General features: G+C 47.1%; 58 protein-coding genes (1 of these 58 cut by a window edge). 43 read left to right on the forward strand and 15 right to left on the reverse strand.

Annotation, left to right across the window (positions count from 1 at the left end):
- From AC58VC_RS13500 to AC58VC_RS13540, 9 genes are all read left to right on the forward strand, one after another.
- A protein-coding gene (locus tag AC58VC_RS13500; protein ID WP_497369279.1) for a response regulator crosses the window boundary here: on the forward strand, positions 1 to 1,243 show its 3' portion. The gene continues 311 nt to the left of window position 1, outside the view; 1,243 of the gene's 1,554 nt are visible here — the last part of the coding sequence; its start codon lies beyond the left edge, outside the window; the stop codon is at positions 1,241 to 1,243.
- Positions 1,244 to 1,340: 97 nt separating this feature from the next.
- Positions 1,341 to 2,036 carry an ABC transporter ATP-binding protein gene (locus AC58VC_RS13505; protein ID WP_497369280.1) on the forward strand — a complete coding sequence of 232 codons (696 nt, stop codon included), beginning with the start codon at positions 1,341 to 1,343 and terminating at the stop codon, positions 2,034 to 2,036.
- Positions 2,026 to 3,060, forward strand: coding sequence for an efflux RND transporter periplasmic adaptor subunit (locus AC58VC_RS13510; RefSeq protein ID WP_497369802.1), 1,035 nt, complete (start codon positions 2,026 to 2,028; stop codon positions 3,058 to 3,060). Before AC58VC_RS13505 ends, AC58VC_RS13510 begins: the two co-directional genes overlap by 11 nt.
- Positions 3,061 to 3,081: 21 nt before the next feature.
- Positions 3,082 to 5,988: an ABC transporter permease gene (locus AC58VC_RS13515; protein ID WP_497369281.1), complete on the forward strand. Its 2,907-nt coding sequence runs from the start codon at positions 3,082 to 3,084 to the stop codon at positions 5,986 to 5,988.
- 2 nt (positions 5,989 to 5,990) lie between these two features.
- Positions 5,991 to 6,875, forward strand: a complete 885-nt coding sequence (locus AC58VC_RS13520) for an ABC transporter ATP-binding protein (protein ID WP_497369282.1) — start codon at positions 5,991 to 5,993, stop codon at positions 6,873 to 6,875.
- 169 nt (positions 6,876 to 7,044) lie between these two features.
- Positions 7,045 to 8,340, forward strand: coding sequence for a homocysteine synthase (locus AC58VC_RS13525; RefSeq protein ID WP_497369283.1), 1,296 nt, complete (start codon positions 7,045 to 7,047; stop codon positions 8,338 to 8,340).
- A gap of 193 nt (positions 8,341 to 8,533) precedes the next feature.
- Positions 8,534 to 9,379 (forward strand): M15 family metallopeptidase, encoded by an 846-nt coding sequence (locus tag AC58VC_RS13530; protein WP_497369284.1) that lies wholly within the window; start codon positions 8,534 to 8,536, stop codon positions 9,377 to 9,379.
- 102 nt (positions 9,380 to 9,481) lie between these two features.
- Positions 9,482 to 10,495: a Gfo/Idh/MocA family protein gene (locus AC58VC_RS13535; protein ID WP_497369285.1), complete on the forward strand. Its 1,014-nt coding sequence runs from the start codon at positions 9,482 to 9,484 to the stop codon at positions 10,493 to 10,495.
- Between the two features lie 34 nt (positions 10,496 to 10,529).
- On the forward strand, positions 10,530 to 11,474 hold the full coding sequence (locus tag AC58VC_RS13540; protein ID WP_497369286.1) for an AraC family transcriptional regulator: 945 nt from the start codon (positions 10,530 to 10,532) through the stop codon (positions 11,472 to 11,474).
- A 181-nt stretch (positions 11,475 to 11,655) separates the two neighbouring features.
- Here the strand turns inward: AC58VC_RS13540 and mtnA are convergent, their stop codons facing one another.
- Positions 11,656 to 12,732: an S-methyl-5-thioribose-1-phosphate isomerase gene (mtnA, locus tag AC58VC_RS13545; protein WP_497369287.1), complete on the reverse strand. Its 1,077-nt coding sequence runs from the start codon at positions 12,730 to 12,732 to the stop codon at positions 11,656 to 11,658.
- The gene (gene mtnK, locus AC58VC_RS13550) at positions 12,729 to 13,955 is read right to left on the reverse strand and encodes an S-methyl-5-thioribose kinase (RefSeq protein WP_497369288.1); all 1,227 of its coding nucleotides are present in this window, start codon (positions 13,953 to 13,955) and stop codon (positions 12,729 to 12,731) included. The genes mtnA and mtnK overlap by 4 nt, the downstream gene beginning before the upstream one ends.
- Positions 13,956 to 14,156: 201 nt before the next feature.
- On the opposite strand from mtnK, the gene AC58VC_RS13555 reads away from it, so the two are divergent.
- The 14 genes from AC58VC_RS13555 to AC58VC_RS13620 all read left to right on the forward strand — a co-directional run bounded on the left by AC58VC_RS13555 (position 14,157) and on the right by AC58VC_RS13620 (position 25,612).
- A complete protein-coding gene (locus tag AC58VC_RS13555) occupies positions 14,157 to 14,615 on the forward strand; it encodes a Dps family protein (RefSeq protein WP_497369289.1) in 459 nt (152 codons plus the stop codon).
- Positions 14,616 to 14,718: 103 nt separating this feature from the next.
- Positions 14,719 to 14,892: a hypothetical protein gene (locus AC58VC_RS13560; RefSeq protein WP_497369290.1), complete on the forward strand. Its 174-nt coding sequence runs from the start codon at positions 14,719 to 14,721 to the stop codon at positions 14,890 to 14,892.
- Between the two features lie 116 nt (positions 14,893 to 15,008).
- Positions 15,009 to 15,578, forward strand: coding sequence for a DUF1802 family protein (locus AC58VC_RS13565; protein ID WP_497369291.1), 570 nt, complete (start codon positions 15,009 to 15,011; stop codon positions 15,576 to 15,578).
- A 165-nt stretch (positions 15,579 to 15,743) separates the two neighbouring features.
- Positions 15,744 to 16,574, forward strand: coding sequence for a Fe-S cluster assembly ATPase SufC (gene sufC / locus AC58VC_RS13570; RefSeq protein WP_477498471.1), 831 nt, complete (start codon positions 15,744 to 15,746; stop codon positions 16,572 to 16,574).
- A gap of 57 nt (positions 16,575 to 16,631) precedes the next feature.
- The gene (gene sufD, locus AC58VC_RS13575) at positions 16,632 to 17,927 is read left to right on the forward strand and encodes a Fe-S cluster assembly protein SufD (RefSeq protein ID WP_497369292.1); all 1,296 of its coding nucleotides are present in this window, start codon (positions 16,632 to 16,634) and stop codon (positions 17,925 to 17,927) included.
- Positions 17,924 to 19,150 (forward strand): cysteine desulfurase, encoded by a 1,227-nt coding sequence (locus AC58VC_RS13580; protein WP_497369293.1) that lies wholly within the window; start codon positions 17,924 to 17,926, stop codon positions 19,148 to 19,150. Before sufD ends, AC58VC_RS13580 begins: the two co-directional genes overlap by 4 nt.
- Positions 19,137 to 19,571, forward strand: coding sequence for a Fe-S cluster assembly sulfur transfer protein SufU (sufU, locus tag AC58VC_RS13585; RefSeq protein WP_161408979.1), 435 nt, complete (start codon positions 19,137 to 19,139; stop codon positions 19,569 to 19,571). Before AC58VC_RS13580 ends, sufU begins: the two co-directional genes overlap by 14 nt.
- A gap of 67 nt (positions 19,572 to 19,638) precedes the next feature.
- Positions 19,639 to 21,036 (forward strand): Fe-S cluster assembly protein SufB, encoded by a 1,398-nt coding sequence (gene sufB / locus AC58VC_RS13590; RefSeq protein ID WP_497369294.1) that lies wholly within the window; start codon positions 19,639 to 19,641, stop codon positions 21,034 to 21,036.
- A gap of 174 nt (positions 21,037 to 21,210) precedes the next feature.
- On the forward strand, positions 21,211 to 22,320 hold the full coding sequence (locus AC58VC_RS13595; protein WP_497369295.1) for a C40 family peptidase: 1,110 nt from the start codon (positions 21,211 to 21,213) through the stop codon (positions 22,318 to 22,320).
- 117 nt (positions 22,321 to 22,437) lie between these two features.
- The gene (locus AC58VC_RS13600; protein ID WP_161408984.1) at positions 22,438 to 22,659 is read left to right on the forward strand and encodes a hypothetical protein; all 222 of its coding nucleotides are present in this window, start codon (positions 22,438 to 22,440) and stop codon (positions 22,657 to 22,659) included.
- Positions 22,656 to 23,375, forward strand: coding sequence for a hypothetical protein (locus AC58VC_RS13605; protein WP_497369296.1), 720 nt, complete (start codon positions 22,656 to 22,658; stop codon positions 23,373 to 23,375). Before AC58VC_RS13600 ends, AC58VC_RS13605 begins: the two co-directional genes overlap by 4 nt.
- A gap of 4 nt (positions 23,376 to 23,379) precedes the next feature.
- Positions 23,380 to 24,576 (forward strand): glutathionylspermidine synthase family protein, encoded by a 1,197-nt coding sequence (locus AC58VC_RS13610; protein ID WP_497369297.1) that lies wholly within the window; start codon positions 23,380 to 23,382, stop codon positions 24,574 to 24,576.
- The gene (locus tag AC58VC_RS13615; RefSeq protein ID WP_497369298.1) at positions 24,573 to 25,226 is read left to right on the forward strand and encodes a signal peptide protein; all 654 of its coding nucleotides are present in this window, start codon (positions 24,573 to 24,575) and stop codon (positions 25,224 to 25,226) included. The genes AC58VC_RS13610 and AC58VC_RS13615 overlap by 4 nt, the downstream gene beginning before the upstream one ends.
- Entirely contained in the window at positions 25,223 to 25,612 is a 390-nt protein-coding gene (locus AC58VC_RS13620) for a DUF350 domain-containing protein (RefSeq protein ID WP_497369299.1), read from the forward strand. Before AC58VC_RS13615 ends, AC58VC_RS13620 begins: the two co-directional genes overlap by 4 nt.
- 7 nt (positions 25,613 to 25,619) lie before the next feature.
- Here AC58VC_RS13620 and AC58VC_RS13625 read toward each other — a convergent pair whose 3' ends face one another.
- The 3 genes from AC58VC_RS13625 to AC58VC_RS13635 are packed head-to-tail and all read right to left on the reverse strand — an operon-like array spanning position 25,620 to position 28,497.
- Positions 25,620 to 26,663 carry an HD-GYP domain-containing protein gene (locus AC58VC_RS13625; RefSeq protein ID WP_497369300.1) on the reverse strand — a complete coding sequence of 348 codons (1,044 nt, stop codon included), beginning with the start codon at positions 26,661 to 26,663 and terminating at the stop codon, positions 25,620 to 25,622.
- A 46-nt stretch (positions 26,664 to 26,709) separates the two neighbouring features.
- Positions 26,710 to 27,774, reverse strand: coding sequence for a ThiF family adenylyltransferase (locus AC58VC_RS13630; protein ID WP_497369301.1), 1,065 nt, complete (start codon positions 27,772 to 27,774; stop codon positions 26,710 to 26,712).
- A gap of 21 nt (positions 27,775 to 27,795) precedes the next feature.
- A complete protein-coding gene (locus tag AC58VC_RS13635; protein ID WP_497369302.1) occupies positions 27,796 to 28,497 on the reverse strand; it encodes a molybdenum cofactor biosynthesis protein in 702 nt (233 codons plus the stop codon).
- Positions 28,498 to 28,625: 128 nt separating this feature from the next.
- Between AC58VC_RS13635 and AC58VC_RS13640 the strand changes: the two genes are divergently transcribed.
- From AC58VC_RS13640 to ytvI, 8 genes are all read left to right on the forward strand, one after another.
- Positions 28,626 to 29,096, forward strand: a complete 471-nt coding sequence (locus AC58VC_RS13640) for a molybdopterin-binding protein (RefSeq protein ID WP_497369303.1) — start codon at positions 28,626 to 28,628, stop codon at positions 29,094 to 29,096.
- Positions 29,093 to 30,541, forward strand: coding sequence for a bifunctional metallophosphatase/5'-nucleotidase (locus AC58VC_RS13645; protein ID WP_497369304.1), 1,449 nt, complete (start codon positions 29,093 to 29,095; stop codon positions 30,539 to 30,541). The genes AC58VC_RS13640 and AC58VC_RS13645 overlap by 4 nt, the downstream gene beginning before the upstream one ends.
- A gap of 103 nt (positions 30,542 to 30,644) precedes the next feature.
- The gene (locus AC58VC_RS13650) at positions 30,645 to 31,457 is read left to right on the forward strand and encodes an undecaprenyl-diphosphate phosphatase (protein ID WP_497369305.1); all 813 of its coding nucleotides are present in this window, start codon (positions 30,645 to 30,647) and stop codon (positions 31,455 to 31,457) included.
- Positions 31,458 to 31,577: 120 nt separating this feature from the next.
- On the forward strand, positions 31,578 to 32,711 hold the full coding sequence (locus tag AC58VC_RS13655) for an HD-GYP domain-containing protein (RefSeq protein ID WP_497369306.1): 1,134 nt from the start codon (positions 31,578 to 31,580) through the stop codon (positions 32,709 to 32,711).
- Positions 32,712 to 32,775: 64 nt separating this feature from the next.
- On the forward strand, positions 32,776 to 35,004 hold the full coding sequence (locus tag AC58VC_RS13660) for an MMPL family transporter (protein WP_497369307.1): 2,229 nt from the start codon (positions 32,776 to 32,778) through the stop codon (positions 35,002 to 35,004).
- 118 nt (positions 35,005 to 35,122) lie between these two features.
- A complete protein-coding gene (yfkAB, locus tag AC58VC_RS13665) occupies positions 35,123 to 36,250 on the forward strand; it encodes a radical SAM/CxCxxxxC motif protein YfkAB (protein ID WP_497369308.1) in 1,128 nt (375 codons plus the stop codon).
- A 29-nt stretch (positions 36,251 to 36,279) separates the two neighbouring features.
- Positions 36,280 to 37,617 (forward strand): hemolysin family protein, encoded by a 1,338-nt coding sequence (locus AC58VC_RS13670; protein WP_497369309.1) that lies wholly within the window; start codon positions 36,280 to 36,282, stop codon positions 37,615 to 37,617.
- Between the two features lie 14 nt (positions 37,618 to 37,631).
- Positions 37,632 to 38,678, forward strand: coding sequence for a sporulation integral membrane protein YtvI (ytvI, locus tag AC58VC_RS13675; RefSeq protein WP_497369310.1), 1,047 nt, complete (start codon positions 37,632 to 37,634; stop codon positions 38,676 to 38,678).
- 79 nt (positions 38,679 to 38,757) lie between these two features.
- Here the strand turns inward: ytvI and AC58VC_RS13680 are convergent, their stop codons facing one another.
- The gene (locus AC58VC_RS13680; protein WP_497369311.1) at positions 38,758 to 39,444 is read right to left on the reverse strand and encodes a C40 family peptidase; all 687 of its coding nucleotides are present in this window, start codon (positions 39,442 to 39,444) and stop codon (positions 38,758 to 38,760) included.
- A gap of 206 nt (positions 39,445 to 39,650) precedes the next feature.
- On the opposite strand from AC58VC_RS13680, the gene AC58VC_RS13685 reads away from it, so the two are divergent.
- Genes AC58VC_RS13685 through AC58VC_RS13695 form a run of 3 tightly spaced genes read left to right on the forward strand, consistent with a single transcriptional unit; the run spans position 39,651 to position 40,724 of the window.
- Entirely contained in the window at positions 39,651 to 39,875 is a 225-nt protein-coding gene (locus AC58VC_RS13685) for a spore coat associated protein CotJA (protein WP_161409000.1), read from the forward strand.
- Positions 39,872 to 40,138, forward strand: coding sequence for a spore coat protein CotJB (locus tag AC58VC_RS13690; protein WP_161409001.1), 267 nt, complete (start codon positions 39,872 to 39,874; stop codon positions 40,136 to 40,138). Before AC58VC_RS13685 ends, AC58VC_RS13690 begins: the two co-directional genes overlap by 4 nt.
- 16 nt (positions 40,139 to 40,154) lie before the next feature.
- Positions 40,155 to 40,724 (forward strand): manganese catalase family protein, encoded by a 570-nt coding sequence (locus AC58VC_RS13695; RefSeq protein ID WP_497369312.1) that lies wholly within the window; start codon positions 40,155 to 40,157, stop codon positions 40,722 to 40,724.
- Positions 40,725 to 40,806: 82 nt separating this feature from the next.
- Here the strand turns inward: AC58VC_RS13695 and AC58VC_RS13700 are convergent, their stop codons facing one another.
- From AC58VC_RS13700 to nagB, 3 genes are all read right to left on the reverse strand, one after another.
- Positions 40,807 to 41,610, reverse strand: a complete 804-nt coding sequence (locus tag AC58VC_RS13700) for a YdcF family protein (RefSeq protein ID WP_497369313.1) — start codon at positions 41,608 to 41,610, stop codon at positions 40,807 to 40,809.
- Positions 41,611 to 41,841: 231 nt separating this feature from the next.
- Positions 41,842 to 43,014: an N-acetylglucosamine-6-phosphate deacetylase gene (nagA, locus tag AC58VC_RS13705; RefSeq protein ID WP_497369314.1), complete on the reverse strand. Its 1,173-nt coding sequence runs from the start codon at positions 43,012 to 43,014 to the stop codon at positions 41,842 to 41,844.
- Positions 43,011 to 43,739, reverse strand: coding sequence for a glucosamine-6-phosphate deaminase (gene nagB, locus AC58VC_RS13710; protein WP_497369315.1), 729 nt, complete (start codon positions 43,737 to 43,739; stop codon positions 43,011 to 43,013). Before nagB ends, nagA begins: the two co-directional genes overlap by 4 nt.
- Positions 43,740 to 43,982: 243 nt before the next feature.
- Here nagB and AC58VC_RS13715 point away from each other — a divergent pair, with 243 nt between their 5' ends.
- The 5 genes from AC58VC_RS13715 (at position 43,983) to AC58VC_RS13735 (ending at position 46,997) form a co-directional block, all read left to right on the forward strand.
- Positions 43,983 to 44,651 (forward strand): HAD family hydrolase, encoded by a 669-nt coding sequence (locus AC58VC_RS13715; protein ID WP_497369316.1) that lies wholly within the window; start codon positions 43,983 to 43,985, stop codon positions 44,649 to 44,651.
- A 72-nt stretch (positions 44,652 to 44,723) separates the two neighbouring features.
- Positions 44,724 to 44,948 carry a spore germination protein gene (locus tag AC58VC_RS13720; protein ID WP_127458104.1) on the forward strand — a complete coding sequence of 75 codons (225 nt, stop codon included), beginning with the start codon at positions 44,724 to 44,726 and terminating at the stop codon, positions 44,946 to 44,948.
- Positions 44,949 to 45,095: 147 nt separating this feature from the next.
- Positions 45,096 to 45,341, forward strand: coding sequence for a hypothetical protein (locus tag AC58VC_RS13725; RefSeq protein WP_497369317.1), 246 nt, complete (start codon positions 45,096 to 45,098; stop codon positions 45,339 to 45,341).
- Positions 45,342 to 45,530: 189 nt separating this feature from the next.
- On the forward strand, positions 45,531 to 46,583 hold the full coding sequence (locus tag AC58VC_RS13730; RefSeq protein ID WP_497369318.1) for a cation diffusion facilitator family transporter: 1,053 nt from the start codon (positions 45,531 to 45,533) through the stop codon (positions 46,581 to 46,583).
- 51 nt (positions 46,584 to 46,634) lie between these two features.
- On the forward strand, positions 46,635 to 46,997 hold the full coding sequence (locus AC58VC_RS13735; protein WP_497369319.1) for an ArsR/SmtB family transcription factor: 363 nt from the start codon (positions 46,635 to 46,637) through the stop codon (positions 46,995 to 46,997).
- A gap of 45 nt (positions 46,998 to 47,042) precedes the next feature.
- On the opposite strand, the gene AC58VC_RS13740 is transcribed toward AC58VC_RS13735, so the two are convergent.
- From AC58VC_RS13740 to AC58VC_RS13760, 5 genes are all read right to left on the reverse strand, one after another.
- Positions 47,043 to 48,176, reverse strand: coding sequence for a YheC/YheD family endospore coat-associated protein (locus AC58VC_RS13740; protein WP_497369320.1), 1,134 nt, complete (start codon positions 48,174 to 48,176; stop codon positions 47,043 to 47,045).
- 6 nt (positions 48,177 to 48,182) lie between these two features.
- The gene (locus AC58VC_RS13745) at positions 48,183 to 49,310 is read right to left on the reverse strand and encodes a YheC/YheD family endospore coat-associated protein (RefSeq protein WP_497369321.1); all 1,128 of its coding nucleotides are present in this window, start codon (positions 49,308 to 49,310) and stop codon (positions 48,183 to 48,185) included.
- A complete protein-coding gene (locus AC58VC_RS13750) occupies positions 49,310 to 50,674 on the reverse strand; it encodes a YheC/YheD family endospore coat-associated protein (protein ID WP_497369322.1) in 1,365 nt (454 codons plus the stop codon). The genes AC58VC_RS13745 and AC58VC_RS13750 overlap by 1 nt, the downstream gene beginning before the upstream one ends.
- Positions 50,675 to 50,771: 97 nt before the next feature.
- Positions 50,772 to 51,899, reverse strand: coding sequence for a YheC/YheD family endospore coat-associated protein (locus AC58VC_RS13755; RefSeq protein ID WP_497369323.1), 1,128 nt, complete (start codon positions 51,897 to 51,899; stop codon positions 50,772 to 50,774).
- Between the two features lie 9 nt (positions 51,900 to 51,908).
- Positions 51,909 to 53,285, reverse strand: a complete 1,377-nt coding sequence (locus AC58VC_RS13760; RefSeq protein ID WP_497369324.1) for a YheC/YheD family endospore coat-associated protein — start codon at positions 53,283 to 53,285, stop codon at positions 51,909 to 51,911.
- Between the two features lie 160 nt (positions 53,286 to 53,445).
- Here AC58VC_RS13760 and AC58VC_RS13765 point away from each other — a divergent pair, with 160 nt between their 5' ends.
- Both AC58VC_RS13765 and AC58VC_RS13770 read left to right on the forward strand, forming a co-directional pair.
- The gene (locus AC58VC_RS13765; RefSeq protein ID WP_497369325.1) at positions 53,446 to 53,781 is read left to right on the forward strand and encodes a YlbF family regulator; all 336 of its coding nucleotides are present in this window, start codon (positions 53,446 to 53,448) and stop codon (positions 53,779 to 53,781) included.
- A gap of 73 nt (positions 53,782 to 53,854) precedes the next feature.
- Positions 53,855 to 55,006: an acyltransferase gene (locus tag AC58VC_RS13770; protein WP_497369326.1), complete on the forward strand. Its 1,152-nt coding sequence runs from the start codon at positions 53,855 to 53,857 to the stop codon at positions 55,004 to 55,006.
- A gap of 321 nt (positions 55,007 to 55,327) precedes the next feature.
- Here AC58VC_RS13770 and AC58VC_RS13775 read toward each other — a convergent pair whose 3' ends face one another.
- Positions 55,328 to 56,356: an NADH:flavin oxidoreductase/NADH oxidase gene (locus tag AC58VC_RS13775; RefSeq protein WP_497369327.1), complete on the reverse strand. Its 1,029-nt coding sequence runs from the start codon at positions 56,354 to 56,356 to the stop codon at positions 55,328 to 55,330.
- Between the two features lie 191 nt (positions 56,357 to 56,547).
- On the opposite strand from AC58VC_RS13775, the gene nfsA reads away from it, so the two are divergent.
- On the forward strand, positions 56,548 to 57,276 hold the full coding sequence (nfsA, locus tag AC58VC_RS13780; protein ID WP_497369328.1) for an oxygen-insensitive NADPH nitroreductase: 729 nt from the start codon (positions 56,548 to 56,550) through the stop codon (positions 57,274 to 57,276).
- 105 nt (positions 57,277 to 57,381) lie between these two features.
- On the forward strand, positions 57,382 to 57,669 hold the full coding sequence (locus AC58VC_RS13785) for a hypothetical protein (RefSeq protein WP_497369329.1): 288 nt from the start codon (positions 57,382 to 57,384) through the stop codon (positions 57,667 to 57,669).
- The last annotated feature ends 2 nt before the right edge of the window (positions 57,670 to 57,671 follow it).

A 57,671-nucleotide genomic window follows, 5' to 3' on the forward strand; every position in this document is an offset into this window, starting at 1 on the left:
GCCAACGATGGAGCCAGAATCGCTAATTGACATCTTACTGGGTGTCAAGCGAGAGCTCGAAGCTCAGCGGAATGACCAGAGAGAGCAGCAGATTCGGGAGCTTGAGCTGGCTTCCACGAAGCAAATGCAGCTATCGAACAGGCTGCAGGCTTATTTACAGACCAAGCTTGGCGAAGCTGAGCTGCAGGCAGAGCTTTTCGGTGCAAGTGCCCCCAGCAGCAGCCTAGTTAGCCTGCTGCTGCACGCCAGCGCCGCCATAGACTGGCGCTGGACCGGCTGCCTGGCGGCGCTGCCGCTGGCCGCCGACAGCACGCTGCTGCTCCTTCCAGCAGCAGCCGAAGAGCAAGACGCCGCCCAAGATGGCGGCGTCTATGCCACTGCCGCGGCGCTTGAGCGCGCCGCGGAGGTCCGGCTCGCGCACGCGCCGGACTGGTTCATCGGAGCCGGCGTCGTTATCCGCCGGCTCGCGGACGTGCAGTCTGCCGCGGCGCTGCATGCGCGGCAGGTGCAGGAGCGATTCTACAGCTCCAGCTGGAATCGCTTGGTTGTGCCTGCGCCGGAGGCAGCATGCGGGCAAGTGCCTGCGCTGCCGTTTGAGATTCGCAGCGACCTGCTGCGCTGTGTCTTGCACAATAACAGCGAGGGGTATCGGCACCATGCGGAGGCGCTTTGCCGCAAGCTCGGGGAGCAGCGCCACGACAAGGAGAAGGTGTTGATCTTCATCCAGGAACTGCTTGCGCTGGCTGCAGGTTATGCGCGCGAACGCGGCTGCGCAGCGCTTGAGCGATATGAGGAGCTATATGTGAATAGCAAAGCTCTGAGCGCCTGCAGCAGGTTTGAGCAGGTTAGTGAAATGGTTTTTCAAGCAATGAGCATGCTGATGGAGAATCGAATGGTGGTTGGGAAAGAGCCGATTCATCGCTCAAACAATCCCTTTATTCGTAAGGTTTTGGCCTATATGATGGACAATTATGCATCACCCATAAGCACATCGGACATGGCTGATTATGTCAGACTGAGCCGCAGCTATTTGAGTGATTTATACAGCAAGGAAATGGGAGAATCGCTGAGTGAAACGTTGACGCGAATCCGTATGGAAGAAGCGAAACGCAGACTGCGAACGGGTAACATGAAGGTATATGAAGTGGCCGATGCCGTAGGATTTCCAGATGCGAAAACATTTGCCAAAACGTTCAAACGCGTAGTCGGCTGTTCGCCCAAAGAATTCGAGAAGAACAAATAGACACCTTTTCCAACAAAGGATGTCTATTTTTTTGTTATGTAAAGGTTTACATTTAGAGAGAGTTCCATGATTTAGGAATAAAGATGAGGTGCTAACTATGACTATGCAGGTAGATCAGGTGCCTATGGTGCAAGCAATTGGTGTTACGCGCGTATTTGGAAAAGGATCGGGAGCGGTTCACGCATTGCGGGGAGCTCATCTCAGCATTCCCAGAGGCAGGCTTGTGGCACTGCGCGGAAGATCGGGGTCCGGCAAGACAACGCTGCTCAATATCCTCGGGGCCCTCGACCATCCTTCGGAAGGTGCCGTTTATTTAGAGGGCATGGAGATCAGCAGTCTATCTGAGGCGAAGCGTAATGAAGTTAGACGGAAGCAGATCGGTCTTATTTTTCAATCCTTTGCTTTAGTTCCATATATGTCTGCCTACGAGAATGTTGAGTTTGGTTTGCGCATATCGGGCATTCATCCCAAACATTATAAACAATTAGCTGAAGAGGCGCTGGATTTCGTTGGCTTGAAAATGAGAATGAAGCATCGTCCTTATGAGCTATCTGGCGGCGAGCAGCAGCGGGTTGCCATTGCCCGAGCTATCGCTCACAAACCCAAGCTGATTTTGGCAGACGAGCCTACAGCCGAGCTAGATAGCAGAATGGGGCTCCAAGTGCTTAAACTATTCAAAGATTTGGTGCAAGAAGGAATGACCATTATTTTGACCACACATGATCTCGCTATTATGGAAATTGTAGATGAAGTGTATGCATTGGAGGATGGTACCATTGTCGATGAAGGTTAATACATTTGCGTCTAAGCTCGTTCTTATAACGGGTGTTGTGTTCATGCTGGCAGGATGCTCCCTGCTGCCCAAGGAAGAGGAGGCGCTAAAGCCACCTTTAGTGAAACCCGTGAAAGAAAACTTTGAACTTTATGAAGTGAAGAAAGGCAACATAACGAAAAAAGCTACTTTTATGGGGACCTTCAAGTCGAGCCAAACGAGTAATTATTATTTTAAAGAGTCTGATCATCGCTTGGCAGCTTTACGCGTTAAATTAGGCGATGTAGTTAAGCCGGGCGATGTGCTTGCTGAACTGGAGAAGGGAGATTTGGAAACTCGGATTGCCCTTCAAAAGCTGAATTTGGAGAAGGCTCAAATTGCTAGCGTGCAATCCAGGCAGGCTGATCCTGATCAAGCACTGGCGCTTCGTTTGAAGGATATTGATATTGAAGCTGCGAAGCTGCAATTGACATCCTTGCAAGCGCAATTGGATAAGACCATGTTAGTGGCAGAGTCCAGTGGAATTGTCACTTTCGTAACGGATGCTCAGCAAGGAAGTGTAGTGGACGCCTTCAATACGCTTGTGGTTCTGTCCGATCCTGACCACCTGGAACTCTCTTATGAAGCTACAGATGTCGGAACACTAACTGGTATAGAAGTTGGTATGAATGTAGAAGTCAAGCTGGCGAAATCCGGGAGTACGGTGCAGGGCAAAGTGCTGCGAACACCATCGAGCTCTCCCCCAACGGATAACAAGGCACAAGCCGAAAGAAATGCCAAAACGATTATTATTGGGGTTCCTTTAGGAACAGAGGGTGCAGAGATCGGTGCATCTGGAGACATGACAATTGTTGTTGAGCAGCGAGAGAATGTCATCGTAATCCCGCGAAAAGGACTGCGGACTTATCTGGGCAGAGATTATGTGCAAGTGCTGAATGGGGAAAGCCGCAAAGAAGTCGATGTTGAAAAAGGTCTTGTTACCCCAACGGAAGTGGAAATTCGGACGGGCCTCAAGGAAGGCCAAAATGTCATTTTAGAGAACTAGTACTTTCTTAGGAGGATTGCAATGGCTTTATTTCTGATGATTCTCCGTAAAATGGTTAAAAATCGCTGGCTCGAGCTTAGTTTATTGGTAGGGCTCATTATTTCTGTAGCTCTTGCAAGCTCGATGCCTATTTATACACACGCCATTTTACAGCGCATGCTGATCAAGGACTTGGAAGTTCTGCAAACAGACACCACGCAATATCCGGGGCAAGTGTATAATTACGCGTACTTTGTGAGAGCCGAGAAGGAGCAAGACACAGATCGTCTTCTTGCGGAAACAGATGCTTATTTGAAAGAAGAAAGTAAAGCATTTGGCGTACCTATTCTCCTTTCGACCACTATGCGCAGCACGATGAATTTCAATTTCAAACCGAGTGATCCAAGTAAAGTAGATCCTAGTGTGAAGCGTCTAGGCGAGCTGACAACGATGTCGGAGTTAGATAAGCATATTCGCCTTGTTGACGGTGTCATGCCTTCCGCAGAGCCTGTGAATGGCGTGTATGAAGCATGGGTATTCCCTGAGCTGCTGACGGAGATGAAGATTGTTCTTGGCAATGAATTAACCATTCAAGACGAGGATTTGAAACAAAACATTCGCATTAAACCCGTAGGGGTCATTGATCGCAGCGATTATGCCGATCCGTATTGGACGAATAATATGTATGACTTGCGTTCAAGATTTTTCATTCCCTTTGGACTATTTGAGAAAGAAATCACCAATAACAAAGAGTTTACTAGCCTGTATTGCTTTTGGAATTACATACTCGATTATCACCAATTAAAGCTGGAAGGATTAGGAGCCTATACCGCTGCACATGCACAAATGGAAGGCTACTTAAGCAATCGCTTCAATTCTTATAAATCCGAGAATCCCTCGCTTCCTACCTTGAAAGTGTATGGTGATAAAGAGAAGAAATTAAGAATGATGTTATGGTCGCTGAATGTGCCCGTTAGTATTTTGTTAGCTTTCTATTTATTCATGGTTGCCAATTTGATTACGGAGAGGCAAAAAACAGAAATTGCCGTTCTGCGCAGCAGAGGAGCTAGCCGTACTCAGATTCTATTAGGCTATGTGCTGGAGGGAGCTCTATTAGGGGGCGTTGCTCTTCTAGTTGGACCTGCTATCGGCATGCAATTGACCAAAATCTTGGGCGCTTCCAATGGGTTTCTGGAATTTGTACAACGCGCTGCAATGGAAGTTAAGCTGAATCAAGAAGCCTATCAATATGCTTTGATTGCCGTAGTGGCTTCGGTTTGTATGACGCTCATCCCTGCCGTTATGGCAACACGCACGACCATTGTTGGTCATAAGCAAGCGTTAGCGAGGAAAAATAAGCTTTCTTTTGTCCATAAAATCTTCCTCGATGTTATCTTATTAGCCGTATCCATTTATTTATTGCAAAGCTTTAACAGGCGGATGACTGATCTGGTTGCACTTGGGCTAGATTCGATGGACATGAAGGTTGATCCTCTCCTTTTTGTAGTGCCGGCACTATTCATATTTGCAATGGGCTTGTTCCTCTTGCGCATCTATCCGTGGATTATTCAACTGATCTATACGGTGGGGCGCAAATGGTGGCCGCCTTATCTGTATTCGACGCTCCTTCAGGTAGGCAGATCCACTACACAGTACCAATTCATTATGCTGTTTATCGTGATGACGCTGGCAACCGGTTTGTTTAGTGCGAGTGCAGCCCGGACGATGAATAAAAACATTGAAGAGAAGATCCGCTATACGAATGGCACTGATATTGTTTTGCAAACACCATGGGATAATGATGCGCCGCCTCCACAATCAGGCTCTTCTGGACCTTCGGGTGAGGCTAGTTCTCCTGCTGGTGAAGTTGTTGTGAAGAAACGAGTGCAATATACGGAGCCGCCGTTTCTCCCATTTACCCAGCTGCCAGGTGTGGAGTCCGCTGCTCGTGTTTTTCAAAAGAAAGATGCTTACATCTCAATAGGCAAAGAAACGAAGCGGACAACATTGATGGGAATCGACACCGATGAATTCGGTCAAACAGCCTGGCTTCGCGATCAATTGCTGGATCATCACTTCTATGATTATTTGAACTTGCTCGCTGGGGATTCCAAGGCTGTGCTTATTTCCAGGTCCATTGCTGAAGAAACTGGAGCCAAAGTTGGCGATACAGTGAATATTGGATGGGGGGATGTAAGAGGGACAGCATCCATCGTCTATGGAATCATTGATTACTGGCCTAGCTGGAATCCTAATCCGGTATTGACAGCCTCATCGAGTAGCAGTAGTACGTCAAGCTCATCTAAGCAGACTAAAGTAGATGCACCTAAGCTCGTCGTTGGGCATCTCTCCTATTTTCAAAATAATTTGGCCGTGGAGCCGTATGATGTATGGCTTAAGCTGAAACCTGACATGACTAGTCAAGCTTTGTATGAAGCGCTAGAGCTTAAACATATCCAGATTGAAAGTCTGGTTGATACGAAGCAAATGTTGGTCCGTTCCAAAAATGATCCATTCCAACTGGCTGTGAACGGCGTAATGACACTTGGTTTCTTGATTGCGATTGGCATCAGTTTTATGGGATTTCTTTTATATTGGGTGCTTTCACTTTCCGGTCGGATTTTACAATTCGGCGTACTTCGTGCGATGGGAATTTCTTATGCTCAGTTGATTGGGATGCTAGTTGCCGAGCAAATGTTAACTTCAGGCGCTGCTGTCCTGATTGGTATGATCACTGGGAATACGGCTAGCCGTTTGTTCGTTCCCTTGTTCCAATTAACGTTTGACTCATCGAGTCAAGTGCCGCCTTTTCAAGTGAGTTTTGATCCTAACGATCAGCTACATTTATACGTCATTGTCTTGGTTATGATAGGAATTGGTTTACTGCTGCTTGGCGGGATGCTCTCCAGAATTAAGATTCATCAAGCCATTAAGCTTGGGGAGGATTAAGGATGATTCACTGTGAAAATTTGGTTAAAATCTATAAGGTCGCTGATCTTGAAGTCGTTGCTTTGCAAGGTCTTGATCTCCACGTGGAGGAAGGGGAACTGATGGCGATTATTGGGAACAGCGGCAGCGGGAAATCGACGTTGTTGAATATGCTGGGAGGGCTGGATCGGCCCTCAGCAGGTAATCTCCGTGTGGATGGAAAGGATTTGCTGAAATTTAAGGAATCGGATCTGGTCAAGTATAAAAGGGAAACCGTCGGCTTCGTCTGGCAAAATAACGCGAGAAACCTGATTCCTTATTTGACAGCTTTGGAAAATGTGGAGCTGCCCATCCTTCTCCAGGGGCGACGCAAGCGTCACCGCGCTTTGGATTTGCTGGAAGCAGTAGGTTTAAGCCACCGGAGAAACAATAAGCTCAATGAGCTTTCCGGCGGGGAGCAGCAGCGTGTCGCTATTGCCATTGCGCTTGCGAATCAGCCCCGGCTCTTACTGGCAGATGAACCCACAGGGTCCGTCGACACGAAGATGGCGAATCAAATACTCGATCTATTTCGGGAGCTGAACCGCAGCTTTGGCTTAACGGTTGTTATTGTTACGCATGATCCGCTTTTGGCCAAGAAGGTAGATCGGGTCGTTGCGATCCGGGACGGCAAAACCTCCTCGGAGATTATACGGCGCAAGTCCTATCAAGAGGAATTGCTTGAGCTTGAGCAGGGTATCTTGGCTGCTGAAGAGGATTCCCATGTTGAGTATGCCGTCGTTGACAAAGCGGGCAGACTGCAAATTCCGGCCAATTTCCTCGAATCGATTGGAGCTTCCGGGACGAATAAAGTACGGGTTGCTATAGAGGACGGACGGATCGTATTGTTGCCGCCTGACAAGGCATAGAGCGGAAATAATTGCAGCACGCTCCCTTTGAAACAAGTATAGAAAATAATGCCAATATGGTATATTGACTTTAGCTAGATATTTCCATTAGAATAAATACATACTATTCCAGTAGGAATTATCGAGTTTAAATCAACGAATCCATTCACCATCCAAGGAGGCATGTGCAATGTCAGATTCCAAACGCCAGTACTTACCGGAAACACTAGCTATTCATGCAGGTCAAGAGGTCGATCCGACAACGAAATCAAGAGCTGTTCCGATTTATCAAACAACGTCCTATGTTTTCAACGATACGGATCATGCAGCCAATTTATTTGCGCTCAAAGAGTTTGGTAATATTTATACGCGAATTATGAATCCAACGACGGATGTTTTTGAAAAGCGGATCGCTGCATTGGAAGGTGCGCCAGCAGCTCTTGCCGTAGCATCCGGCCAGGCTGCTATTACGTTTGCGATTTTGAACATTGCTGAAGCTGGTGATGAAATTGTATCGGCTGCTTCCTTATATGGCGGAACTTATAATTTATTTTCTAACACATTGCCTAAGCTTGGAATTAACGTTAAATTCGTTGACCCAAGCAATCCCGAAAATTTCCGCAGCGCCATTACCGATAAAACGAAAGCGGTTTACGCGGAGTCGATCGGCAATCCCAAAGGGGACATCCTCGATATCGAAGCTGTGGCGGCTATTGCACATGAGAACGGTATCCCATTGATTGTTGATAATACATTCCCAAGTCCTTACCTCCTCAGACCTATCGAGCACGGCGCTGACATTGTTGTACATTCGGCAACGAAATTTATTGGCGGTCACGGAACTACGATTGGTGGCGTCATTGTTGATAGCGGCAAATTCGACTGGGTGGCAAGCGGCAAATTCCCAGGCCTGACGAAGCCTGATCCGAGCTATAACGGCGTTGTTTACACCGATGCGGTAGGACCGATCGCGTACATTATCAAAGCAAGGGTTCAACTGCTTCGCGATTTAGGCGCTTCAATTTCACCGAACAGCGCGTTTTTGCTCTTGCAAGGTCTGGAGACCCTGCATTTGCGTCTGGAACGCCATAGTACGAATGCTCTGAAGGTGGCTCAATATTTGGAGTCTCATGAGGCTGTGGAGTGGGTTAGCTATTCTGGACTAGAAAGCCATCCTTCCTATAAGCTTGCTCAGAAGTACCTGCCTAAGGGTCAAGGAGCTATCTTGAGCTTCGGGATCAAAGGCGGCGTTGAAGCAGGTAAGAAGCTGATTCATTCCGTCGAGCTCTTTTCACATTTAGCTAATGTTGGAGATTCCAAATCACTTATTATTCATCCTGCAAGCACCACACACTCTCAATTGAGTGAACAGGAACAAATTTCTGCAGGCGTGACTGCTGGACTTATTCGTTTATCCGTTGGAACCGAAGCCATTGAAGATATTATCTATGATTTAGAGCAGGCGATTGCTGCAAGTCAGGCTTAAGAAATTTCCGGAAACAGATTAAACTTGTAACAACGATACGTTACGCATAAAATATGAGAAGGCTGCGATTTAGGCGCAAAACCTAGATGGCAGTCTTTTTTACGTTGAAATTTGACTTCATGCAACTTTTACTTGGGATGAGAAGTCTATTTCATATGTAAGTTTTCAACTTCAAGGAGGCATTCATCTGAGCATGAACAAAAAGACAAAATACTCGCTCGCCCTACTCATGGCGTTATCCATACTGGCGGGCTGCAGCAGCAAAGAGGAAGTAGTACCAAGCACGAGCCCATCTGCCAGCGCGGCGGCAACGGCTACGCCTAATACGACGACTTCCACACCAACGACAACAGCGACAGCTTCGCCGCAAGCAAGCTCTAAGCCGGTCCAAAGTCCTTCAGCTTCTCCGAAGGCATCCAGTACTCCTTCCAAAAGTGATGGACTTCAAGTCATCGCCAAGCCGGAAAGTGTAACGGTCCTGGTGAATAAACAGTTTGCACTTCCTTCAAGCTACGAGCCGACGGATTTGGTCTATCCAGATATTCCTTTTACATTCGCGGAGAAGATTGAAAAACGCAAAATGCGCACCGTCGCGGCGGAAGCAATTGAAAAGCTGGTTGCCGGCGCGAAAAAGGATGGTATCAACCTTGCGGGCGTATCGGCTTATCGGTCATATGCAACGCAGAAGTCGCTATTCCAGCGTTACGTTCTGAAGGATGGCGAGGAAAAAGCGAAAACGTACAGTGCTGTGCCAGGGACAAGCGAACATGAAACAGGACTTGCAATCGATGTATCGGGCAGTGACGGGAAATGTGCCGCCGAGGATTGCTTTGGAGGGACCAAAGAAGCGAACTGGCTGGAGAAGCATGCCCAGGAGTACGGATTTATCATCCGCTACCCCAAAGGAAAAGAGAAAATTACGGGGTACCAATACGAGCCATGGCACATTCGTTATGTAGGTGCGGATACAGCTAAGGATATGGCAGCCAAAAAGATGACCATGGAAGAGTACTACAATGCTGTGCCTGTCAGTAAATAAAGTGATGTCGTTATTTTGCACCCTCATCTGTCGCTAATTCGAAATTTATCAAGCTGCCAAGGCATGTTAAAATGAAGCCAAGTCACTTATTTGGAGGTTAACATGATTAAAGTAGCAATGTTAAGTTTTTGGCACGTGCATGCAAGAGACTATGCAAAACAGGTAACCGAGCACAAAGATACCGAGATTGTAGCGGTGTGGGATGAAATTCCTGAGCGCGGACAAGCAGAAGCGTCACAGCGTGGTGTTGCCTTTTATACGGATCTTGCTGAGTTACTGGCAAATAAGGATATTGACGGCGTCGTTGTAGACACACCTACAAACATGCACCGTGATGTTATGATTGCTGCTGCCAAGGCAGGTAAACATATTTTTACGGAGAAAGTTATTGCTCCAACGTTACATGAAGTGAATGAGATTCTAGATGCGGTTAATGAAGCTGGTGTAACTTTGACTGTTTCATTGCCGCGTTTGAATCCAACGTATACATTAGCTGTACAAGAAATTATCGCGAAGGAACTGCTAGGATCGATCACACTCGTGCGCACTCGTTTATCCCACAATGGCGGAATTTCTACAGAGGCGAATCCGAAAGGCTGGCTGCCTGAGCATTTCTACAATGCTGAACAATGTGGCGGCGGCGCGTTAATCGACCTTGGTTGTCATCCGATGTATTTGACTCGTCTATTCCTGGGTCTGCCTGAGTCTGTAAGCGCTTCTTATGGGCATGTAACGGGCAGAGAAGTTGAAGATAATGCTGTAGCTACACTCCAGTATGCTAATGGCGCTCTAGGCATCGTCGAGGCTGGTTTCGTGAACGCTCATTCGCCATTCGTGATTGAGGTTCATGGTACTGAAGGCAGCGTGTTGTACTCCGATCATGACGGAAGAATTCTGCTGCGTACGAGAAAACTTGCTGATGCTGGCTGGACACCTTACGAGAACGGTCCGAAAGAGAAGGTATCTGCCTTTGATCAATGGGTAGACCACATTCAAAACGGAACAAAAGCTACTGAAAATATTCAGTTGGCTGTAGATTTAACGAAGCTGATGGAGGCTTCTAACCGCTCCGCTAAATCTAAACAACAAGTACGTATTGATGCCCTAACTCAGTAATAACTGAGCTGTACAGGATGGAAGGAGGTTCAGCATGAGTCAGCCCTTTTACTTCGAACCGATGCTTGAAAATCCAATGGCACTAGATCGGCTGGACCTGCGTTTTCGGTGGGGTTCTTACGGAATCCGTGTGCTTCGCTGCCATCTAACCTCCTTTCCGCCTGGCACGGTGATCGATTTCCATCATCATTCCGAATTCGAGTTTCATTACATTCCTAACGGAAAAGGCCGAGTCATTTTGGATGGGATTACCCACCCTTTGCAAGAAGGGATGCTGTATGTGACAGCCCCAGGTGTCTCGCACCGCCAGGAGGCGGATGAACACGATAAGATGGATGAGTTGTGTTTGCATGTTGACTTTGTGAGGCTGGATGAGCCTCCGCTGGGTGGAGACCCTGAGTCGCAGGCTTGGGGAGAAGCTTGGGAGATAGCAGAGGCTGATGCTTGCATCAAGCAGCTAAGCGAGCTTCCTCACATCCCTGCCTTTGACCGGCAGGAAGCAATGAAGTGCTTCCTGGTCGCCTTTGAAGCTTGGCGGGACAACCAGCTTGGACAATATACGATCATCAAACAATCGATTATCCAGATGTTGCTGAGAACGATAGGCGCTTACAAAGCGGATCATCAAGGGCTCGATTTGCCAGCACGCGATATGAAAAGCTACCGTTACCAGCTTGCCGTCCAGTTCATCGAGGACAACTTCCGGCGTCCTCTGACGCTTGAAGGCGTTGCTGAGCGGCTGCAGATCTCCTCCCGACAACTTCAGCGCATTTTTAAGGAGCAAGCGAACATATCCTTCAGTGAGTATTTGGAGCAAGTCCGCTTGAATCATGTGTGCACAGAGCTGCTGCAAACGACTATGACCTTGGAGAAAATCGCCGAGAAAAGCGGCTTTGCTTCCAGCAATTATTTGCATTATGTGTTTAAAAAAGCCCATGGTGTCACACCGAACCGGTATCGTGAACGCCTGCATGGATAAGAAAAAGGCTGTTCTCGCCGTTATCGTAGTCAATCAACTACGAAACGGCAGGAACAGCCTTTATTTATTGGTGACGACGGACGATGCCGCCTCTTTACTGCTGGGATAGATGGAAAATAGTGGAACACATGCAGCAAAATAGCAGGAGTAATCGGCGCTACTGACAAGCAATCATGCTAAATTATTCGAAAAGCTTACGTAAGTTCTCCGCATACGGAGCACGAACGATGCCTTTTTCCGTAATAATCGCCGTTACATACTCGCTCGGTGTGACATCGAAGGCAGGATTATACACTTTTACGCCTTGCGGTGCCGTACGCTTGCCGAAGCCTTGCGTGATTTCATCCTCATGGCGCTCTTCAATCGGAATGTCCCCGCCTGTAGGTGTGTTCAAATCGATCGTGGAGATCGGGCTCGCCACGTAGAACGGAATCCCGTGCGCTTTCGCCAAAACAGCCACGCTGTACGTGCCGATCTTGTTGGCAACGTCACCGTTAGCAGCAACGCGGTCGGTTCCGACGATGACCGCCTGGATCCAGCCCTTGGACATGACCGCACCGGCCATGTTATCACAGATCAGCGTCACATCGACGCCGGCCTGCTGCAGTTCAAAGGCTGTAAGCCGCGCGCCTTGCAGCACGGGCCGAGTCTCATCCGCGAACACCTTCAGGTTCACGCCTTTTTCCTTAGCCAAGTAGAACGGCGCTAGCGCCGTGCCGTACTTGGCTGTCGCAAGACCGCCGGCGTTGCAGTGCGTCAGCACGCCGAAGCCATCCTCGAACAGCGTCAACGCGTGTTCGCCGATCTGGCGGTTCGTCTCCTCGTCCTCGGCTTGAATCTTCTGCGCTTCGTCCAGAAGCGCTGCTTTGAAGGCATCTTGGCTAACGCCTGCCGCTGCCAAACTGCCTGCTTGCGCTCTCATCCGGTCGAGCGCCCAGAACAAGTTCACCGCTGTCGGACGGGACGTCGCCAGATAGTCGGCTTGCTTCTGGACTTCCGCCAGAAGCCCATCCACTGCGGCATCTACGTTGCGGATGCCTAAATATACACCATACGCGGCGGCGATTCCGATAGCCGGTGCGCCGCGAACTTTCAAGTGACGAATCGCTTCCCACACCTCAATTGGCGTTTCCAGCGGCAAATAAACGATCTCTTCTGGCAGCAAACGTTGATCTAACAGATCAAGCTGCTGACCATTCCAACGCAAGGATTGCAATGCACCTTGCTCCTCTAAACTTTCTAGGTTCTTGTTAGTCATAGAACAAATCCTCTTTCTACTGCTGATTCTTTGGTGACGATGGCAATTAGCTCATCGATAGAAGTTATTTGACGATTAGCGCGAATAAAGCTTGTGCCGATCGCTAACGCCAAACGTTGAGCGCGTTCTCTAGCGGCGCTATCTTCAATTTTATCAATATCTGTGACATGAGCAAGTCCTACGATGCGGCGCACCATTTTGGCACCTGTGAAGCCCGCCGTATCCTGAAGCAGGTTTTTAATGAAATAGTCTTGGTAGCCAGGTGCTTGGAAAACACGATCTACACCATGCTCATTCCACAACGCGCGGAAATTGGCTTCAAAATGTGTCCATACTTCTTTCACCGTTTGTAATAGATAAGCGCGGTATGCTTTGCGGCTTTCATCATCCTTGCTCCAACCTTCTTGTCCTGCAAAGTTTAGAATTAAATTTGCGAGTACAGCTCCGATATCGAAGCCCATTGGACCGTAATAAGCGAATTCTGGATCGATGACTTTCGTGGAATCAGGTTTGATGAAAATACTTCCCGTGTGCAAATCACCATGAAGCAGTGCCTGCGCGCTCGTCAAGAATTTTTGGCGAAGAATCGCGACTTCAAAGTGAAGCTCGTTGTCTGCCCAAAGCTGCTCTGCTGCATCGCGGATATGATCTTCAAAGCTATTCGTTTCCGCATCGCGGTACGGATCATCGAAAATCAAATCCTCCGTAATTTTGCAAAGCTCAGGATTAATGAAGCGGCCTTGTTGAATTTTTTTTTCCTGTTGGTTCTTGCCTAAATCCGAAGTGAAAAACAACGTATTTGCCATAAAGCGGCCGATATGCTCAGCAAACAGCGGATATTCGTTCCGTTCAATTAACCCTCTGCGCATAATAATGTGATCGCTTAGATCCTCCATGACCGTCAGCGCGAGATCTGCGTCATAAGCATATACATGCGGTACGAGATCCGGTACTAAACCTTCTTCAATAATGAGCGCTTCGCTCTCAATACGTGCCCGGTCAAGCGTCAGAGGCCAGGATTCCCCGACAACTTTTGCATAAGGAAGAGCTTGTTTCAAAATAATACTTTTTCCTGAAGCCTTTTCTGATATGCGAAAAACGAGATTTAAGTTGCCGTCGCCGATTTCATGGCTGGTCAATTCGGATCCAGGTTGGAACAAATCCGGGATTTGACGAGCGTATTCGATCGCTTGAGCTTCACTTAAAGGATGATATGTAGACATGGTTTGCCTCCTAAATGAGTCATTGAAATTAATTCCAACTAATTTACTGTGTATTAATCGTCTTTCCCTAGTATAAGACAAAAAGGGGCCGCTTGAAATACTCTCTTCGGAATTGTTGCACAAATTACATAAAATCAGCACAAAGAACGCAAAGTAACGTGTACATGCTGTACCGACAACAACAACTAGGAGGCACTTCTCATGGTAACAACGACATTAACATCAGCTCAATCCATCCAAACCGTTCTAAATAAGCAAATTGCGAACTGGGGCTTGCTTTTTGTTAAGCTTCATAACTTCCATTGGTATGTAAAAGGAAGTCAATTTTTCACGCTGCATGTCAAATTCGAAGAACTGTACAATGAAGCCGCTCTGCATATAGATAATCTTGCTGAACGTCTACTTTCGATTGGCGGTCAACCTGCGGCAACAATGAAAGCCTATATTGAGCTGTCTTCCCTCAAAGAAGCGCAAGGAACCGAGACGGCAACCAAAATGGTTGAAGCCGTCATCGAAGATTTCACAATCCTCACCCAAGAGTTAAAGGCAGGTATGCAAGCCTGCGAAGAGGTGCAAGACGAGACGACTTCGGACATGCTGCTGGCTATACAGACTTCACTGGAAAAACACCGCTGGATGCTGCAATCTTTCCTAGGATAGATTCAAGCAGCCAACTTCTTTACAAAATCTTCAAGTTGGAAAAACATAAGCCTAACGATCCTTCGTTATACTAGGAGCAAATTCGCTTTCGGAGGATCCTATGATGATGAAAATCCTGAATGTGCTGCTGGTAATGGCCGCGTGCTTTTTCTTATTATTCATGGCTTTCGAGGCGGAGTCTCCCGGGAAGAAGGCAGATCCTAATCCGATGAAACAGAATCAGGAACAGTTTGCCCGTATACAACAATCGTATTACGCCGAAGATGTAAATAAGTAGACTTAGGGATGGCCTGAGAGCCATCCCTTTCTTTTCGCCTTTTCATGCCGTGTTGTTTTGCTTCTCCAAATTCCTTATAATAAATGGATTATTGGGAGAACAAGGAGTTGGCGTCGGTGGAAAAACCAAAGGCCTTGAAAGAATGGGCTTCGGCTATCAAAGCACTGGAAGACGGCACACAAATTTTTATTATGCGCAAAGGGGGTATTGTTGAAGAAACGAGAGATTTTCAAGTCGAATCCAATGATTTTTTTCTTTATCCAACCTTCGAGCACCAGAGAAAAGAATTGCTCAAGGAAAGTTATCAACGTGTAATTGATGAAACTTTGGTCGGCTGGAGTGCGCAGGATGAACAAGTTACAATCCGTTCGTATGCCCGGATGATCGAGGATATTGAGATTAGCGATGGAGAGCAGCTACATAAGCTGTATCCATATCACATTTGGACGGAAAATTTCACGGACGAAAGATTGAAGTGGAAACGTAAAAATCCGCTGCATCTTATGCTGTTACGCGTGTATAAACTGGCAGAACCTTTACATATTCCAATAGAGCAAAGTTATATTGGCTGTAAGTCATGGATTGAGCTTGGGGCTGAAACACCGCCCGACTCCTCGATAGTTCCGGTTTTGAGCGATGAGGAATTTGCAGAGCAGGTTGCTGAAATTAAGCGAACTTTGTCGTAAGAAAATGGTTGCATTTTCACAAAATGCCCACCTTTTTCAAGCAATTGCCCTTTCTTGATTTGACATAGTAAGTTATAATAGAATTATTCTAATGAGAATCAATGATAATCATTTTATGATTGTCGTTTATCTAGTACATTTAAACATTATGGAGGCTTAAAGAAAATGGCAAATTCACCAACATTTACAATAGACGGTCTTAGAGCGAACGTCGAAGGAAAGGAAATTTTGAAAGGGTTAAGTCTTGAAATCAAAGGCGGAGAAATCCATGCGATCATGGGACCGAACGGTACAGGTAAAAGTACGCTTGCTGCCGCTTTGATGGGGCACCCGAAATATGAAGTGACGGAGGGTTCTGTTACTTTAGAGGGTGAAGATGTTTTGGAAATGGCTGTTGACGAGAGAGCACGCGCTGGCTTGTTCCTAGCTATGCAATATCCGAGCGAAATCACGGGCGTAACGAACGCTGACTTCTTGCGCAGCGCAATTAACGTACGTCGCGGCGAAGGCAACGAAATCTCGTTGATCAAGTTTATCCGCCAAATGGAAGCTAAAATGAAACAACTTGAAATGAACCCTGAGTTCATGCACCGTTACTTGAACGAAGGTTTCTCCGGCGGTGAGAAAAAGCGTAACGAAATTCTGCAAATGCTTTTGCTTGAGCCTAAATTCGTTATTCTTGACGAAATTGACTCCGGTTTAGATATCGATGCTTTGCGTATCGTTGCTGAAGGCGTTAATGCTATGCGTAGTGAAGAGCGCGGCTTCTTGATCATTACGCATTACCAACGTTTGCTCAACTATGTTAAACCTGATTTTGTACATGTTATGATGCAAGGTCGCATCGTGAAATCCGGTGGTCCAGAGCTGGCTGAGCGTCTGGAATCGGAAGGTTACGATTGGATCAAAGAAGAACTCGGCATCGTGGATGAAACGGTTGGTCAAGACGAGGAAGAATTCAAAATCCCAATGAACACGCCGGGGCCGAAGTACTAAAGAGAGGAGAGACTTTGATCTTAGGGTCAAAGGTCCTTATATATTAGGAGGAATACCATGAGTACTCAAACACAACTTTCCATAGATTCTAATGCTGTCATCGAGCTCTCCCGCAGCAAGCAGGAGCCGGAATGGATGACTGCCCTTCGTACAGAAGGGTTAGCATTAGCGAATTCTTTGGAATTACCTACGCTTGAAAAGACAAGAATTGATCGTTGGAGCATTTCCTCCTACGGTTCCTATAAAACGCAAACACCTTTGACTTCCCTTGAGTCTTTACCAGAAGTAGCCCAAGGTCTAACGAACTCAGATAACCTGATTGTTCAACGCAACTCCGGAGTTGTGTACAACCAAGTATCCGAAGAACTTAAGAAGCAAGGCGTTATTTTCACTGATTTGGAAACAGCGATTCGCGATCATGCTGATCTGGTTAAACCGTACTTCATGAAAGCCATCGAAGCGAACGAAAATCAACTGACAGCTCTGCACGCTGCGCTATGGAACGGCGGTATTTTCATCTATGTACCAAAAGACGTTCGTGTGGAAGTTCCACTTCAAGCGCTGTTTGTTACCGATGATGCAGAAGCTACATTTGCTCCGCACGTTCTTATCGTAGCAGAACAATTCAGCTCTGTTTCCTACGTAGATAACTTCGTATCTTCCCTGTCGGGAGCTGAACTCGTACAGAACGGGATCGTTGAAGTATTCGCGAAACCGGGATCACGCGTGAGTTACGCATCCGTTCATAACTTTGAAGAGTCTGTTACGGACTTAACTTATCGCCGCGCTATTCTTGAGAATGATGCAAGCATTGCGTGGGTAGTTGGGGAAATGAACTACGGGAATACACTGTCGGATACGACGTCTATCCTGAGAGGCAAAGGATCTGATTCCGATGCGAAAATCATTTGTGTTGGTACGCATGAGCAGAAGCTTAACTTAACGACACGCGCTGTTCACTGGGGCAAAGCTTCCACAAGCGACATGATTACGCGTGCTGTTATGCGTGATGGTGCGACGGCAATCATCAACGGGATCACGAAGATTGAAAAAGGAGCACAAGGCTGTAACGGTCAACAAACCGAGAAAGTGTTGATGCTTAGCCCGAAAGCTCGTGGAGACGCGAATCCAATTCTTCTTATTGATGAGGATGATGTTAAAGCAGGTCATGCTGCGAGTGTTGGTCAAGTGAATGCCGAGCAAGTGCATTACTTGATGTCCCGCGGTATTACAAAAGAAGAAGCTCAGCGCTTGATCATTTACGGATTCTTGGCGCCAGTCGTTTCCGAAATTCCGATTAAGAGCGTTGAAGAACAGCTGCAAAGCTTAGTGGAGAGGAAGCTGGGACAATGAAAACAGCCGAGATACGTGAACTTTTTCCCATTCTAAAACAAGAAGTGAACGGTCATCCACTGGTGTATTTGGACAGCGCTGCTACATCCCAGAAGCCCATTCAGGTGATTGAGGCACTCAAGCATTACTATGAATGGGACAATGCGAACGTACATCGCGGTGTTCATACCCTAGGTTCCCGTGCAACAGATGCGTACGAAGGAGCAAGAGCGAAAGTTGCTAAGTTCATCGGCGCATCCAGCGAGCAAGAAATTATTTTCACCAGAGGCACGACAACAGCCATCAATATTGTGGCAAGCAGCTATGCCAAAGCGGTATTGCGAGAAGGCGACGAAATCGTCCTTACGCCAATGGAACATCACAGTAATTTGATTCCATGGCAGCAAGCCGCTAAGGCAACAGGCGCCACTTTAAAATATATCCCATTACAGCCCGACGGATCGATTTCTCTGGCAGATGTTGAAAATACGATTACTGATCGTACCAAGATCGTTTCAGTTGTTTATGTTTCTAACGTTCTGGGGGTTATCAACCCTGTCAAAGAAATCGCCCAAATTGCCCACAAACATGGTGCAAAAATGATGGTTGACGGCGCACAAAGCTCACCTCATATGAAAGTTGATGTGCAGGAATTGGATTGCGACTTTTACGCGCTTTCCGGACATAAAATGTGTGGACCAACCGGAATTGGGGCATTGTATGGCAAGAAGGCCTTGCTCGAAAACATGGAGCCAGTTGAGTTTGGCGGCGAGATGATTGACCACGTAGATCTGTATGAATCGACATGGAAGGAACTGCCTTGGAAGTTCGAAGGTGGAACTCCAATCATCGGAGGGGCTGTTGCACTTGGCGCGGCGATTGATTTTCTGCAAGAAGTAGGAATGGACAATATTTTCAAACATGATATTCAGCTCACGAATTATGCGTTGGAACGTATGACACAGATCGAGGATCTCACTGTTTATGGACCAACTAGCAATCGTGCCGGACTTGTTACTTTCAATTTGGGTGATGTACATCCACATGACGTAGCAACTGTTCTGGATGCAGAGGGAGTAGCTATTCGTGCAGGCCATCACTGCGCACAACCTCTGATGAGATGGCTTGAAGTAAGCAGTACGGCTCGTGCAAGCTTTTATCTATACAATACAGAAGAAGATATTGACCGTCTTGTGATGGCCTTACAAAAAACAAAGGAGTACTTCGGCCATGCAATTGGATGATTTATACCGTAGAGTTATTATGGATCACTATAAAACACCTCGTAACCGGGGGAAATTTGAGTCTGGTGAAGCGGTAACCATCGATCTGAACAATCCAACTTGCGGCGACAAAATTTCGCTGCAAATGTTGGTAGAAGACGGTATTGTGAAACAGGCGAAATTCACAGGCGAAGGCTGTTCGATCTCTCTATCTTCCGCATCCATGATGACGGATGCTGTCAAAGGCAAGACGCTTGAAGAGGCGCTGAAGATGGCTGAGGATTTTTCTGGCCTAATGAAAGGCGAATCTGTTGAATTTGAATATGAAGATATAGAGGCTTTATCTGGGGTGAACAAGTTCCCTGCGCGGATCAAATGCGCAACCCTGGCATGGAACGCTCTTCGCAAAGGTATTGAACATACCCAAAAGACCGATAACTAACGCTTTTAGCGATCGCATAGAACATTGTTATTGATCTATAACCCATTACGCTAAGGAGGAAATAACCATGGCAAAACAAATGCCAGATCTTGAAGATTATAAGTATGGTTTCCGAGATGAGCATAAATCGATTTTCCAGTCCGGAAAAGGTTTGACTCGTGAAATCGTTGAAGAAATCTCCAGAATGAAGGGCGAGCCGGATTGGATGCTTGAGTTTCGTCTGAAATCCTTGGAGCAGTTCTTCAAAATGCCGATGCCTCGTTGGGGCGGTAATATGGATGATCTTGATTTTAATGATATCCAGTACTACGTGAAACCGTCAGAGAAACAAGGTAAAACATGGGAAGAAGTTCCTACAGAAATTAAAGAAACATTCGATAAGCTGGGTATTCCGGAAGCAGAGCAAAAGTTCCTTGCTGGTGTTTCCGCGCAATACGAATCCGAAGTTGTTTACCACAGCATGCAAAAAGAGCTTGAAGATCAAGGCGTTATCTTTACAGATACGGATTCAGCTCTTCGCGAACACCCTGAACTGTTCAGAAAATACTTCGGTACTATCATTCCGCCAAGCGACAATAAATTCGCTGCTCTCAACAGTGCGGTATGGTCCGGTGGATCCTTTATCTACGTACCAAAAGGCGTTAAATGTGAAGTGCCATTGCAAGCTTACTTCCGTATTAACTCCGAGAACATGGGTCAATTCGAACGTACATTGATCATTACAGATGAGGAAAGCTTTGTGCACTATGTAGAAGGCTGTACAGCTCCTATCTATAGCACAAACTCACTTCACAGTGCGGTTGTTGAGATTGTATGTCTCAAAAACTCCCGTGCTCGTTATACAACGATCCAAAACTGGGCACCAAACATCTACAACCTCGTTACTAAACGTGCAGTTGCAGAAGAAGGCGCTACAATGGAGTGGGTCGATGGCAACATCGGTTCCAAATTGACAATGAAGTACCCGGCAGTTGTATTGAAAGGCCGCGGCGCGAAAGGTATGGTTCTTTCCATCGCAGTAGCTGGTAAAGGACAACACCAAGATGCTGGTGCGAAAATGACGCATCTGGCTCCGGATACAACATCAACAATCGTGTCCAAATCGATCTCCAAGCATGGCGGTAAAGTAACATACCGTGGTCTGGCTTCCTTCGGACGCAACTCCCAAGGTTCCAAAGCGAATATCAAATGTGATACGTTGATTCTGGATAACGAGTCGACATCCGATACAATTCCTTACAATGAAATCATGAACGATAATATTACGCTTGAGCATGAAGCTACGGTATCCAAGGTTTCTGAGGATCAATTGTTCTACCTCATGAGCCGTGGTTTGACGGAAGCGGAAGCTACGCAAATGATCGTTATGGGCTTCATTGAGCCATTCACCAAAGAACTTCCAATGGAATATGCCGTGGAAATGAACCGTCTCATCAAGTTCGAGATGGAAGGTTCCATCGGTTAAGATTTCACAAGGCGAACCCCAGTATTCGGGTTCGCTTTTTTTGTACCCTTAAAAGATCCATAATAACTTCCAACATGCTCCATGCATTCTAGACTTAGCTAACGTATATTTATTTCCCACAATTCTCAACCTATAGAGGATCATAATGTGTCCCTAAAGGAGAGAAGTGAAGGTATGTGGAAAAGGCTGAAACTTGCAGCAATCGGGAGTATGGCTATCGTTCTAGCGACAACAACGGCTTGTGGGAAAGATCAGGCACCCCCTAATAACTCAGCACCGACGCCGAACGGAGTGACACAATCAGGCACAGGTACTGCGGTGCCGCACAGCCTGTCGCAAGCAGGGAACGGAATAACGAAATTAGGTAACGACGATGCAGTTTTACCCATTAAAGTGATCAACAATGTAAAATATGTTGCAGCCAGTGAGCTTATTCAAACATTGAAGTTCCAATCCGAATGGGATGCAGGAGCTCAGAAGCTGCTAGTTGGTGATAATGATGCGAATTTCGAACTGTCAGCAAATTCCAATAAAGCGATGAAGGATGGGGAAGAAATCCATGTAGGTGAGCCATTCGTCAAAGAAGGTGATGCCTTGTATTTGCCAGTTTCGGCCATAGCGGATTTATTTCAAGATGAAATGTCGTATGACACCAGTGACATTCAATTGAACATACATCCTTCGCCCGTTGCTCCGCTTGAGAATGAAGATTCTCCTGACCCTAGCGCGGATACGCTGGAGCTGGCATTTGCAGACGATCCGAATGATCCTTTCAAAGGAGAAACAACGGATGGAGCGAACCCTGCCTCATTGGGGCTACCTGTCGACGACGATTCACAGGTATGGGCATCTGCTGGGGAGAAAGCAATTCCAGTTCTGAAAAACATCAATATTAATGCTTTGATTAACAAAGGTGAGCAATATAAAGGGGTTAAATATAAATTCGGCACAGGCCCATACCCTCAAACCGGCAAATTTGATTGCTCAACTTTCACCCAATATGTGTATGGGAAATACAGTGTTAAGCTGCCGAGATTGGCTCGCCAACAAGCATCGCTCGGGAAGTTGATTAGCCGCAAATCTCTGCGGAAAGGCGATTTGATGTTTTTCTATGTCCCAGGACGCTTCAAATCAAATAAGAAAGTCGGACATGTGGGCATCTATATTGGTAATATGAAAATGCTGCATGCCTCCCCAGAGCCAAAGAATGGGGTACAGATCAGTAATATCAATAAAGCGTACTGGAAAAAAACGTTTCTTCGTGCGAAACGTGTTGTAACTTAAAGCGTTCAAGTCTATCCTTAGGGGTAGGCTTTTATTATTTTCTGTCAAGATGAAACAAAAGGTCGGCTCGTGCGTTTTATCTAGTATGAAGTCATCGATGAAGGAGGATGAAACCGAATGACAATTACACTTTTGGAAAAATTGGCGGATGGACAGCTTTTGAAAATTAGTGAACGTCCGTGGGATGAAAAGCTGATGCAAGCTCTAGATGCAGCGAACTATGTGCTCATTGGCGGTAAGGAATATGAAATGATTGAAGGAAGATTGAATTTAGATTTGAATGTGTTTGAGCTTTTATTAGTTGCAATTGGTTCTGAAGGGGGAGGGAACAAGCAGTGAAAAGACCGCTCAAGGTATTTTCAGCTTCCATAAGTCTGGTACTGGTCGGGCAGCTTCTGCTGTTACCAGCCTATGCCGCGGAGACGCCGGCACCGAACACAGCTTCCTCCAAGCTGGTCGAATGGTCCAATGATGAAGTGAAAGCCTATTTCGACCCAGCCGTAGACTGGAATTTACCTATTCCTCCAGCAGCAGGCGCAGTTTCGCCATCGCCTTCTCCTACACCGACAGCAGGCAGTGGCGGTTCGGGAGGCAGCACAGCGCCCATCATTGTTAATAACTATGGTGGAGGCAGCGGGTTTGGATGGGATGATTTGCTCTTATACCATCTTATTTTCAATAGCCCAAGTCCTTATTCCTCAAGCAACTGGGGGAACAGTCATCGTTCTTATTACTATCGTTCCAATACACCTTATGTTACAAAATCATACCAACCCAGCACGTTCTCCAATCGATCAACGACCAAAGCGCCAACGACGTCAAGTGGGTCTGGAACTTTTACAACGAATAAGTCATCCTCATCTACCACGAAATCGGGAACTACAGGAAATACGGGAACTACAGGAACTACAGGAGCCACAGGGAATACAGGTTCCGTTAGCAGTTCAGGTACGAGCAGCGGCACAACGTCAAGCTCGAAATCAACATCGACATCAACTGGCAGCATAGGCGGCAAATCGAGCGGTTTCAGCTCCTCATCCAGCTCAGGAGGTTAATGCGGTGGTATTCGAAGTCATAGGTACGCCAGCTCCGAATAGAGAGCACAAAGTCCAACAGCTTGCTGAGCTTGGATTCACATGGGCCAATCTGGAAGACGAAGCGTACTGGATCGATCAAATTGTCCTTATGGAACAATCAACTTATAACGAGCTAATTGTCGCGGCAAATGCATTGTGGCGCGTATTTGATAAAGCTGTTCGCTACGTGAAAGGGAACAGGGCGTTATACCAACAGCTGTCGATTCCCGAAGTTCTCTGGGATGGACTTGACCGGCTGGAACTGGGTGACATAGGGGTCATAAGCCGCTATGCAAGATTTGATTTCACTGTGGATCAACAGGGGAGTATCAAGCTGTTAGAGCTCAATGCTGACACTCCAACAGGTTATGTGGAAGCCGCGATTGCGACACCATGGTTATGTGAGCAAAAAGGTTATACCTCCCCGAATACGGATATGAAAAACCTAATCCGCGCTGCATGGGACATTGAGGCGCCGGATTTCGCTGCATGCATTGCCTATGGCCAGAACGCGGAAGATACAGGGACTATTGATGCACTCGTTGCTCATAGCGGAAGAAACATGACATGTGTGGATTGTCTGGATTTGTGGATTGACGAAGGCGTAGTCAAGGTCGGGGAGCAACAAATCATTTCCAGCATGTTCGCACTGTATCCAAAGGAATGGATGGGTGTTGATGATGGCGGAGAGGCGCTTTCTTATGCGATTGAAGAACAATTCATCCAACTGTTTAATCCTTTGCATGCGGTTATTTTGCAATCCAAGGGTCTGCAAGCCATTGTCTGGGGACTACACACGGAAACCGCAGCCTTGTTCACCTCGGAAGAGCATAAGGCTATAGCTGCTTATATGCTGCCTACCTTTTTTTCTCCTGAGTTGTCGGGAGATTATGTGTCCAAATCCATGTTTGGAAGAGAAGGAGGCTCGGTTGAGCTTTATGACGCTACGGGGGAGCTAGAGGTCAAAGACGAAGTTGGCTTTGATACGAGTGTTTTTTTTGAACGTGTGTATCAGCAAAGGGCTGATTTGCCCGAGTTATCTTTTGCTCATGGGGATAGGCATTTATTAACGGGGTTGTTCGTATTGAACGGTACACCTTGTGGACTCTTAGGGCGAGCCGGCGGGAAAATTACAGGAAACGCAAGTCAATTTGTACCGATTGGAGTGAAAACACCTTGAAACAAAGACGATTCTGGCTTATGGCAGCAGTCGCCTTGGTCGTCATTCTGATGATCTGGGGCATTAGCAGCCTGTTCAATAAGAAGCCCTCTGTCTTAAGCAAACCGGTCGAAGGAAGCTCGGCAACGACAAGTGTTAGCGACATGAATGGCGATGTACCTTGGGATTATCAGGTGCAGCAGGCAAAAGTCGGGGATTTGCTCGATGGAGATATGGTTCTGCTGCCAAATAACGAGCGCATATCGAATGACCAGAACTTTGCAACCGGCGATCAAATTTATGTGCTTAGCTATATGCAGGCAACGATGAAAACAGACAGTCAAGGGAAGAACGACGTGACACTTTCCCAATGGAAACCGATTAAGACCTTCAAAACAAAGGAAGAAGCCGATAAAGATTTGGAAGAGCTTAAGGTTGAAATTAAGACGGATGTGAAGCTGATAGGTGTTTATAAAACGGAGTTGGATGGCAAATTCCGCTATTTCGCAGTTGCTGATCTGCCAACAGGGCAAAAGGTGAAGCAGCCAATCCCAGAGGATCGCTATACAAGCTTTAAAAGCAAGAAAGAAGTGCAGGTTATTTTAGAGGAAGTACACGATTACAGCAATTATGATCAATCTATGGCGAAGTTTCGGGGGTGGGCAGAATGATAGTCTTAAATATTGTGATCAGTTTATTTGTCATAGTCCTGCTACAATTTGCAGGGATGTATGTATTTAGTTTAATGACGCCCTACCGCGATATGGAAGAAATAAATAAAGGGAACGTAGCCGTTGGAATCACGATGGGCGGTAAATTTGTCGCTACAGCCATCGTGCTGGCGATTGCCGCATATAGCAATTCCTCGATCTGGCACATGAGTTTGTGGTTTGCGGTAGGTTACGTCTGTTTGCTTGCTACTTACTGGGTGTTCGATTGGTTAACGCCTGGCGTTAAGCTATCTGATCAGTTAAAAGAAGGTAATGTAGCAGTCGGCACTTTGCTAGCTGCCGTGTATATCGGTATTGCTCTTGCAGTCAGCTCGCTTATTATCTAGAAAAGCATTAAATTGCGATTGCTGTTATTTCGACGTCGCTAAGTTGCGCAAGATCCAGGAATTGATTATTGATTTTGATGAGTGGCCGGAAAAAGTCGGTAGGATTGGTCATAACGATTGTACCGACTCGCCCGTCGCTAAGTGACACTGTTTTCCCGATAAAGTTAGGAATCATGTTACGAATAAATACCTGTGTGATTTTCGGATCAAGCTGTCCGAAACTCATCCGGTGAAGCTCTTTAAGAACGAATAAGAGGTCGCGCTTATCTTGGTACACACGCTTGCTAATCATAGCGCTATACACGTCTGCGACAGCAACGATAAGCGAATAAGAATGAATCTCCGTGCTTTTTTTGCGTAACGGATAGCCAGTACCGTCCATGCGCTCATGATGCTGAAGGGCAACAAGTGCAAGCGCATTGTCTTTCAAAGAATTTTTAATAATTTCATACCCGAAGATGGTATGTTTTTGAATTTCATCGTACTCATCATTTGTTAACTTGCCAGGCTTAAATAGAATTTCCTGAGAGATTTTACATTTTCCTACATCGTGTAAATAGCCGGCTGTGCCAATAGTAAGCGCTTCTTTCTCGCTCTTGTTCATCCATTTGGCAATATAGTAGGAAAGCATACCTACTTGTACACTATGCTGGAAAGTGTAATCATCTTGGCTGCTTAAGGAAAGAAGCAAGGAGACGACGTCATTCTCTTCCTCAAAGCTCGAGATTAAGGGATTGAAAGCGGATTCTATCATTTCCATAGAAAGCTTTTCCCCATTTTCTGCAGAACGAAATATGTCTTTTATGCCGGAAATGCAATCATGGAAGGAATTTAACTGAGCCAGATTTACTTTTGCAGATTGTGCTGGCTGAGTCTCGACTTCTTTAACCCTTGGGGCAATATCCACATATTCCACATTATGGCGATTAAGCATCAATATGTCGCTTGCATCCACCACGGTACCTGCTGATAGAAGATGAAGTCCTTTTGTGTTGTAGGAATCGGAAATCAGTTTATCACCAACAATTAGTTGAAGTACGTGTATATGCATTGAAGTTCCTCTCCCAGTCCTATATTCGTGTAGGTATATTGTAATACTACATCCCTATATAACGGCTGTAAAGACTTTTGGCTTGAATTAAATCATCCGTTCCTTGAATGAGGACGCGACCATCAGGGAATATAATCATGTGCAAATCAGGGCCTGCCTGGAACTTTAAAAGGAACCGGTTTCGCTCGACCGAACCTAGCGGTCTCAAGCGCTCTTCCCAGTATTCAAGCGGCTTGGCAGCAGGAAGAACAGGATGAATCTGAACCGAGTTACGACCGCATAAGGATTGAATGGTGTCGCTGTCCATGTCAGTCTCCAAGTAGTCGTACTGCTTGCTCGCACAGGCGGGACAATCCGCTTTTAGTGCGCCAGTCACGTTAATCGCGGAGTGCTGGTTGAACCAGAGGTCCCACTGCTGCATCCGGAGATTCAGATGCTCGGTAGCGCCAACTAGCAGTTTAAGAGCCTCAGTTGCTTGAAATGAAGCAACGACATGTATGATTCCGCCTATCACACCAGCTGTATCGCAGGTTTCGGTCGTGCCAGCAGCGGGAGCTTGGGTGAACAAGCAACGCAGGCATGGCGTCTGTCCTGGGAGAATCGTCAAAGAGACGCCTCTTGAGGCAACAGCACCGCCATAAATCCACGGAATGCCTAATTTGATACTCACATCGTTAATAAGGAACCGAACAGAGAAGTTATCTGTACCGTCTAAAATTAAATCTACATCCCCTAACAAATCTTCCGCATTCGTAGCATTGAGATCCATGACATGAGGTTCGATTGTGACGAGTGAGTTCACTAGTTGCAATCGTTTGGCTGCTGCAATCGCCTTAGGAGTCATCATCGCCGCATCTTCTTCGTCATACAACATTTGCCGTTGCAAATTGCTAGCTTCTACAAAATCGCGGTCAATCAAGCGAACATATCCAACCCCAGCGCGCACCATATGATTGGCAAGCACTGTGCCCAGGGCACCCATGCCAACGATAGCGACACGGCTGCTAATCAGTTTACGCTGCCCTTCTAGACCAATAGGGGAGAAGAGCACTTGTCTTGAATAGCGCGCATCTACCCCATTTTCTTCCTCCGTATGTAAAAATGTATCCACGTAAATCATCTCCAATTCGCTCTAATCCGTAAGTGTCGTTTGCAGCGGATTCCAAGGGCCCGTTTGGCTGCCTTTCCATTCCGAGCCGTCTTCCCAAATTTCTTTTTTCCAAATAGGTACGATTTGTTTCAATCGTTCAATTGCGTAGCGGCTTGCCTCGTAGCAGCTAGCCCGGTGAGGAGAGGAAACGGCAATCACGACACTAGCCTCCGCAATGGCTACCTTGCCGAGCCGGTGGGTGATCGCACTTAGCGTGCCCGGCCAACGGTCGGCAATTTCTTGACCGATTGTCTCCATAGTTTTGAGCGCCATAGGAATATAAGCTTCATATTCCAGCAGGACAGTGCGCTGACCATGCGTCATCTCTCTCGTTGTCCCAATGAAGAGGAGCGAAGCCCCGTGATTGGGATGGTTAACTTTAGCTGCAACTTGTCCAGCATCAATTGAATCGTAGGTAATTTCATATAGGGAGGGCTGCCCTCCGGAAACAGGTGGAATGAGAGCAAGCTCATCGGCCGTAGTGACCCATTCGCTCTCATCTGCGTAAGCTTGATTTTTAGCAAAAAAACAAGATTTCAGCTGTGGCGCTGCTGCCGGATACTTATCCGTGATCAGCTGTCTAAGCTGCTCGATCGAAACGGCATCTTGGTCGATTGCTATATGTAGGACGGAAGTCCCGAAAAGTTCAACAAGTCCTGCAAAAAGTTGGATGTTTAAGTTCACAATTTTGCTCCTAAATGCTTAGTGTGAGAATCCCTTACAGCATATCATATTTCGACCAAGGAATGGTATAATGGATAGGGCCTTGGGAAAGCAAAATGAGCTTATGGGATGAAAGGAGAATGGTCAGGATGCAAGCAGATTTACGCATACAAGTGTCAGACCCACATCTTACACACGAAACATTTACAGTACAAGAACTTGTTGATCTGGCGGAGATGAAATTGGCGCTTGAGGACCGTGTTCCGAACGTTTCAGGGGATGCATTTGATCTAAAAGCATGGTATCGAAGCTGGAAAAACAGTCGTGGCGGACAAGCTGAAAGCGAGCCTACGCATGTAAAGGTAGAGGCTGTTGATGAATTTCAGGCGTTAATGTCGTGGTCGGAAGTAGACTCAGCTCTTTTTCTCTACGCTCAGGATGGAGAACCACTCAAGAAGGGGTACCCAATTCGCTTGTATGTGCCAGATGGAAGCAGTGAATGCCTTAATGTTAAAAGTGTTGTACATATCTGGTTTCTTCATGATGCCGCACTAGGCGAAGAAGCGAGCTTTGGATTTAAAAATAAAGTAACGCTCGATGAGCTGAAAATCAAGAAATGAAACGACTTCTGATTTTACATACGAATGATTTGCATAGCCATTTTGAGATGATGCCCAAAATTAGTGGCTACTTTAACCAAGCTCGCCAGGACTGGCCACCCGAGCAAGTGTTGACGCTGGATATTGGCGATCATATGGACCGGATGAGCCCGGAGACAGAAGGTACCAATGCCATAGCCAACTTGGAAATCATGAATGCAACAGGCTATGATGCGATGGTACTTGGCAATAATGAAGGGCTGACGTTCACGCCTGACTTTTTAAGAGCTACATTCAAGGATCATGCGCGTTTTCCTGTTCTTGGAAGTAATATTTACGAAAGAACGACACACCTTACTCCTGACTGGCTGCTGCCTTCCTTGACGATTGAAAAGTCTGGTTTGAAGATTGGCATTATCGGTGTGACAGCAGCTTATCCAGCTTACTATGAGCTGCTCGGTTGGGATGTGACAGACCCGTTTGAGGCTGTCAAGATACATACGGAGCTGTTGCGTCCTCACACAGATCTCATCGTGGTCATGTCCCATCTCGGTCTGCCGATGGATAGGCGCATAGCTGAAGAGATCGAGGGCATCGATGTGATCCTTGGCGGCCATACGCATCATGTCCTGGAGGAGCCGCTCCTGATCAGGGGCACCTATCTGGCTGCGGCCGGGAAGTTCGGGCAGTATGCCGGCCACATCGAACTTGCCTACGATCCGGTGCAGCGCCGGATCGCACAGTTCCAGAGCCGCGTCGTCCCGATGACGACGGGCAGCGAAGAAGACAGCAGCGTAGCCGCGCTGCTGGCACGCTTCCGCATCGCCGGCGCAGCGGCGCTGGATGAAGAAGTGGCGCAGCTGCGGGAGCCGCTGCGCCTGGACTGGCACGGCGAATCCCCGCTCGGCAACTTGCTTGCCGCAGGGATTCGCCGCTGGACCAGCGCCGATATCGGGCTGGTCAATAGCGGCCAACTCCTTCAGGGACTGAAGGAGGGGCGCTTGACGCGCGGCAGATTGCTAGAAATCTGCCCAGGGCCGATCAACCCGTGCCGCATGCTGCTTAGCGGCGCAGACTTGCAGCAGGCGCTCGAAGAGTCGCTGCTGCCTGAATTCATGGAGAAGCCGATACGGGGACTCGGCTTCCGGGGCGAGGTGCTAGGCGCGCTTAGCGTCGACGGTATCACCGTCGAGTGGGACAGCTCCCGAGCACCTTATGAACGTATCATCACCGTCCATGTAGGCGAAGAGCTTTTGGACCCTGGCCGTGACTATGTCGTGGGCACGATAGATATGTTCACTTTCGGATCCGGATACTTATCCTTAAGCCGTGGGAAAGATGTGGTGTACATGCTCCCGGAGTTTATTCGCGACGTGCTTGTCTGCGAGCTTACGGATCATGAGGCAATTGCAAGCAGCCACTCAGCAAGATATATGGACCAAAGCGGCTCCACAGCGAGGGGTTAAACCTACGAATTCGTCAATAAAGTTGTCAGATCACATAGGTTCCAAGTAAAATAGATAATTGGACAGGAGTCCGACCATAATCTTATACCTTTAGGGGGAAACCATGCATACTATTTTTGAAGCGATCATTATCGGGATCGTAGAGGGATTGACCGAGTTTTTACCGGTATCCTCAACAGGGCACATGATTTTGGCGCAAAGTTTGCTCAACACGCAAAACGACGAAGTCATGAAAACTTTTGATTTCGTGATTCAGCTTGGAGCTATCATGGCTGTCGTCATTATTTATTGGAAACGGATCTTATCCTTGTTTGGTTTGGTGAAAAGAAAAAGCGAGAGTAGAAGTGGGAAAAAACTGAATCTGCTGCATATTCTTATTGGTATTTTGCCTGCTGGCATCATCGGTATTTTGTTTAACGATATTGTGGATGAGAAGTTGTTTAATTCGACGACGGTCGTTATCGGACTTATTCTGGGTGGTATTTTGCTAATCATTGCGGAGAAGAAGAAAGAGAGGCCAAGTACCGAGGTATTGGATGACTTAACTTACCGTCAAGCTTTCTTCATCGGTTTATGGCAGCTTATATCGATCTGGCCAGGATTCTCCCGTTCCGGATCAACGATTGCTGGAGGGATGCTCTCAGGCGTTAGCCGCGCAGCCTCTGCAGACTTTACATTTATTATGGCAATTCCGATTATGTTCGGGGCTTCCGGCGTCTATTTTTTGAAAAACTATGAAGCTCTTTCTTCCAATGACTTTGCTTTTTTCGCAGTAGGGTTTGTGGTGGCTTTCATCGTAGCTCTGTTAGCGGTAGTTTCTTTCATTAAATTTGTCCAAAATATGAAATTGACCTATTTTGCCTACTATCGTTTCGCAGTAGCCATTGTATTTGCACTTTATATGTTTTTAAAGTAAATAGACTATGAAATTTAATAGCGAACCGCGTCGAAAGATGCGGTTTTTTATGTTGAACTTTTAGATGAAATCTATTACATTTAGATAGATAATAACGTTCAGCTACACGGGGGTCCTTACATGCTGTTAATGCCGATCAACAAGTGTCATCCTGGAATGAGGCTGGCTAAGAATATTTACAACGAAGATGGTATGGTTTTACTCGCTGTTAACGTTGAGCTAACACAGAGATTAATCGATCGGCTATTTTCATATGGTATCGACTATATTTATATCGCAGATTCCCGGACCGATGACGTTATTCAAGTTGATATTATTCAAGATGAAACGCGAAGCAGAGCTGTTCACGAAATTCGGCATACCTTTAAGAAGGTCATGGAGGATTCGAACAAACGCGGAGCTGTTAGCTATTATGATATCGGACGTAATTTCCGTGATGTGATGAACATGATTATTGATGATTTAAGTGCCCACCAAGGCGCTATGGTCATGCTAAACAATATGAATATAAAAGATAATTATCTATTCCAGCATTCGGTGAATGTCAGTATTTACGCCATCATGCTTGGAATTAGCTATGGATATAGCCGTGAAAAGTTGGAGACGCTTGGACTTGGCGCTTTGCTGCATGATATTGGAAAGACCAAAATTCCACTTGGCATCTTGCGCAAGCCCTCGCAGTTGACGAATGATGAATTCATGGAAATGAAGAATCATACCACGTATGGTTTTCAGATTCTTAAGGATGAGCCGAATATTCCACTGTTATCAGCGCACTGTGCTCTTCAGCACCATGAACGGATAAACGGAAGTGGTTATCCACGAGGTATACAAGGTCCGGATATTAATGAATTTGCGAGATGGATCGGTTTAGTAGATTCCTACGATGCTATGACAACTACTCGTGTATATCGCAGGCCGTTATTGCCTCATGAAGCCATGGAACAGCTTTTTGCAGGCTCAGGCACGATGTATGATCAAAGCCAAATTGCTTTATTCCGTGATAAAATCGCGATTTACCCGCTAGGCATTACCGTGAAATTGAACACAGGCGAATTCGGAATTGTCTCCAAATTAAATTTGACGGTTCCGCAGAGACCGGTCGTTCGTATTCTTCAGGATGAAGTGGGCAGAGAGCTCAAAGAACCGTATGAGATCGATCTCTCCATCAAGCATTCCGTTCTAATTTCAGAAATCGGTGAAATTAAAATAGAAGAGCTGGACACAGAATCGGGTATGCCAACTCTACTTTGAGATAAAATAAAGATAACGAACATGAAGAACCTGGGATCCCAGGTTCTTTTTGCAGATCAGGGGGATGTGTGTGAGAGAATCAGCGGTGAAAGGGAAATTCTGGAGATGGGGATACGCCATGCACAGGTATCGTTGGCTAGTCCTTACGCTTTGCGTATTGCTATTCCTTAGTTTCGCGCTATTCGCACAGAAAACACCCGGGATACTCAAAGACAATGGCTTTACACCAAAAGGAAGCGAGTCAGATCTCGGTCTCATCCAATTGCGGGATGAACTAGGCGTCCCTCTTACGACGATTAATTTGGTCTACACGGGGGAAGGCCTCGATATGACCAAGAAAGAGCCGCAGCAAGCCATCATGGATTCACTTAGTGAATTAAGAAAGCTGTCTTATGTAGAAAGTGTGAATTTCGTTGCCACACCTCGGAATGAAGGGCATTTCGATGTCCAGGCTGTCAACGTTTCGCTGAATCTGGACACGGACCCGGCACTGGAGAAATACCCCGAATTGAAGGAACGTGTGCATCCTCCTGCTGGGATGAATGTGTACGTAACTGGTGGACCTGCTATTTTGCACGACATGCAGGAAGCTAGCAAGCATGATATTGCCAAATCAGAAGCCATTGGCCTGCCCATTGCGCTGATCGTGTTGTTAATTGTTTTTGGAACGTTAGTCGCGGCGCTGCTGCCAATGATCGTGGGACTTATGAGCGTAACTCTCACACTAGGGATTACCTATTTTATTGCCCAGCATCAGTCCTTATCGAATTTTCTTCCGAATATGGTGACGATGTTGGGACTTGCCGTCGGGATTGATTATGCGTTGTTCCTGGTTAGCCGTTTCCGGGAGGAACTTAAGGTACAGCCGAGTGTAGCTGAGGCAGTAGCAATGACTTGCCAGACCGCTGGAAAATCTACTTTCTTCTCCGGCATTGCGGTACTGATCGGATTACTCGGTATGCTGTTCGTTGATCTCACGTTTTTTCGCTCCTTGTGCTTAGGCGGGATCATTGTGGTATCTATATCTGTTGTTGTCGCCAATACGATGCTGCTATCGCTTCTGGGGTTACTCGGTAAGCGAATTAATTCGCTTCAGGTGCTCCCTAGGCGCTTCCGTAAACAAGAATCGTCCCGATTTTGGGAAAAGGTTGCCTACGGTGTGATGAAGCGACCTGTTCTGCTTGTCATTCTGGTTGGTGGAGCTTTGATCTATGCGATGACCCCCATTGGTCAAATGAAGCTGAGTGTGCCAAATGCCGAGGTGCTGCCTCCTAACTACGAGTCGCGATACGGATCGGACTTGCTTAAAACAGCTTATGATCCTCGGATGATGGGACCCATTCAAATCCTTGTACATACGGAAGAAGAAATATGGGAAGAGTCATCGATACGTCAAGTTCGGGCGTACGTGGATAAAGTGAGTGGTGTTTCGGGCGTCAAAGAAATCCAAAGCTACCTCAGCTCGCTAGGGCAACATCCCGATGCTGAATTAGCAGGTATGCTGAAGGCTCCAGGAGTTAAGGATCAGATCGAAGGGGGCAAGCTGGCGAAGGGACATACAGCGCTGCTTGTTGTGGTGCCTGAGAAGGACACGGATGACCCGTCGACGGATGGGCTTGTAAGGAAACTTCGCGCCTTGGATCGGGAAGGACTCGGTGTGGCGGTCACTGGCGGGCCAGCGTATCGACTTGATATTATCGATCGTATTCAAGATGAAATACCTTCCGTGCTCACTTTTGTTATGGGGATTACGTATATCGTCCTTCTACTTGCCTTCCGGTCTATTCTGCTGCCTCTAAAGGCCGTTCTCATGAATATGTTAAGTCTAGGCGCAAGTCTTGGGTGCGTAGTGTTAGTGTTCCAGCATGGCTATATGGCAGATTTGCTTCACATCACGTCCATTGGTTATGTCAGCGCAACGCTGCCGGTTATTATCTTTTGCGTTGTGTTCGGCATCTCGATGGATTATGAAGTCTTCTTGATTTCTCGCATCATGGAGGAATATGAAGCAAGCGGAGATAATGATAAAAGCACGGCGGAAGGACTCAAAAAAACAGGCAGTTTAATTACAAGCGCAGCTTTCATTTTGGTTGTAGTCGTCGGTTCGTTTATCTTCACAGATATTGAGATCATGAAGGCTCTTGGTCTAGGACTTGGTCTCGCGGTTCTCATTGATGCTACGATTGTTCGTGTCATGCTCGTTCCCGCTTTGATGAAGCTGCTTGGAGACGCAAACTGGTGGGCACCGAAGTGGTTGCGAGTGAAATCGCCGAATCCTGCGGGGAAACCGTAAGGAAAGAGAAGGCGGTTTCCTTTTTTTCGCATCATAAGTTACAATAAAGGGCATAGGTATAGGCATGATAAGAACAAATTGCAAGTGAATAGGAAATGATAGGTCAGGTGTGAACAGCATGAATATGAATGGAACACGCTCCTTTTTACCGGAGTTATCTCCCGCTTATGACCCTTGGGACCCGATTCGGTCCTATCGGCAATACGGGAAACACGTACTTACTAGTGTAGAGTTAACGATTACCAATCTGTGTAACATGCGCTGTGAGCATTGCGCGGTAGGCGATTCGTTAACGATGACGGAAGGGCCACGTATTCCCTTACCCGTTATTCTAAATAAACTGGATCAGGTAGAGCATTTGGAGACAATCAGCTTGACAGGCGGAGAACCCTCTTATCATATTAAGATTGTCAAAGATTACATGTTGCCCATCCTTAAATATGCGCGCGAACGGGGTGTTCGTACACAAATCAACTCCAATTTGACACTCGACTTGGAGCGGTATGAACTGCTTGCTCCTTATCTGGACGTCATGCATATCTCCTTTAATTACTTGAATGCTGACGATTTCCACCAGGTTGGTTTCGTTAATTCACAGCATCCAGTAGGCCGCGAAACAGCCGTGCGCATGTATGAACGTATGGTAGACAATACGATAGCGCTCAGCAAAGGCGGACTTTACGTATCAGCGGAATCCATGATTAATACGCGCACGCATGAGAAGCTTCCACAAATACACAGGCTAATCGATGAAATGGGCTGTAAGCGTCACGAGGTTCACCCCATGTACGCGAGCTCTTTTGCCTCACATTTGCCAATGGTTTCACTGGACGAGTTAAGAAGCAGCATTCATCGCCTGCTGGACAGTCGCAATCGCGAGATGTGGATGTTATTCGGCACACTGCCGTTTTTCGCTTGTAATGAGCTCGGAGAGGACCGAATGCTGGTGAAAAGGCTTCGCGAGGAGCCAAATGTGACGGTTCGGAATGATCCGGATGGGCGAAATCGTCTAAATGTGAGCACATTTACTGGTGAAGTATTCGTCACGGATTTTGCGAATGAACCACCTCTGGGCAATATCCATGATGATCATCTGGATACTATTTTTGCAAGATGGGAGAACAATCCCCTCAATCAAAAGGTGAATTGTTTCTGCAGCGCAGCTTCTTGCTGCGGCCCGAACCTGCTGGTTGCTGATTCGTATTATCGTTCCATTGATTTTAAAAGCCGACAAGCTATTATCTAATATCATCTATCTGAAGGAGATATCCGCACTTGCCACATACTTCCTTTGAAATTGGTCCAATTGTACTTAATCTGGTATTAGTAATTATCCTGGTTCTGCTGAATGGCTTCTTCGTTGCTGCTGAATTTGCCCTTGTCAAGGTGCGGCATTCCCGCATCCAGCAGCTGCTTAATGAAGGCAGCAGCAAGGCTAAGTATGCGAATAAAGTAACATCGGAATTAGATACGTACCTGTCAGCCACACAGCTCGGAATTACTTTAGCCTCATTAGGTTTAGGTTGGGTAGGGGAACCGGCTGTTTCTGAGCTGATCATGGAACCGTTCTTCCACGTGCTAGGCTTAGAAGCCACTGTTTACACGCATGCGATATCTTTCATCGTTGCCTTTGGTTTCATTACCTTCCTCCATATCGTGCTGGGGGAACTGGCACCTAAGTCTTTCGCGATTCAAAAAGCGGAATTAACCTCATTATGGCTCTCTGCGCCGCTGTTGTACTTCTATCGCTTGTTCCGTCCGATTATCTGGGTGCTCAATGGTACCGCTAATAAATTCTTATCCTGGATTGGCGTAGAACCCGCTAGCGAGCATGAGTCGGCGCATACAGAGGAAGAGATACGTATTCTGATGGACGAGAGCGTGAAGAGCGGACATATCGATCAAGATGAAATGGTGCTTTTTGATAATATTTTTGAATTCTCAGAGCGTATTGCAAGGGAAGTCATGCTGCCGCGGACCGATATGGATTGTTTATATCTAGAAATGAGCTTTATCGAAAACTTGCGGATGGTTCATGAAACGAAACATACCCGTTATCCTGTTGCTGACGATGATAAAGATAGAATTGTCGGATTCGTACATATTACCGATCTGTTGACGGCCGATCCTGATGTGGAGCACGAGATTAGTGAATTCATTCGACCTATTCTGAATGTGCCGGAATCCATGGAAATAAGCCGTGTTTTGAAATTAATGCAGAAAAAGCATTCGCAATTAGCGATCGTTGTGGATGAATACGGCGGTACTGCAGGTTTTCTCACTTTAGAGGACATTATGGAGGAAATCGTTGGCGAGCTGCATGACGAATTCGATATTGACGAACGACCAGAAGTTGAAGTGAAGGATAAGTATACATCCGTAGACGGACGTGTACTCATTGAAGACTTGAACGATATGCTGGATCTGGAAATTGAAGACGAGGATGTAGACTCTATAGGCGGATGGTTATTTAAGAAGCTGGAAGGAGCCCCGGTTAAAGGTAAAAGAGTGGCTTCGGGCAATCATGTTTTTGAAGTTTCTGAAGTAGATCGATTGCGTATTGTACGTATACATATTACCAAAATCAATGCTGTAAAGCCTGGAAATGAATAATCGGAGGAATTCCTATGTCGCTTAAGACGACACTAATCATAGTGCTTGGATTGCTGGTCCTATACGGATTTTTCACGATAGGGTTACCTTTCCTGCTTGCCTTGGTTACAGCTATTTTTTTGGACCCTCTAACGTTGCTGCTGATGCGAGCTATGAAGGTAAATCGGTTGGTCGCTGCGTCGATCATCGGTACTATTTTTACGCTGCTGACGATTGCTTTGTTCTATTTCATTGGGTTTAATGTTGTGTCAGAAGTCATTGATCTGGGCCGAAAAGCCCCTAATTATATGGACGATGTCAATAAATACGTCGATCAGGCCGTTAGCCAAACTCAGGTGTTCTATGATTCCTTGTCGCCCGAGATGGCGGCGCAGGTGCAAACCTGGGTAGAGCGAAGCACAGAAACGTTAACCGCTACATTAACCGACATGCTCAGCGGAATTTCGGGGTTCTTCCTGAATATGGCGGGCAAAATTCCGAATTTCTTTATCGTCATGATCGTCTACATCATCGCTTTATATTTATGCATGTTTAGCTTGCCGAAACTGAGAGTTGCGTTTCTGTCTACGTTCGAGGACCAGACGAGAACTAAGATGGAGAATGTCCTAGTGTATTTGAGGGAAGCCATTTTTGGGTTCATTCGTGCTCAGCTCATCATGGCGATATTAACATATTTGGTCACTTTCGTAGGCTTGCTGGTGCTCAGGGCGGAATATCCGTTAGCTATTTCTTTGCTGGTGATGGTCATGGAATTCGTTCCTGTCATTGGTACGGGGCTCGTGTTCATTCCATGGCTTGGTTATCAGCTGTTAGTCGGGCATACGGGGATGGGAATTGGCTTATTAGTCTTGTTCCTTGCTTTGACAATCTTCCGTCGTATTGTGGAGCCTAAGGTGCTTAGCGAAGCCGTAGGGATTAATGCTCTCGCAGCTTTAATAAGCTTATACATTGGCTTCGAGCTGTTAGGTGTAGCAGGTTTGTTCTTAGGACCCTTGGTTGTTATTATTTATCAGGCGATGCGGAAGGCCGGTCTATTGAAATTGAATATTAAGTTGGACTAAAACGTGCGGATGTTGATGCCGCGTGCAAATAAGTCCCTGCTAACTGCCGTTCATGGCATGGAGCAGGGGCTTTTTTTTATTAATAAACGCGCTTAGCTCCCATATACTTAGGACCCCAATAGGAGCTTGTCAGGCTTTGCGGGTAGATGCCTGCTGATCGTGTGGCAGATAGAAATTGCCCATTCCCCAAATAGAAGCCTACATGGTCAATAACGCCGGGAGATGCTATGGCAAAGAACATCAAGTCACCTGGCTGCAAATTAGCCTGACTCACGGACACGCCTGTGGCATAAAGCTCCTTGGAGGTTGTTCGAACAGCCGGTATCCCGTGCTTTTGAAACATGTAATATATAAAGCCGGAGCAGTCAAAACCTTGTGGAGTCGCGCCGCCCCAAAGGTAGGGGACATGCAGAAAGTTCATCGCATCGTCCAGCAGCAGCCGTTTTTTTATCGAGTGGGAGATGCTAGTTTGGGTTGCAGCATCCACTATGCCAGTTGGAGCTAACAGATAGGCCTTTTGATAATCTTTAACCGCATGAGCTGTGATAGTGCCGAAGTAACCGGTGATGGTTGGATATGTAAAATAGCCAAGTGTTTTTAAATTGGTTTGCAGTGCAGACACGGATGAGCTTGTCATTCCTTGCGCTAAAGTAATGCTGTTCGTTGAAGAAGATACTGCAGATGCAGGTGGAGCGGGAACAATGCCATAGAGGGTGACGCTTACAAGAATTGCTGCAGAAACAATCATTCGTTTAGATCGTGTCATTGTGATTCCCTCCAAGGTGTTAGATTGTGTAAGTAATGGTGTCACATGGATTGTTCTTATTTTAAGCGTTCAAAGCGCCCTCTGACCATGAGGAAATATTGGAATATTGGTGATTTTGGTCAAGTTGTGCTGCATATACGTCCTTATAGGCCTCTCTGCTGCTATGACTATTTCTCGTGTAACGATGAGAGAAGAGGAGGAGACGTATGCAATCGCAATTTAGAAAGTACTATCCGTATATCAGTCCATTCGATCCTTGTCCACCGATTCAAGTGAAATTGTATAATGTACCGCCACACCTCTATATTGCCTTCCAACCGCCAGGTTTGCCGCAATTCAGTCCTTATGAAGCTCTGAAAAAAGGGACGTTATGGCCCGCCTTGTATGGACCTTACGAATCCAAAATAGAAGAAGGGAGCCCGTGGCTATGAATCCACCAGCGGTACCGGAATCTTATTACAAGATGATGCACGACTTGCAGGCTGTTGATTTCGTATTGGTCGAGCTAACGCTGTATTTGGATACACATCCGAATGATCTCGCAGCCATCCAACAATACAATCAATTCGCTCAAAAGCGGAAGTCGATGGCTCAGGAGTTTGAGTTGGAGTTTGGTCCGCTTATGCCATTTGGGCATGCCTACAGCAAAAATCCTTGGCAATGGGTTGATACGCCCTGGCCATGGCAGGTCTGAATAAGGAGGAAGAAGTATGTGGATTTATGAGAAGAAACTTCAGTATCCAGTCAGAGTCAGCAAATGCGACCCGAGGATGGCGAAGCTTCTGCTGGAACAATATGGGGGAGCCGACGGAGAGCTTGCTGCGGCACTGCGTTATTTGAATCAGCGATATGCCATTCCGGATAAGGTTGTGGGGCTGCTAACGGATATTGGGACAGAGGAATTCGCACATCTTGAGATGATTGCGACAATGGTTTACAAGCTCATGAAAGATGCAACGCTTGATCAACTCAAAGCTGCGGGGATGGATGATCAGTATGTGATTCACGATAGGGCGCCATTCTATCAGAATGCGTCAGGCGTGCCATGGACGGCAGCTTACATACAGGCTAAGGGTGATCCCATAGCAGACCTCTACGAGGACATAGCTGCCGAGGAGAAGGCAAGAACCACGTATCAATGGCTTATTGATTTGACCGATGACGTCGATCTCCAGGATAGTCTGAAATTTCTCCGTGAGCGGGAAATCGTGCATTCCCTTCGGTTTCGGGAAGCGGTTGAAATTTTGAAGGATGATAGGGTCCAGAAGAAGATTTTTTGAGGGTATTGCGGCGCACCCATTCGTGTAATAGGAAAGGTGCGCCATACAAATGTAAGCCAGAGAGAATTGTCATAACATGAAGTTAATTTTTAGCTGCGAGTAAGCCTAAATATTCCTTCAATGCGATTGAAGTACTGGATAATCCACTGGAGGAAGGAACGAATTTACTAACACTGAGTGCTTGCTTTCCCTGCGAAATATAGTCGGTTGGATATGGGAATACATCCACTTTGAGTTTTTGAAACTGTTTGACAGAGCGGGCCATATGGAAGGCAGAAGTAACAAGAATGGGATGCTGCCAGCCGTTTGTGGTTAGGATGGCTTGGGTATGCAGCGCATTTTCCTCCGTATTGCGGCTCGTATCGTCCAGAAAAATAGAAGCTTCAGGAATGCCAAGTGCGATGAGATGGCGTTTGGAAATTTGTGATTCATTGCCGGAGTCTGTGAAAACTTGTCCACCCGAGATGAGGATGGGCAGCTTTGTGCTGCGATATAGCTCCGCTATGGTCAGCACGCGGGCAGCCGTGTTCCCGGTCAAATATCCTTCACCTTTGGTTAAAGGGTCTGGCGTGTCAAGTGTCGCACCGCCTGTCAACATAACAATCACATCACCAGTCACTTGTTCCGGTGGGGTGTATCTGCGTTCGATGGAATTTAGGAGTGCATTGCCGAAATAGGGCATGGAGCAAACGCATAAGAGAAGTGCAGCGAGTCCGACAAGCAGAGTACCTAGGTACTCTTTTTTTTGCTGCAGCCATAAGGCAATACAAAAGAGCAGTAAAATGACAATCCCTGGGGGAAACAATAACGTATAGGCGATTTTAATCAAATAAAGCATAGGGATGATTAGATCCTTTCTTGGAAAAAAGCGGCTATTTGTGTTCATATGCTTTTTCGACAACGATGACAAATATCCTGCAAAAAATAAAGAGAGGCCGTCCCGAAAGTCATCAAATGACCGAGGGACAGCCTTCTCAAATTAACGGTAATTCCTACCGTAATAAATTGGAGTAACGCAGTTAAATTACAAATAAATGGAATTTTTCCAGCTAAAGAGGACGATTGCTTGCATGAACAGGAGAATTTCCCGTTAAAAGCTTCACGCCGGATAATTGAATTATGCTTGTAGTTCTTTACCACGTATCCATACGTGTTCGAGTTCCAGCTCAGGGCTGACCAGCAGCAAGTCAGCCTGCTTGCCCTGCGCAATCGAGCCATGCGACGCTTGCACCTGCAGCAAACGCGCAGGGTTGCCGCTCGCGAAGCGGCTCGCGTCTTCGACGCTGACACCAACCTCGCGCACCATAAAGCGGAGCGCATCGATCATAGTCAGCGTGCTGCCGGCGAGCGCGCCGCCTTCCGTCAAGCGGGCAACGCCCGCTTGGACGGTAACGGCTTGCCCGCCAAGATCGTACTGCCCGTCGCCGAGTCCCGCGGCAGACATGGCATCCGTGATGAGCAGCAAGCCATGCGGCTGCTTAGCCTTCACCAGCAGGCGAATCGCTGCCGGGTGCACATGATGCCCATCGGCGATGACTTCGCCGCTGATGCGATCGTCGGTAAGGACCGCTCCGACGGTTCCGGGCTCGCGATGATGCAGCGGCTTCATCGCGTTGAAGGTGTGCACCGCATGCGAGAGCCCCGCGCTAGCCGCCGACTGGATGTCGGCGTAGGAAGCGTCGGTGTGGCCGCACGCGGCAACGATGCCACGATCGCGCAACCACGCGATCGTCTCAAGGCCCCCCTCGACTTCAGGGGCGAGGGTAAGCTGTTTCACGAGCTGCGGATAGCGCTCGTCCCAGTCTTGCAGCCAGGCAAGCTGTGGCGGCAGCATCAGCTTGGGATCTTGCGCGCCGGCCCACTTCGGCGAGATAAAAGGGCCTTCCATATGCACGCCAAGCAGCTGCGCATAAGGCATAGGCTCTTGCATGTAGCGGCTGACTTCGCCAAGGACGCGGTCAATTGCTTCATGCGTTTGAGTCATTGTCGTGGCGAGCATGGCGGTAGTTCCGTTTTTTGCGTGAAAACGTGTAATAGTATCAAGCGTTTCGGGACTGGCTTCCATGAAGTCAGCGCCATATCCACCATGAACGTGAACGTCGATGAAGCCGGGCAATAACCAGCTGCCATTGGCATCGAGGGTATCGGCAGCCGCATCGGCGGTGCTGGGATTCCACTGTGAGCTGCTTTGGACGGAAGCGATAACGCCATCTTTTAGATGAAGGACGCCTTGTTCAATGACGCCTTGTTCCGTAACGATCTTCGCTCTCGTAATGATAAGTTCGCTCATTCGAACAACCTCCCTGCCTCAGCATCAAGCAGAACGACAAGGTGTGGGTGAGTTTGCAGCAACGTAGCTGGGACTTCGGTTGTAATCGGACCTGTAAGCGCGCGGTGAACGATTTCGGCTTTGTCAGCTCCGCGAACGATCAGCAGGATCGTTTTGGCTTTGAGAATTGTGCCTACGCCCATCGTTAGAGCGTGAGTCGGAACTTCTTCAATTGAGTTGAAAAAACGCGCATTCGCTTCGCGGGTTTCTTCCTTCAATTCGACGAGATGCGTACCGCTGATCAGGGAATCGTCAGGCTCATTAAAGCCGATATGTCCGTTATGGCCAAGGCCAAGGATTTGCAAATCAATCTGCTTCGCATCTTCCAGAAGTTCATTAAATCTTTCGCATTCCGCTTCCAGATCAGGTGCATTACCGTTAGGAAGGTGAGCTGAGGCAGCTGGCAAGTCAATATGCGCAAATAAGTGCTGCTGCATGTAGGCGTAATAGCTCTCTGGGTGATCCGTCGGTAAGCCGACATACTCGTCGAGATTAAAAGAGGTGACGTTCTTAAAGCTGACACGGCCTTTCTCATAAGCTTTCACCAGCTCTTCATAAATACCTACTGGCGTGCCGCCTGTGGCTAAGCCTAGAACAGCTTTTGGCTGCATTTGGACAAGTGATGTAATAATACCGGCTCCGGCCTCATTTAGCTCTTGTTGATTTTGAAAAATATGAAGATTCATATTCGTGCTCCTCACTCTCATGGACAATTTATTTGTAGTAGATGCATGATTTATGAAATCATTTTGCATAAAAATATCATTTTTCGAAGTAATTATACTCATTTCAATCATAACTGAATTCATAGGTCTCGGCAACAGACATTTTCCCAAATATGAACATTGACTTACATGGGTATGTTTGCCATTCTTAACTAAGATCATTACACGATTTATATAATTCAATGATGGCGAAGGAGCTTGATGATGAGTACACAGAGAAACCTACCTGAAGCTATGTTTTTTGACATGGATGGCACGTTATTTCAAACGGAGACGATTCTACTGCCCGCTTATCATGCGACATTTGATGTGCTCAGAGAGAAGGGCCTATTCACTGGAGAAACGCCACCGGAAGAAAGAATCCTGGGAGCGCTAGGCATGCTGCTTGAGCATATTTGGCAGCGGGTTATGCCGGAAGCTTCTATAGAAGCGCGCCAGGCAGCCGATGAGCTTTTGCTTCAATTTCAGATGGAGGCGCTGAAGCAAGGACAGGGTAAATTGTATGATGGCGTGGCTAAAACCTTGCAAGTTTTGCATGACAAAGGTATCCGCTTATTTGTGGCGAGCAACGGATTAGAGGGTTACGTTGGCCATGTGACCGAGGCGATGGGGCTTTCCCATTTATTTGAGGACTTATACAGTGCGGGGAAATATCAAACTAGATCCAAAGTGGATTTGGTTAAAATAGCGCTCGACACGCATCAAATCGGGTCCGCGTGGATGGTGGGAGATCGTTCCTCCGATGTGGAGGCAGGCCTTAAGAATAATCTAACCGTAGCGGCCTGTGACTATGCTGGCTTCCGAGAAGCTGGGGAGCTTGAAGGCGCGCATATTCGAATCCGCAGCTTTGCTGAGCTATTGGAATATGTTTAGAATGAAGTTGTCGCAAACAAGGCTGGCTGGGCATACACTATAGCACATTGAGAGATAAAGGTGCTGATTAGAATGCCTTCTTTTGTAGGGATATTCAACATTATAAGGAACGAAGGAAGCCTGGTGAACGGTGATACGTTAGTTATTGCTCCGACAAGCGCAGCCAAAACGTATTCCGGCAGCGGCGGCGGCATAACAGGAGATTTCGCCGTTTCTAATGTTCTATTTAGCGCGACGATATCGCTAGATCCGGATGTTGTGGATGCTGGAGCTAATAAAGTAGCTACTGGGACGTAAAGGTATGGAAAAAGATTGGCTTCAAGCTCGGGTGACGGGCTTGGAGCCTTTTTTTGCGAGAACAGCGTTGGAGGCACCTGGAACGATGAGAAACATCGTTGTGTGCCGTCGAGGGAGCGAAAGCGAGGGTCTAAAGCAGCTCTAGCGATGAGAAACATCGTTAGAGCACGCGAGAGCAGCGTCGGAGGCACCTGGAACGATGAGAAACATCGTTGTGTGCCGTCGAAGGTGTGGAAGCCAGGGTCTAAAGCAGCTCTAGCGATGAGAAACATCGTTAGAGCACGCGAGAGCAGCGTCGGAGGCATCTGGAACGATGAGAAACATCGTTGTGTGCCGTCGAGGGTGTGGAAGCTAGGGTCTAAAGCAGCTCTAGCGCTGAAAATACATTGTTAGACAACGCGCACACTTTGCCTGTTAACCCCCCGTTAACAGCGGATTTTTCTCAAATATAGGTAAAACGTTATTGACAGGGCAAGGCCTCACTCGTTAATATATGAATATATGCTCATATATTAATACGTCATGTATAAAGATACGGACAGCACGCCATTCTAGTGGCAGAGCGACGGGGGAGGGAATGCCATGCATCAGCATTCGTCAGATAAGAAATCTCATTCTCATAAGGAGCACGCTTCTTGCAGCCACGAGATCAGCGGTGAGCATGATCACGCACAGCACGCTGGGCACAACCATGCGCATCATGAACATCACCATGCTCATCATGGACATCACCATGCGCATCATCACGGACACCACCACCATGGTCATGGAGGAAACAAACAAGGTCTTCTGATTGCGCTTTGTATTACTGCAGGGATCATGGTTTTGGAGTTTGTTGGAGGGCTGTGGACGAATAGTTTGGCGCTGCTTTCGGATTCAGGCCACATGTTAAGTGACGCCGGGTCCCTGCTTCTGAGCTTGATAGCGCTATGGTTCGCTGCAAAACCGTCTTCGGCAAGCAAATCCTTTGGCTTTCATCGCATCGAAATATTAGCGGCGCTTTTTAACGCCGTCACCCTTTTTCTAATTGCCGGTTTCATTATTTGGGAAGCGATTGGACGGTTTCTTCAACCGCCACCTGTAGCCAGCGGTTCCATGATGCTCATTGCTTGCATTGGGCTATTGGCTAATCTGTTAAGCGCGTGGTCGCTTATGCGCAAAGGGGATGTGCATGGCAACTTGAATCTGCGCAGCGCGTATTTGCATATTTTGGGTGATGCGCTTGGCTCTGTTGGGGCTATTGTTGCTGGTGCGGTTATGCTGATTTTTGGATGGTACGCGGCAGATCCGATTATTAGTGTCATTGTGGCGCTGCTTATTTTGAGAGGTGCTTGGGCTGTTTTGAAATCCACGCTTCATATTTTGATGGAGGGAACGCCAGCTGAAGTGTCATTCGGGGAGGTTAAGCAAGTGCTGGAGGGCATTGACGGAGTCATCAATGTCCATGATTTGCACATTTGGACGATCACTTCCGGGCTAGATGCCTTAAGCTGTCATCTGCTCATTGCTGATGATCAAGATAGCCAAACGATTCTACAGCAAGCTATTCACCGGATTGAGGAACGTTTTCATATTAGCCACTCAACGATCCAAATTGAAAATTCCACGAATACACACTCGGAGTTAAAAGTATAGGTTGCAGGTTATCGGATGAACAAACGAAGAAATGGGAGGGAGGTTTTTATGATGGAAAAAGCAGTGTTGGATACTTGCGATGAGGCATGTACAGGTACGGGAGCTGTCAAGGAGGAGCATGAGCTTCCTATGACCGAAGATCTGGCGGTGGGAGTTGCGGATATATTCAAAGCTTTGGGGGATCCAACTAGGGTTAAAATTATTTTCCTCCTCTTGAAACAGGAGCTCTGCGTACATGATCTCTCGACACTTCTATCGATGGGACAGTCAGCGGTTTCTCATCAGCTGCGCTATTTGCGGGATATGCACATTGTTAAGCGCAGAAAAGTAGGGAAAACCGTTTTTTATTCACTGGATGATGATCATATTGAGCAAATTTTTGTGCAAACACTGGGACATCTCCAGCATATGTAAGTCGGAAGCTTCTGCAGCTTCGTGCTGTTGCTTCCGATCGCGAGATTAATCAGTTTCATTTGATTCATCGCTCGCAGGCAGTTCTGTTTTTCGGGTGTTTTGTCTTAACATCCAGACCGCGTACTCAAGAGGTCGTGAAACCGCCTTCTGATAAGTGGCGATTTCGCCAATCTTACGAAATACTTCCCGTGAAGGCTTGGGATTGACTTCAAGCAGCCAAACATTTCCCTTAGGATCAACGGCAATATCCATGCCTAACTCACACAGCTTGCCGAACTTGGTTTCTAGAAAGTCTGCCAGCTTATAGGCAAAGTTGTTCATTTCTTTCTTGATCGTTTCCGTTTTCTCAGGTGAAGCAAAACGATACGCTAACAGCTTATCTTGCGAAACCGCGCTTCCGCCACCGTGAAGGTTCGAGGTGATGCTGCGGTGAGGACCGATGCGGCCCGCACAGCCGGTCACTTCCCATTCACCGCGGCCATTTTTTTGAATCAGCAGCCGGTAATCATGCACGCGTCCATCCTTCAGCGTAAGCTGTATCCCTTGTTGAACCACATAGTCCGGACTCAGCTTTAGCGTGTGCAGCTTGATCGAGAGCTGTTTTTCGCTTGCACGAAAAGGGGCGATGATGGTTCTTTGCTGATTTCTTCCCTGCAATAGAAACAGATCGGGACCTAGCTGCTCGATGCGCAGGATGCCTCTTCCACCTGTACCGTTTTTCGGTTTGACGTAGACGAGTGTATGTTTCTTTATAAATTTCAACAGTTCTTGCACGGAACTGAATCGCACGGTAACCGGCAGGAAAGGGCGGATGCCTTCATTCTCAGAAAGAATCTGATGCATCGACCATTTGTTGGCTAGGGGCCTGCTAAGAAAAATCAGCTTCGCATGCCGATTGCGGAATGCTTTGAGCATTTGATAATTCGCGGCTGCTTTATAGCGGCATCGGTCATAAATGACAGGCGGCATGGATGTGCGGCGGCGAATCCATTTGCCTAGTGAAGCATCATAGGTTAATGTCCGCACCGAGTTATCAGCTTCGACATCGGTCGGCGAGAAGACTTCGACTTGAACCCCCATTTTTTTACCTTCTTTACTTAGCCTTTGAAAGTAAGAGAGTTCTTCAAGCCTGGATTTGCTTAAATAAATAGCGAGTACGCCCAGTCGTTGTGAAGACAAGCATAATCACCTTCTTCTTCCATGATTAATTAAATAAAGGCTATAACGAATAATGCGTTCAAGTGATTTTTTGCGTATTTTGGGTTCGTCGAATTTCATTGGTTTGGAGTTCGCTTCGAAGAACCAGATATGGCCTCCAACATCGACCCCGATATCCATTGACATCTCACCAAGCTGGTTGCCAGACGACTTTTCAATTTGGTTCGCGAGTGTAACGGCAGCTGTTTCAACCCGTTTTAATATGCTTTTTGCTTCCTTGGGTCCGAAGCCCTGTGAAAGCAGCTTGAACGGATCGTCGATTGAACCGCCTCGAGGAACGTGCGTTGTGATGCTGGCTTTACCAGCTACACGGGCACCTACGCCAGACACGCTCCATTCTCCATTACCCGTTTTCTGGATGAGAGCTCGTAAATCATATGCCCGCTGTTTATACCTAGCTAGAGCAATGCCTTGCTGTACAATGTACTCATTGGAGCCGCGGTGCCGATTCCATTCGTTCCACAGTTCCGAGGTGGAATTGTGGACGCTGTAGGTCATTTGCTTATCAACCTGGCGGCTTAATCGGTATTGGGTTTGCGTGCTTTTCGTTGTTAATCGGTCAATGCGCATAATCCCTTTTCCCGCTTTGCCTTTCACCGGTTTCAAATACAGCACGGCGTGTTTGCGCAAAAGCGAAGACAGGTCGTCAGCCGAACTTAGTTGTTTGGTATCGGGCATATAAGGTTTACTATCCCTGGCCCCATTAAGCCAGCTAAACAAGGTCCATTTGTTAAAAAAGGAAGGATTGAATAAGTGAACACTGGAGCTGCGATTGCAAGCTTGAATCGTTTGTTGAACTTCGGGCTTCATTTCCATTTTGCGGTAAGGAATTCGATTGTAGACGACTTGAGGAGCGGGAACGAGTTCCCTGCTCCATTTCTTCGTTTGGTTGTTGTAGCGATAGCCGTAGATTTCATTGCCCGATAGGTTGAAATCCTTGGTTGTCACGACGTAAACATCAACCCCAAGCCGCTCACCTGTCTGAATGAGATCAAGGAAATTGTGCAAATTGCCGCGGAATACGCGATTACTATCCTTAACAGTGAGAATCGCCAGCCTCGGATTCTGCTCTTTATTGTGCAGGAAGAAAGCCATTAATTTTCCCTCCTAGAGCGGAATCGACTTAAGTAGAGGCAGTGCTCATATATATTTTGTAAAGTAGCAAGGTCTCCTTCTTTTAATGACGGGTGCTTGAAGATCGATCTACCTGGTTTGGCATTGGCTTCGAACATCCAAATTTTCTCATTTTGATCGATACCAATATCGAATCCGAGCTCTCCGAGTAAGTGGTTATAATTATTTTCGATGCCTTCGGCGAGCTTGATCGCCGCTTCTTTGGCATTGGTGAGCACCTGCTCCGCACGGCTGCCGTAGATCTGACGAAGCACCTGCTCCGGCGTCATTAATTGGCCGCCGTTGCGGATATGAGTGGTTACACTGCCCTTACCGGATTTCTTAGCCCCAATGGCGGCGACAACCCAGTTATTGCTGCCGTTCTTCGTCATGTGGAAGCGGAAGTCAATTGGACAGTTGTCAATTTCAATGAGACGGATGCCTTGCTGTGCCACGTAATTGGAGAGACGACCCCGTCCAGTCCCGAGCATTTGCATGAGCCCTTCGAATTTCCCGTAACGGATGAGTACGTTTTTGCCGCCTTTGCGGTAGCGAACAAAATAACCGCGTTTCGGGTTATAGGTCACCCGGAAAATACCGATGCCCAAGCTGCCCGCCGTTGGTTTCAAATATATGAATTTATGCTTGTCGAGCATTTCTTTAATTTGATCAGCAGATGGATTTATCTTGGACTCTGGAACGAATTTGTAAGCATCATCGCCAGCTAACATTTTGTAGACATCCCACTTGTCAAAAAAGCTCCAGTTAAACAGCGGTATGCCTCTCCGTACAAAACGATCCTTAAAGCCTTCCATGCCGGCGGACTTCTCGGCTATACGGCTGGAGAGGCGGTTATAGACGACATCAGGTAGTGGGAAGGTTTTACGAATCCAACCTCCACCTTCCTTGGGAATGATACCCGTAACGGTTTCCTGTACCCAGTTGACCCCTTTCGGGCTGAAAGCGAAAATAAAAGATTTGCTTGAACCTGTATTTAAAACCTGACGGATGAATCCGGTCTTTGAACCAAAGGGAGAAGAACCGCCTGCAATATTCGTTAAGACGCCGATGAGCGGGCCGATGCGCAGTTCTTTATTATTCGCGCTCGCGACCATAACGCTCCCGGAGCGAGGAATACGCAGAGAAGCCATCAATGAAAGCGGAATGTACATATGCTGGCCACTTTTTTTAATCAGACGGATCGGTAGGGTGGCTGTTTTGCTGCCGACCTTTACAGTAATCGATTTGGTACCGGTTAACCGTAAAGCTTTGACGAGTTCACTTGTTAAGTAGACCGATCTATCTGTTCGTTGTACGGCGTGGAGCATACACGTTGTCAAACTCATTAGGTTACCCTCCTAAACTTGTTGCCCTACGGGGCTTCCGTGTCAAAATAGACAGACATAACGCCTGCCTACCCGGGCACTTACCAGCAATCCAAGCTTAACTCAGCTTTTTGTGCAGCAAATATCCAGCATAATAAATAGGGTTAGCAATGGATTTCAACCGTGCTTTTTCGTTGCGCATGCGCGCGAAAATCGTTCTTCCTGGCTTGGAGTTCACTTCGAGAATCCAGACACGCCCCCAAGTATCGATCCCAAGATCAATACCGAGCTCAGCCAATCGTCCGTGATGGGTTTCTAGAAGCGGGGGGATTCGACTTGAGAGCATGGTTAGTGTTGATATAAGCTCACTAGCCTTGGTATCACCGAATTCCTTTGTAAGAAAGGCGGAAACCTCTTCAGCGCTGCCTCCACCATGTAGATTTGAAGTTACACTGCCGGGCTTGCCGACACGAACGGCCATGCCGGTGCTTTCCCATGTGCCAGAGCCATTTTTTTGGACGAGAGAGCGTATGTCGTAAGCCATTCCTTCTGAGGAATGCAGGTGCAGATATTCTTGCATCAGATACGGTCTGGTGCCGATACAGCTGCGAAGCCATTGCCAGCAGGAATAGAAATCACTAAATTGGCGATCGACGAGCCCGTTATGAGCATTGCGACCTTTGATATGAAAAGCGCTTTTTCCGTCCATTGCGTTTACTTTGTGAAGATGCAAGGCACCTTTTCCTTGACTGCCGCCCTGTGGTTTAAGGAATGCATCGTCCCTCGTTTGAAGCCAATTTCTAAGAACATTGCCGCTTGTAAGTAAGTTTGTTTCGGGCAAGTAACGGCTGATCATGTTATCTTTTTGCAAAATTTGATCGACTTCCCATTTTCCGCGCAGTCCATAACCAAGGAAGCGAATAAGGGGTGTTTCACGCAGCTTTTTCACGTGGTACTGATACTGTTCATAGCTGCGTTTACCGCTAAAGAAACATCGGTCATAAATCAGTGAGGGCAGTGGAACGAGTTTGGACACCCATTGCTTCGTTTCCGTCAAGTAGGTGTAACCCCGTACCGTTTGCCCTTTCCAATCGATGCGATTCGGTGAGAACACGACGACGTCCAGACCTTCACGGGCGCCATAATAAGTCAGAAGCTTATAAAAGCCTGAACTAGCAAAAGGCAGTTCCCGTTTCAATTCTGTGACCATAATCCCGAGCAAGGGACGTTTGGTGCTTAATCGCATAGTTCCACCTCAAATCTTTGCTAAGAATTTTGCATACTGCACGAGTTGTTTCACGGAAGGTCTTATTTTCTTCTCATTGTTGAGTGGCGTGTTATCATCTTTAGATGGTTTGGAGTTTACCTCAAGCAGCCAAACCTTCCCCATTTTATCTACAGCAAGGTCAATGCCCAGCTCTCCAAAATGACTTGGGATTTGAGCTTCAATCCCTTTGGCGATCTCGATAGAGGCCTTGCGCAAACGAGCCGTCACAGAGACACGAGTAGCTGAAGAAAATGGCGTTTTGGCCAGTGCCCCCACCACATTCGTCAGACTGCCGCCTCTTGCAAGGTTGGAGACGAAGTGCTGAGATCCGGCAATCCGGCCGACAATGGAAGTGATGGCCCATTCACCTTTGGCTCCACGCTGAACAAGCGAACGGAAATCAATCGATCTACCGTCTGTTGTGATGAGATCAAGTCCTTGCTGCAGTTGATAGCGCTGGGTCTTGAGCTTGCCGGATATCGCTTGAAAGACAGCAGAAAGGGATGGGAACGTCTGTTTGCGGACGCCTGTTAAATTCGTATAATGACATGTATAGACGTCACCGGGCTCTCGGCGAATGCGGATAATTCCTTTTCCAAGGCTGCCGGTAATTGGCTTGAGGAAAAGAACAGGATGTCGGGAGGCCATAGATTTTAACATTTGATAATTTTTGAAGAGGTAGGATTCCGGTAAATACCCATGAAGGGAACTATCTTTGCGTAAAGCTTCGAACACTTCCGTTTTGTTCAAATATTTCTCATTGAAGACCTCTGTTCCGTAACGGGCCTTGGCATCTTTCAAAAATTGTTGAACGTTCGGCAAGTTCTCATACTTGCGCGAAGTAAGCCGGTTGTAGATCACATTGGGGATCGGAAACGTTTTTTTGCTCCAGGAACCATTGGCATACGCATACGCGGAAATGGAACTGGCATTCGCTTGCATTTCACCAGGCGGGAAGAAGCAGACCACAGCCCCATAACGTTCACATGCGTCCGTCATTTCTTTACAAAAAGCGGTAATAGCACCAAATGGGCGGTCGTGTGAACTTGAATAAACGCGGCTGACCATCACGCCAATTAAAGGACCAATCGACAAAGTGCCCACATTTTGCCTATAATGGATATTGAGCTGCGCCCCTTGATGAATACCGATCTTGGTAGCGAGGATGGGATTGAACCGTAAACTTTTCGATGTAGCAGCGGTGACGACCTTAACATCCTGTTTGGCAGAGCCGAAACGCAGGATCATCGATTGATTGGACGGAACTTTCCATCTTTTTGCAATGGCTTCACTTAGAACAACGGTCCGATCATCCAAATAGATGCTGGTGCCTTGAATGGATATTCCGACTTTCGTCCTGGTCAATAGCGAACACTCCTTCCAGCATCAAAAATGGCATTGCTGTTTAAGCAAAGTAAACTACTCCATCATATGAGGACATATATACCTTGGTGCTTGGTATGTAGTCGAAACTGTTTGGGGGAAGAGCCCAACCGCATTTGGGTTAAATTAGGAGGTAATGGAAATGAACGTACACGATAGAGCATACGAGCTGGCAAAAGCGATTAAAGAAAGCAGTGAATATAAGGATATGCTGGAGATTCGCTCGCGGATTAATGAGGATGCTTCTAGTAAAAACTTATTGGAAGATTTCCGTTTGCGCCAAAATGAACTTCAGCAGAAAATGGCTGGAGGCGAAATGCCGCCTCAAGAGGAAATGGAGCAATTGCAGAAGCTATATGACGTACTAGCTCTGAACCCAGGAATTAGTCAGTTATTTGATGCGGAGCGTCGTTTATCTGTTGTACTGGAAGACGTTCAGCGTATTATTGCAGAGCCATTGCAAGCAATGATGAAATAGAAGAGATACAATTGAAGCTAAATGAGAGGCTATTCAGGAAGTTAACTTACTTCATCCTGGATAGCCTTTTTATATGAAGAGAAGTAAGCGCTATCAGGTTGCGAAGTGTGTCGAAACTGTCTATAGTAAAAGAGGATTGTTGAATAGGAAAAGAGGACCTGAAACCAATATGGCCAAACCAAAAATTACGGAGCTAGATATCGTCAGAGCGATAGCCATCCTTGCTGTCGTCACGATCCACGTTACGGCAGACTGGACAGTAGATCCGGCTTTGAAGGGCAGCAGCTCGCAGTTGCTCCTATTATTTTTAAACAAAATAAGTTATTTTGCTGTTCCTGTGTTTATCTTTTTAAGCGGGATTGTGCTTTTTTACATTTATACGGATAATTGGAGCGCTAAACAGGCCGGCGTCTTTTACTGGAAGCGGGTCAGGCAAGTCCTTGTTCCTTATATTGTATGGTCGTTTTTCTACTATATTTATAATCCATGGCTATGGACGCCAGGACATCCATTCAAGATTGAACCACGTGTGTTTCTAGAGCAGCTAAAATGGGCTGATTCCGGGTATCATTTGTATTTTATGATCATTATTGTACAGTTTTACTTGCTGTTCCCGCTGTTGGTTTGGGCTGTGAGGAATGCTGCCTGGTTCCGCAAAACGCTAGCGCTTTGGGGCCTGGCCATTCAGGCTGGCGTGTACATATATAGCCATTGGTTCGGGGCAATCGACCACAAACCGGAGCTGTGCGTCACCTATTTCGGGTATTTCCTCATCGGAGGCGCGATTGGGATGAATTACGGAGCATTTCGTGCTTGGCTGGAACGAAACAAAGGTTGGGTCATCCCGGCTTCGATTCTCAGCGGTCTTGTTTATACATCGCTCTATCTGCTAGGCCTAAAGGGATATACCTTTGAAAATACTTGGTTTGAAGTGCTTTGGCTCCTCTATAGTATTGGAATTGGGGTTAGCTTCATCTGGGCTGGAAAGTGGCTCTTGCAAAAAGCAGCGCCAGTGGCTCGCTTCTTTGTTTCACTCGGCTCCGTGTCGTTTGGCGTATACCTGATGCATCCAGCACTGCTTTCACTGTGGAAATATAAAGTTCAAATGCCTGGCTCGATTGTGCTCTTTCATATGTACAATGCGATCGTGCTAGTGCTAATTGTAGCGATTCCTTGGCTATTAACGCTGCTGTATCGTAAGGTAAGGAAGTTGATGGGGATTTAGTTTAGTAGCTAACACAAAAGCCTGACGGGGTTGATCTTGACCCGTCAGGCTTTTTATTTGTTTCTTGCGATTCCTATGACTCGCCAGGTCCGTCAGAGGGAACTGTAGTGCGCTATTTTGCTGAATAGGGGCAATTGCCAATTGTAAGGGAACTGTGTTCCGCTATTTTGCCGATTTCAGCTGATCAACATGCCAAGGAGGCCAAATAACGCCCTGTAGTTCCGCTCAGAGAGGAAAAAGCTTGTTTTCCTCCCAATTAGAGGACCACAGTTCCCATAAGATGAGCATTAGCGGAATTTTCGCCAGTGGGACGCCAAGAAATCAATACCCGCGCAGATATTGCTGCGGAATATAGGGATGCTCATGCCCTAGCTGAATAGCAGCATGCGTTGCCCAATACGGGTCGCGCAGCAAGCCGCGCGCGATGGCGACAAGATCCGCATCCTCGTTAACGATGATGGACTGCGCCAGTTCCGGTTCCGCCAGCATGCCGACGGCGATAACCGGCACTTGCAGCGCCTCGCGGATTTGCCGCGCGAAAGGCACTTGGTAACCGGGGGAATTGCCCGGTTTCCGCTGTCCTGCAGGACCTTCCCCGCCTGAGCTCACATGGAACGCATCGACGCCTGCAGCTTGATACGCTTTGGCGAGTTCAATGGCGTGGTCAAGATCATAGCCGCCGTCAGCATACTCAACGGCGGAGATACGGAAAATCAGCGGCATGTCAGCAGGCATTTCTTTCTTCACCGCTTGAATGACTTCTACGCCGAATTGGGCTAGATTGTGCCCATAGACATCATCTCTTTTATTCGTAAGCGGAGATTGGAATTGGTGGATCAAATAACCATGAGCACCATGAAGCTCGATGGTATCTACGCCTGCTTGCACCGCACGGCGGGCCGCATCGCCGAATAGCTTCACGGTGTCCCGCACCTCATCTGTCGTTAGGGCTCGTGGCATTTTGTAGGCATCTCCTGGGAAAGGGATAGCCGATGGCGCGACAGGGACTTCCGCATCCTCAGCTTTGCGGCCTGCGTGGGCAATTTGGATGCCGATTTTAGCGCCATGTGCGTGAACGCCATCAATAATTCTGGCGAAAGCAGGGATATGCTCGTCGGACCAAATGCCCAAATCGTGATCTGTGATGCGGCCGTCAGGATGCACATCCGTCATTTCAATAAGGAGGAGGCCAGTGCCCCCGATTGCCCGGGAGAGATAGTGGACATAGTGCCACTCAGTAGGTTTTCCGTCTTTTGCTGTAACTGAATATTGACACATCGGCGCCATGACGATGCGGTTTCTTATTTGTAAGCCTTTCAGCTGATACGGCGAAAATAAATCTTTTTTCATATGAAGTACCTCCGAGGATATGGTATTATATATAGATATAGATATATATAGATATTTGCCGCCGTTAAGTTGGACCGTTTGGCAAAACTATGTACCTTAGTATCAAGTGTATTACAATTAAATTCAAGTAGCCACTTTTTAGTGCTATAGTAACTAAAAGTATACTAAAGAGTGAGAAAGGTTGCAGCTATATGAACGAAATCATTCAATTATTGCAAAATCATCGTTCGATTCGTAAGTTTACAGATCAACCCGTCACAGATGAACAGCTAAAAGACATCCTAGTTTCCGCACAAGCGGCTTCAACCTCCAGTAACATGCAAGCATATAGCGTCATTCATGTATCAGATAGCGAGCTGAAAAGCCAACTTGCCGCGTTCGCCGGCAATCAGAGTTATGTCAGCGAATGTCCGGTATTTCTCGTATGGTGCGCAGACTTGCAGCGCTACTCGCAGGCGTCACACCAGCATGCAGACACTCCAATAACCGGCAATGCGGAGAATTTCATCATTGCTACTGTCGATGCTGCACTCGCTGCGCAGAATGCAGCCATTGCGGCCGAGTCGCTCGGACTCGGCGTCGTTTACATCGGCGGGCTGCGCAACAAGCCCGCTGAGGTCTCCCAGCTGCTGGGCCTCCCGCAGCTGGTGTACCCCATCTTCGGCATGTGCATCGGCACGCCGGATCAAGAGCCGCTAGTGCGTCCGCGGCTCCCTCTTGAAGCCGTATACCACGAGAATCGGTATACGGACAACGAAGAAGCGGTTCGTCAGTACGACGAGACGATCCGCGACTACATGAACCTTCGTACGGGAGGCAAAGTCGATACGACTTGGTCGAAGGAGATGGCGGGCAAGGCGCTGCGGCCGCGCGAACATATGAAAGCTTTCCTTAACTCGCAGGGCTTCGGAGAGGTGTAAGTTTCGATTCTTTTCGCGGATGGACTCATATTGTAAGAACTTGTCTCATACATATGAATGAGGATATGGAAGACAGGCTTGGCGAGTTCATCAGGCGAAAGGAGTGTGATCAGATTGAAAGGCTTTAAAAATGTTGTGTACATGAGCGTAGCACTAGGCATGCTGATTTATTCGTTACCCCAATTGCAGCTTCGGGAAGTTGGCTCCCTGCCAATGATTTTTAGCTGCATTTGGATTGCTATGGCACTGCTCGTTATTGCCTCTCATTTGCACCAGATTCTAGGTGTGGATGAAGAGAAGCGCAGAGAGCTTAAGCGCATTAACCGGATGAAAAAATGGCAGTTGGAGCAGCTCGTACAAGGCCGCAGAAAAATGCTGCAATTTCGTAAATAGCA

Source organism: Paenibacillus sp. J22R67, assembly GCF_059692175.1.

Coding starts and splice junctions, on each gene's coding strand:
- AC58VC_RS13505 (WP_497369280.1), top strand. CDS start 1,341: ATGACTATGCAGGTAGATCAGGTGCCTATGGTGCAAGCAATTGGTGTT.
- AC58VC_RS13510 (WP_497369802.1), top strand. CDS start 2,026: ATGAAGGTTAATACATTTGCGTCTAAGCTCGTTCTTATAACGGGTGTT.
- AC58VC_RS13515 (WP_497369281.1), top strand. CDS start 3,082: ATGGCTTTATTTCTGATGATTCTCCGTAAAATGGTTAAAAATCGCTGG.
- AC58VC_RS13520 (WP_497369282.1), top strand. CDS start 5,991: ATGATTCACTGTGAAAATTTGGTTAAAATCTATAAGGTCGCTGATCTT.
- AC58VC_RS13525 (WP_497369283.1), top strand. CDS start 7,045: ATGTCAGATTCCAAACGCCAGTACTTACCGGAAACACTAGCTATTCAT.
- AC58VC_RS13530 (WP_497369284.1), top strand. CDS start 8,534: ATGAACAAAAAGACAAAATACTCGCTCGCCCTACTCATGGCGTTATCC.
- AC58VC_RS13535 (WP_497369285.1), top strand. CDS start 9,482: ATGATTAAAGTAGCAATGTTAAGTTTTTGGCACGTGCATGCAAGAGAC.
- AC58VC_RS13540 (WP_497369286.1), top strand. CDS start 10,530: ATGAGTCAGCCCTTTTACTTCGAACCGATGCTTGAAAATCCAATGGCA.
- mtnA (WP_497369287.1), bottom strand. CDS start 12,732: ATGACTAACAAGAACCTAGAAAGTTTAGAGGAGCAAGGTGCATTGCAA.
- mtnK (WP_497369288.1), bottom strand. CDS start 13,955: ATGTCTACATATCATCCTTTAAGTGAAGCTCAAGCGATCGAATACGCT.
- AC58VC_RS13555 (WP_497369289.1), top strand. CDS start 14,157: ATGGTAACAACGACATTAACATCAGCTCAATCCATCCAAACCGTTCTA.
- AC58VC_RS13560 (WP_497369290.1), top strand. CDS start 14,719: ATGATGAAAATCCTGAATGTGCTGCTGGTAATGGCCGCGTGCTTTTTC.
- sufC (WP_477498471.1), top strand. CDS start 15,744: ATGGCAAATTCACCAACATTTACAATAGACGGTCTTAGAGCGAACGTC.
- sufD (WP_497369292.1), top strand. CDS start 16,632: ATGAGTACTCAAACACAACTTTCCATAGATTCTAATGCTGTCATCGAG.
- AC58VC_RS13580 (WP_497369293.1), top strand. CDS start 17,924: ATGAAAACAGCCGAGATACGTGAACTTTTTCCCATTCTAAAACAAGAA.
- sufU (WP_161408979.1), top strand. CDS start 19,137: ATGCAATTGGATGATTTATACCGTAGAGTTATTATGGATCACTATAAA.
- sufB (WP_497369294.1), top strand. CDS start 19,639: ATGGCAAAACAAATGCCAGATCTTGAAGATTATAAGTATGGTTTCCGA.
- AC58VC_RS13595 (WP_497369295.1), top strand. CDS start 21,211: ATGTGGAAAAGGCTGAAACTTGCAGCAATCGGGAGTATGGCTATCGTT.
- AC58VC_RS13600 (WP_161408984.1), top strand. CDS start 22,438: ATGACAATTACACTTTTGGAAAAATTGGCGGATGGACAGCTTTTGAAA.
- AC58VC_RS13620 (WP_497369299.1), top strand. CDS start 25,223: ATGATAGTCTTAAATATTGTGATCAGTTTATTTGTCATAGTCCTGCTA.
- AC58VC_RS13625 (WP_497369300.1), bottom strand. CDS start 26,663: ATGCATATACACGTACTTCAACTAATTGTTGGTGATAAACTGATTTCC.
- AC58VC_RS13640 (WP_497369303.1), top strand. CDS start 28,626: ATGCAAGCAGATTTACGCATACAAGTGTCAGACCCACATCTTACACAC.
- AC58VC_RS13645 (WP_497369304.1), top strand. CDS start 29,093: ATGAAACGACTTCTGATTTTACATACGAATGATTTGCATAGCCATTTT.
- AC58VC_RS13650 (WP_497369305.1), top strand. CDS start 30,645: ATGCATACTATTTTTGAAGCGATCATTATCGGGATCGTAGAGGGATTG.
- AC58VC_RS13655 (WP_497369306.1), top strand. CDS start 31,578: ATGCTGTTAATGCCGATCAACAAGTGTCATCCTGGAATGAGGCTGGCT.
- AC58VC_RS13660 (WP_497369307.1), top strand. CDS start 32,776: ATGTGTGTGAGAGAATCAGCGGTGAAAGGGAAATTCTGGAGATGGGGA.
- yfkAB (WP_497369308.1), top strand. CDS start 35,123: ATGAATATGAATGGAACACGCTCCTTTTTACCGGAGTTATCTCCCGCT.
- ytvI (WP_497369310.1), top strand. CDS start 37,632: ATGTCGCTTAAGACGACACTAATCATAGTGCTTGGATTGCTGGTCCTA.
- AC58VC_RS13680 (WP_497369311.1), bottom strand. CDS start 39,444: ATGACACGATCTAAACGAATGATTGTTTCTGCAGCAATTCTTGTAAGC.
- AC58VC_RS13685 (WP_161409000.1), top strand. CDS start 39,651: ATGCAATCGCAATTTAGAAAGTACTATCCGTATATCAGTCCATTCGAT.
- AC58VC_RS13690 (WP_161409001.1), top strand. CDS start 39,872: ATGAATCCACCAGCGGTACCGGAATCTTATTACAAGATGATGCACGAC.
- AC58VC_RS13695 (WP_497369312.1), top strand. CDS start 40,155: ATGTGGATTTATGAGAAGAAACTTCAGTATCCAGTCAGAGTCAGCAAA.
- AC58VC_RS13700 (WP_497369313.1), bottom strand. CDS start 41,610: ATGAACACAAATAGCCGCTTTTTTCCAAGAAAGGATCTAATCATCCCT.
- nagA (WP_497369314.1), bottom strand. CDS start 43,014: ATGAGCGAACTTATCATTACGAGAGCGAAGATCGTTACGGAACAAGGC.
- nagB (WP_497369315.1), bottom strand. CDS start 43,739: ATGAATCTTCATATTTTTCAAAATCAACAAGAGCTAAATGAGGCCGGA.
- AC58VC_RS13715 (WP_497369316.1), top strand. CDS start 43,983: ATGAGTACACAGAGAAACCTACCTGAAGCTATGTTTTTTGACATGGAT.
- AC58VC_RS13720 (WP_127458104.1), top strand. CDS start 44,724: ATGCCTTCTTTTGTAGGGATATTCAACATTATAAGGAACGAAGGAAGC.
- AC58VC_RS13725 (WP_497369317.1), top strand. CDS start 45,096: ATGAGAAACATCGTTAGAGCACGCGAGAGCAGCGTCGGAGGCACCTGG.
- AC58VC_RS13730 (WP_497369318.1), top strand. CDS start 45,531: ATGCATCAGCATTCGTCAGATAAGAAATCTCATTCTCATAAGGAGCAC.
- AC58VC_RS13735 (WP_497369319.1), top strand. CDS start 46,635: ATGGAAAAAGCAGTGTTGGATACTTGCGATGAGGCATGTACAGGTACG.
- AC58VC_RS13745 (WP_497369321.1), bottom strand. CDS start 49,310: ATGGCTTTCTTCCTGCACAATAAAGAGCAGAATCCGAGGCTGGCGATT.
- AC58VC_RS13750 (WP_497369322.1), bottom strand. CDS start 50,674: ATGAGTTTGACAACGTGTATGCTCCACGCCGTACAACGAACAGATAGA.
- AC58VC_RS13755 (WP_497369323.1), bottom strand. CDS start 51,899: ATGCGATTAAGCACCAAACGTCCCTTGCTCGGGATTATGGTCACAGAA.
- AC58VC_RS13765 (WP_497369325.1), top strand. CDS start 53,446: ATGAACGTACACGATAGAGCATACGAGCTGGCAAAAGCGATTAAAGAA.
- AC58VC_RS13770 (WP_497369326.1), top strand. CDS start 53,855: ATGAAGAGAAGTAAGCGCTATCAGGTTGCGAAGTGTGTCGAAACTGTC.
- AC58VC_RS13775 (WP_497369327.1), bottom strand. CDS start 56,356: ATGAAAAAAGATTTATTTTCGCCGTATCAGCTGAAAGGCTTACAAATA.
- nfsA (WP_497369328.1), top strand. CDS start 56,548: ATGAACGAAATCATTCAATTATTGCAAAATCATCGTTCGATTCGTAAG.